The sequence below is a fragment of the Streptomyces sp. NPDC050164 genome, assembly GCF_044459945.1.
In the GTDB taxonomy this organism is placed as follows: Bacteria; Actinomycetota; Actinomycetes; order Streptomycetales; family Streptomycetaceae; genus Streptomyces; species Streptomyces coeruleorubidus_A.
This window is the reverse complement of record NZ_JBITJK010000018.1, coordinates 1-55316: the sequence shown is the minus strand read 5'-3', so window position 1 is coordinate 55316 and position 55316 is coordinate 1. Positions and strand designations below refer to the sequence as shown.

General features: G+C 70.9%; 53 protein-coding genes, 1 other RNA gene and 6 pseudogenes (1 of these 60 running past the window's edge). 23 read left to right on the top strand and 37 right to left on the bottom strand.

The genetic code is table 11. The features are described from left to right. On the top strand, positions 1-213 hold the 3' portion of the coding sequence (locus ACIBNA_RS23545; protein WP_399167097.1) for an aldehyde dehydrogenase. The gene continues 1239 nt to the left of window position 1, outside the view; 213 of the gene's 1452 nt are visible here — the last part of the coding sequence; the start codon falls outside the window, past its left edge; it ends in the stop codon at positions 211-213. A 2-nt stretch (positions 214-215) separates the two neighbouring features. Beyond that, the gene (locus ACIBNA_RS23540; protein ID WP_399167096.1) at positions 216-449 is read left to right on the top strand and encodes a ferredoxin; all 234 of its coding nucleotides are present in this window, start codon (positions 216-218) and stop codon (positions 447-449) included. A gap of 31 nt (positions 450-480) precedes the next feature. Here the strand turns inward: ACIBNA_RS23540 and ACIBNA_RS23535 are convergent, their stop codons facing one another. Then, the gene (locus ACIBNA_RS23535; protein ID WP_274815939.1) at positions 481-801 is read right to left on the bottom strand and encodes a GYD domain-containing protein; all 321 of its coding nucleotides are present in this window, start codon (positions 799-801) and stop codon (positions 481-483) included. 372 nt (positions 802-1173) lie between these two features. Further along, positions 1174-1836 carry a TetR family transcriptional regulator gene (locus ACIBNA_RS23530; protein WP_399167095.1) on the bottom strand — a complete coding sequence of 221 codons (663 nt, stop codon included), beginning with the start codon at positions 1834-1836 and terminating at the stop codon, positions 1174-1176. Between the two features lie 211 nt (positions 1837-2047). Here ACIBNA_RS23530 and ACIBNA_RS23525 point away from each other — a divergent pair, with 211 nt between their 5' ends. The 3 genes from ACIBNA_RS23525 to ACIBNA_RS23515 are packed head-to-tail and all read left to right on the top strand — an operon-like array spanning position 2048 to position 5555. Beyond that, on the top strand, positions 2048-3745 hold the full coding sequence (locus ACIBNA_RS23525) for a glycosyltransferase (RefSeq protein ID WP_399167094.1): 1698 nt from the start codon (positions 2048-2050) through the stop codon (positions 3743-3745). Then, the gene (locus ACIBNA_RS23520) at positions 3739-4488 is read left to right on the top strand and encodes a class I SAM-dependent methyltransferase (RefSeq protein WP_399167093.1); all 750 of its coding nucleotides are present in this window, start codon (positions 3739-3741) and stop codon (positions 4486-4488) included. The genes ACIBNA_RS23525 and ACIBNA_RS23520 overlap by 7 nt, the downstream gene beginning before the upstream one ends. Then, entirely contained in the window at positions 4485-5555 is a 1071-nt protein-coding gene (locus tag ACIBNA_RS23515; RefSeq protein ID WP_399167092.1) for a prenyltransferase, read from the top strand. Before ACIBNA_RS23520 ends, ACIBNA_RS23515 begins: the two co-directional genes overlap by 4 nt. 78 nt (positions 5556-5633) lie before the next feature. On the opposite strand, the gene ACIBNA_RS23510 is transcribed toward ACIBNA_RS23515, so the two are convergent. From ACIBNA_RS23510 to ACIBNA_RS23470, 9 genes are all read right to left on the bottom strand, one after another. Then, the gene (locus ACIBNA_RS23510) at positions 5634-5927 is read right to left on the bottom strand and encodes a hypothetical protein (protein ID WP_399167091.1); all 294 of its coding nucleotides are present in this window, start codon (positions 5925-5927) and stop codon (positions 5634-5636) included. 50 nt (positions 5928-5977) lie between these two features. Further along, positions 5978-8521, bottom strand: a complete 2544-nt coding sequence (locus ACIBNA_RS23505) for a DUF6185 family protein (protein WP_399167090.1) — start codon at positions 8519-8521, stop codon at positions 5978-5980. A gap of 136 nt (positions 8522-8657) precedes the next feature. After that, the gene (locus tag ACIBNA_RS23500) at positions 8658-9671 is read right to left on the bottom strand and encodes an LLM class F420-dependent oxidoreductase (protein ID WP_399167089.1); all 1014 of its coding nucleotides are present in this window, start codon (positions 9669-9671) and stop codon (positions 8658-8660) included. 96 nt (positions 9672-9767) lie between these two features. Continuing rightward, positions 9768-10580: a hypothetical protein gene (locus tag ACIBNA_RS23495; RefSeq protein ID WP_399167088.1), complete on the bottom strand. Its 813-nt coding sequence runs from the start codon at positions 10578-10580 to the stop codon at positions 9768-9770. Positions 10581-10818: 238 nt separating this feature from the next. Further along, entirely contained in the window at positions 10819-11340 is a 522-nt protein-coding gene (locus ACIBNA_RS23490) for a hypothetical protein (protein WP_399167087.1), read from the bottom strand. Between the two features lie 148 nt (positions 11341-11488). Continuing rightward, positions 11489-12430 (bottom strand): N-acetylmuramoyl-L-alanine amidase, encoded by a 942-nt coding sequence (locus tag ACIBNA_RS23485; RefSeq protein WP_399167086.1) that lies wholly within the window; start codon positions 12428-12430, stop codon positions 11489-11491. 63 nt (positions 12431-12493) lie between these two features. After that, positions 12494-12781, bottom strand: a complete 288-nt coding sequence (locus ACIBNA_RS23480; protein WP_399167085.1) for a hypothetical protein — start codon at positions 12779-12781, stop codon at positions 12494-12496. Positions 12782-12888: 107 nt separating this feature from the next. Next, positions 12889-13539, bottom strand: a complete 651-nt coding sequence (locus ACIBNA_RS23475) for a class I SAM-dependent methyltransferase (RefSeq protein ID WP_399167084.1) — start codon at positions 13537-13539, stop codon at positions 12889-12891. 341 nt (positions 13540-13880) lie between these two features. Then, positions 13881-15620, bottom strand: coding sequence for an MFS transporter (locus ACIBNA_RS23470; RefSeq protein WP_399167083.1), 1740 nt, complete (start codon positions 15618-15620; stop codon positions 13881-13883). Between the two features lie 173 nt (positions 15621-15793). On the opposite strand from ACIBNA_RS23470, the gene ACIBNA_RS23465 reads away from it, so the two are divergent. Both ACIBNA_RS23465 and ACIBNA_RS23460 read left to right on the top strand, forming a co-directional pair. Next, positions 15794-17221 carry an MFS transporter gene (locus ACIBNA_RS23465; protein WP_399167082.1) on the top strand — a complete coding sequence of 476 codons (1428 nt, stop codon included), beginning with the start codon at positions 15794-15796 and terminating at the stop codon, positions 17219-17221. Positions 17222-17454: 233 nt separating this feature from the next. Continuing rightward, on the top strand, positions 17455-18195 hold the full coding sequence (locus ACIBNA_RS23460; RefSeq protein ID WP_399167081.1) for a class I SAM-dependent methyltransferase: 741 nt from the start codon (positions 17455-17457) through the stop codon (positions 18193-18195). A gap of 4 nt (positions 18196-18199) precedes the next feature. On the opposite strand, the gene ACIBNA_RS23455 is transcribed toward ACIBNA_RS23460, so the two are convergent. From ACIBNA_RS23455 to ACIBNA_RS23445, 3 genes are all read right to left on the bottom strand, one after another. Beyond that, positions 18200-18817, bottom strand: a complete 618-nt coding sequence (locus ACIBNA_RS23455; RefSeq protein WP_399167080.1) for a response regulator — start codon at positions 18815-18817, stop codon at positions 18200-18202. Next, positions 18814-20049, bottom strand: coding sequence for a polysaccharide pyruvyl transferase family protein (locus ACIBNA_RS23450; protein WP_399167079.1), 1236 nt, complete (start codon positions 20047-20049; stop codon positions 18814-18816). Before ACIBNA_RS23450 ends, ACIBNA_RS23455 begins: the two co-directional genes overlap by 4 nt. Positions 20050-20215: 166 nt before the next feature. Further along, complete coding sequence (locus ACIBNA_RS23445; RefSeq protein ID WP_399167078.1) at positions 20216-21562, bottom strand: sensor histidine kinase; 1347 nt, start codon at positions 21560-21562, stop codon at positions 20216-20218. A gap of 257 nt (positions 21563-21819) precedes the next feature. On the opposite strand from ACIBNA_RS23445, the gene ACIBNA_RS23440 reads away from it, so the two are divergent. Genes ACIBNA_RS23440 through ACIBNA_RS23430 form a run of 3 tightly spaced genes read left to right on the top strand, consistent with a single transcriptional unit; the run spans position 21820 to position 24737 of the window. Next, positions 21820-22677: a MaoC/PaaZ C-terminal domain-containing protein gene (locus ACIBNA_RS23440; protein WP_399167077.1), complete on the top strand. Its 858-nt coding sequence runs from the start codon at positions 21820-21822 to the stop codon at positions 22675-22677. 31 nt (positions 22678-22708) lie between these two features. Beyond that, positions 22709-23785 carry a Zn-dependent alcohol dehydrogenase gene (locus ACIBNA_RS23435; protein ID WP_399167076.1) on the top strand — a complete coding sequence of 359 codons (1077 nt, stop codon included), beginning with the start codon at positions 22709-22711 and terminating at the stop codon, positions 23783-23785. Between the two features lie 10 nt (positions 23786-23795). Beyond that, a complete protein-coding gene (locus ACIBNA_RS23430) occupies positions 23796-24737 on the top strand; it encodes a 3-oxoacyl-ACP reductase (protein ID WP_399167075.1) in 942 nt (313 codons plus the stop codon). A gap of 117 nt (positions 24738-24854) precedes the next feature. Here ACIBNA_RS23430 and ACIBNA_RS23425 read toward each other — a convergent pair whose 3' ends face one another. Both ACIBNA_RS23425 and ACIBNA_RS23420 read right to left on the bottom strand, forming a co-directional pair. Further along, positions 24855-25022 (bottom strand): hypothetical protein, encoded by a 168-nt coding sequence (locus tag ACIBNA_RS23425; RefSeq protein WP_274815920.1) that lies wholly within the window; start codon positions 25020-25022, stop codon positions 24855-24857. A 97-nt stretch (positions 25023-25119) separates the two neighbouring features. Further along, positions 25120-26364 carry a hypothetical protein gene (locus tag ACIBNA_RS23420; protein WP_399167074.1) on the bottom strand — a complete coding sequence of 415 codons (1245 nt, stop codon included), beginning with the start codon at positions 26362-26364 and terminating at the stop codon, positions 25120-25122. A gap of 235 nt (positions 26365-26599) precedes the next feature. On the opposite strand from ACIBNA_RS23420, the gene ACIBNA_RS23415 reads away from it, so the two are divergent. The 3 genes from ACIBNA_RS23415 to ACIBNA_RS23405 are packed head-to-tail and all read left to right on the top strand — an operon-like array spanning position 26600 to position 29704. After that, positions 26600-27505 (top strand): Nif3-like dinuclear metal center hexameric protein, encoded by a 906-nt coding sequence (locus ACIBNA_RS23415; protein WP_399167073.1) that lies wholly within the window; start codon positions 26600-26602, stop codon positions 27503-27505. After that, positions 27502-28245, top strand: coding sequence for a zinc ribbon domain-containing protein (locus ACIBNA_RS23410; RefSeq protein WP_399167193.1), 744 nt, complete (start codon positions 27502-27504; stop codon positions 28243-28245). Before ACIBNA_RS23415 ends, ACIBNA_RS23410 begins: the two co-directional genes overlap by 4 nt. A gap of 19 nt (positions 28246-28264) precedes the next feature. Continuing rightward, positions 28265-29704, top strand: coding sequence for a bifunctional RNase H/acid phosphatase (locus tag ACIBNA_RS23405; RefSeq protein ID WP_399167072.1), 1440 nt, complete (start codon positions 28265-28267; stop codon positions 29702-29704). Here ACIBNA_RS23405 and eda read toward each other — a convergent pair. From eda to ACIBNA_RS23385, 4 genes are all read right to left on the bottom strand, one after another. Continuing rightward, a complete protein-coding gene (gene eda / locus ACIBNA_RS23400; protein ID WP_399167071.1) occupies positions 29679-30323 on the bottom strand; it encodes a bifunctional 4-hydroxy-2-oxoglutarate aldolase/2-dehydro-3-deoxy-phosphogluconate aldolase in 645 nt (214 codons plus the stop codon). The two genes, ACIBNA_RS23405 and eda, sit on opposite strands and share 26 nt — an antisense overlap. A gap of 65 nt (positions 30324-30388) precedes the next feature. Beyond that, positions 30389-31171 (bottom strand): peroxide stress protein YaaA, encoded by a 783-nt coding sequence (gene yaaA / locus ACIBNA_RS23395; RefSeq protein WP_399167070.1) that lies wholly within the window; start codon positions 31169-31171, stop codon positions 30389-30391. A 42-nt stretch (positions 31172-31213) separates the two neighbouring features. Then, entirely contained in the window at positions 31214-31792 is a 579-nt protein-coding gene (locus ACIBNA_RS23390; RefSeq protein ID WP_399167069.1) for a hypothetical protein, read from the bottom strand. Beyond that, positions 31789-32544: a MerR family transcriptional regulator gene (locus tag ACIBNA_RS23385; protein WP_399167068.1), complete on the bottom strand. Its 756-nt coding sequence runs from the start codon at positions 32542-32544 to the stop codon at positions 31789-31791. Before ACIBNA_RS23385 ends, ACIBNA_RS23390 begins: the two co-directional genes overlap by 4 nt. Positions 32545-32677: 133 nt before the next feature. Here ACIBNA_RS23385 and ACIBNA_RS23380 point away from each other — a divergent pair, with 133 nt between their 5' ends. The 4 genes and pseudogenes from ACIBNA_RS23380 to rnpB all read left to right on the top strand — a co-directional run bounded on the left by ACIBNA_RS23380 (position 32678) and on the right by rnpB (position 35433). Beyond that, entirely contained in the window at positions 32678-33244 is a 567-nt protein-coding gene (locus ACIBNA_RS23380; protein ID WP_399167067.1) for a Uma2 family endonuclease, read from the top strand. A 29-nt stretch (positions 33245-33273) separates the two neighbouring features. Next, positions 33274-34113, top strand: a complete 840-nt coding sequence (locus ACIBNA_RS23375) for an AraC family ligand binding domain-containing protein (protein WP_399167066.1) — start codon at positions 33274-33276, stop codon at positions 34111-34113. Between the two features lie 19 nt (positions 34114-34132). Then, positions 34133-34912, top strand: a pseudogene (locus ACIBNA_RS23370) (DMT family transporter); the annotation flags it as partial. Positions 34913-35027: 115 nt separating this feature from the next. Then, positions 35028-35433: RNase P RNA component class A (gene rnpB / locus ACIBNA_RS23365), an RNA gene on the top strand. A 924-nt stretch (positions 35434-36357) separates the two neighbouring features. On the opposite strand, the gene ACIBNA_RS23360 is transcribed toward rnpB, so the two are convergent. The 6 genes and pseudogenes from ACIBNA_RS23360 to ACIBNA_RS23335 form a co-directional block, all read right to left on the bottom strand. Then, entirely contained in the window at positions 36358-37992 is a 1635-nt protein-coding gene (locus tag ACIBNA_RS23360; RefSeq protein WP_399167065.1) for an AMP-binding protein, read from the bottom strand. Positions 37993-37994: 2 nt separating this feature from the next. Further along, positions 37995-38885: a crotonase/enoyl-CoA hydratase family protein gene (locus tag ACIBNA_RS23355; protein ID WP_399167064.1), complete on the bottom strand. Its 891-nt coding sequence runs from the start codon at positions 38883-38885 to the stop codon at positions 37995-37997. Between the two features lie 35 nt (positions 38886-38920). Beyond that, a pseudogene (locus ACIBNA_RS23350) lies at positions 38921-39325 on the bottom strand (3-hydroxyacyl-CoA dehydrogenase); the annotation flags it as partial. Between the two features lie 16 nt (positions 39326-39341). Further along, positions 39342-39620: pseudogene (locus ACIBNA_RS23345) on the bottom strand (acetyl-CoA C-acyltransferase); the annotation flags it as partial. 166 nt (positions 39621-39786) lie between these two features. Beyond that, positions 39787-40497, bottom strand: a complete 711-nt coding sequence (locus tag ACIBNA_RS23340; protein ID WP_399167063.1) for a TetR/AcrR family transcriptional regulator — start codon at positions 40495-40497, stop codon at positions 39787-39789. Positions 40498-40943: 446 nt separating this feature from the next. Further along, positions 40944-41156, bottom strand: coding sequence for a hypothetical protein (locus ACIBNA_RS23335; RefSeq protein ID WP_399167196.1), 213 nt, complete (start codon positions 41154-41156; stop codon positions 40944-40946). Between the two features lie 72 nt (positions 41157-41228). Between ACIBNA_RS23335 and ACIBNA_RS23330 the strand changes: the two genes are divergently transcribed. Further along, a complete protein-coding gene (locus ACIBNA_RS23330; RefSeq protein ID WP_399167192.1) occupies positions 41229-41522 on the top strand; it encodes a GH116 family glycosyl hydrolase in 294 nt (97 codons plus the stop codon). Between the two features lie 442 nt (positions 41523-41964). Here ACIBNA_RS23330 and ACIBNA_RS23325 read toward each other — a convergent pair whose 3' ends face one another. From ACIBNA_RS23325 to ACIBNA_RS23315, 3 genes are all read right to left on the bottom strand, one after another. Beyond that, positions 41965-42417, bottom strand: a complete 453-nt coding sequence (locus ACIBNA_RS23325; RefSeq protein WP_399167062.1) for a response regulator transcription factor — start codon at positions 42415-42417, stop codon at positions 41965-41967. Next, positions 42323-42919 (bottom strand): sensor histidine kinase, encoded by a 597-nt coding sequence (locus tag ACIBNA_RS23320; RefSeq protein WP_399167061.1) that lies wholly within the window; start codon positions 42917-42919, stop codon positions 42323-42325. Before ACIBNA_RS23320 ends, ACIBNA_RS23325 begins: the two co-directional genes overlap by 95 nt. A 479-nt stretch (positions 42920-43398) precedes the next feature. Continuing rightward, positions 43399-44241 (bottom strand): SDR family NAD(P)-dependent oxidoreductase, encoded by an 843-nt coding sequence (locus tag ACIBNA_RS23315; protein ID WP_062705294.1) that lies wholly within the window; start codon positions 44239-44241, stop codon positions 43399-43401. A gap of 129 nt (positions 44242-44370) precedes the next feature. Here ACIBNA_RS23315 and ACIBNA_RS23310 point away from each other — a divergent pair. Beyond that, positions 44371-45173, top strand: a pseudogene (locus ACIBNA_RS23310) (ISAs1 family transposase); the annotation flags it as partial. Positions 45174-45242: 69 nt separating this feature from the next. On the opposite strand, the gene ACIBNA_RS23305 reads toward ACIBNA_RS23310, so the two are convergent. From ACIBNA_RS23305 to ACIBNA_RS23290, 4 genes and pseudogenes are all read right to left on the bottom strand, one after another. Further along, positions 45243-46421, bottom strand: a complete 1179-nt coding sequence (locus ACIBNA_RS23305) for an amidohydrolase family protein (protein ID WP_399167060.1) — start codon at positions 46419-46421, stop codon at positions 45243-45245. A 200-nt stretch (positions 46422-46621) separates the two neighbouring features. Continuing rightward, entirely contained in the window at positions 46622-47566 is a 945-nt protein-coding gene (locus ACIBNA_RS23300) for a fumarylacetoacetate hydrolase family protein (RefSeq protein ID WP_399167059.1), read from the bottom strand. A gap of 14 nt (positions 47567-47580) precedes the next feature. Continuing rightward, a complete protein-coding gene (locus ACIBNA_RS23295) occupies positions 47581-48540 on the bottom strand; it encodes an MBL fold metallo-hydrolase (RefSeq protein ID WP_399167058.1) in 960 nt (319 codons plus the stop codon). Between the two features lie 167 nt (positions 48541-48707). Next, positions 48708-48815: pseudogene (locus ACIBNA_RS23290) on the bottom strand (oxidoreductase); the annotation flags it as partial. 293 nt (positions 48816-49108) lie between these two features. On the opposite strand from ACIBNA_RS23290, the gene ACIBNA_RS23285 reads away from it, so the two are divergent. Next, positions 49109-50044 carry a LysR family transcriptional regulator gene (locus tag ACIBNA_RS23285; protein ID WP_399167057.1) on the top strand — a complete coding sequence of 312 codons (936 nt, stop codon included), beginning with the start codon at positions 49109-49111 and terminating at the stop codon, positions 50042-50044. Between the two features lie 794 nt (positions 50045-50838). Here the strand turns inward: ACIBNA_RS23285 and ACIBNA_RS23280 are convergent. Beyond that, positions 50839-51171: a hypothetical protein gene (locus tag ACIBNA_RS23280; RefSeq protein WP_399167056.1), complete on the bottom strand. Its 333-nt coding sequence runs from the start codon at positions 51169-51171 to the stop codon at positions 50839-50841. Between the two features lie 161 nt (positions 51172-51332). Next, on the bottom strand, positions 51333-52991 hold the full coding sequence (locus ACIBNA_RS23275) for a serine/threonine-protein kinase (RefSeq protein WP_399167191.1): 1659 nt from the start codon (positions 52989-52991) through the stop codon (positions 51333-51335). Positions 52992-53378: 387 nt separating this feature from the next. Between ACIBNA_RS23275 and ACIBNA_RS23270 the strand changes: the two genes are divergently transcribed. Together ACIBNA_RS23270 and ACIBNA_RS23265 are read left to right on the top strand one after the other, a co-directional pair. After that, the gene (locus ACIBNA_RS23270; protein ID WP_399167055.1) at positions 53379-53573 is read left to right on the top strand and encodes a hypothetical protein; all 195 of its coding nucleotides are present in this window, start codon (positions 53379-53381) and stop codon (positions 53571-53573) included. Positions 53574-53772: 199 nt separating this feature from the next. Next, a complete protein-coding gene (locus ACIBNA_RS23265) occupies positions 53773-53958 on the top strand; it encodes a hypothetical protein (RefSeq protein ID WP_399167054.1) in 186 nt (61 codons plus the stop codon). Between the two features lie 151 nt (positions 53959-54109). Here the strand turns inward: ACIBNA_RS23265 and ACIBNA_RS23260 are convergent. Together ACIBNA_RS23260 and ACIBNA_RS23255 are read right to left on the bottom strand one after the other, a co-directional pair. Then, positions 54110-54313, bottom strand: a pseudogene (locus ACIBNA_RS23260) (PadR family transcriptional regulator); the annotation flags it as partial. 20 nt (positions 54314-54333) lie between these two features. Then, a complete protein-coding gene (locus tag ACIBNA_RS23255) occupies positions 54334-54504 on the bottom strand; it encodes a hypothetical protein (protein ID WP_399167053.1) in 171 nt (56 codons plus the stop codon). A 107-nt stretch (positions 54505-54611) separates the two neighbouring features. Between ACIBNA_RS23255 and ACIBNA_RS23250 the strand changes: the two genes are divergently transcribed. Beyond that, positions 54612-54782 (top strand): hypothetical protein, encoded by a 171-nt coding sequence (locus ACIBNA_RS23250; protein WP_399167052.1) that lies wholly within the window; start codon positions 54612-54614, stop codon positions 54780-54782. The last annotated feature ends 534 nt before the right edge of the window (positions 54783-55316 follow it).

Here is a 55316-nt window from a genome sequence, read left to right as displayed (position 1 = left end):
CTGAGCGGCAGCGTGTGGACGGCGGACGTCGAGCACGGCATCGAGATCGCCCGGCAGGTCCGTACGGGCACGTACTCGGTCAACACCTTCAGCCTGGACATGCTGGGCCCCTTCGGCGGCTACAAGAACTCGGGCCTTGGGCGGGAGTTCGGGCCGGAGGGGTACGGCGAGTACCTGGAGCACAAGATGATCCACCTCCCGGCGGACGCGTAGCGATGGGCGACCGCTGGCACGTCGAGGTCGACCGCTCCCTGTGCATCGGCTCCGCCCAGTGCCTCCACCACGCGCCGGACGGCTTCCGCCTGGACTCCGCCCGGCAGTCCCATCCGGTCGCCTCGGACACGGACGCGAACGAGCGGGTGCTGGAGGCGGCGGAGAGCTGTCCGGTGGAGGCGATCACGATCACGCTGGGGGACAGCGGGGAGCCGGTGTTCCCGCCGGAGGAGTAGGGCCTGTCGTCTGGATCAGGCGGAGGGTCCGTCAGGCTCCGGGTGCCCGGTAGTCCACCTGCTGCCGGACGGCCTCGTCGACCTCTTCGGCCGACAGCAGGACGACCGTGCTCGTGCGGACCCCGCCGGCCGCCGAGACGACCATGCCCAAGGCCGCGGCGGAGGTGTTGCCCGGCAGCTCCGCCGTGACGTAGACGTCGTCCTCGCCGAAGGCCCAGTACATCGTCTCGACCCGGCCCCCGAGGCCCTCGATCATGCGCCCGACGACGTCACGCCGCGCGCTCCCGCCTTCCTTGAGCAGACCCTTCAGCCCGTCCGGGGTCAGCTTTACCTTGAAGAGGTACTTCGGCATGGGATCGCCCTTTCACTTCCGCCCGATAAGTCACTCTGACTCCCTCATGTTCCTTCCGGATCGGGGTTTCGTCGCGGCGACGGGGGCCTCGAGCGGGGCCGTATGGGCTACTCAGGACATTTAGGTAAAAAATCCGCACAGGGGCTTTTCTTGGCGGACAGAAGTTCTAACCTGGATATAGGCCTACGGGACGAGTGAGGGAGTCCGACCGGAGTAGCCGACTCTGGCAGGAAGCTCCGGCTTCCGCCGGTGCCGACTGCGACGGTAGGGCTGAGAGGCCGGAAGGTCGCAGGGCTGAGAGGCCGGGCGACCGGAAGGCGACCCCCATGACCTGATCCGGACCATGCCGGCGAAGGGAACCCGTCTCGTAGGTCATTCACGTGCGTCCGGCGCCGTCAGGTCGATCAGGCGGCACACCGTCTCGATGTCGATCTTGACCTGGGCGATGGAGGCGCGGCCGGACAGCCAGGTGATGAGGGCCGAGTGCCAGGTGTGCTCGATGACCCGGACCGCCGACAGCTGCTCCGCGGTGGGGTGTTCCAGCCCCATCGCGTCCAGGATGATCGCCGTCGTCTGCCGCGAGACCTGATCGACCTCCGGGCTCACACTCCGGTCGGCGAAGGTGAGCGCGCGGACCATCGCGTCGGCCAGATGCGGTTCGCGCTGGAGGGCGCGAAAGGCCCGCATCAACGTCTCCGCGACCCGCTCGGCCGCCGTCTCGCCCTGCGGGGGCTTCTTCCTCAGCGTGCCGTGCATGTGCTCCAGCTGGTCCTGCATGGTGGCGACCAGCAGATGGATCTTGGAGGGGAAGTAGCGGTACAGGGTGCCGAGCGCCACCTGCGAGGACTCCGCGACCTCGCGCATCTGCACGGCGTCGAAACCGCCCCGGCTGGCCAGCTGCGCGCTCGCGTGCAGGATGCGGCGACGGCGGGCCTCCTGTCGCTCCGTCAGGGGCGGGGAGGCGGAGGCTGCGGCGCTGGCATCCACCTTGGCCACCTTGTTCACCTTGGCGCTCACCTTGGCTTCCGCGGGCATGGGTCGGTCCCGTTCCGTGACCGTCCGTGAGGACGAGTGATCAGACAGCATGGCACGGCACCGGCCGTGGCGTGAATCACCTGATCCACCGGTCACAGCGCCCCTACCTGCCGGTAGATTCAGAGCCTCCGAACGATCAAGTCTGAAACTTGTTCTAGATTAGCGTCCCGGCGTAATCTCGCGGGACAGAGCAGGGAGAAGGGGGCCCAGAGTGACCGCTGAGGCCAGGGAGGCCGGGGCTCCGGAGGGCCCCGCTGCCGACGGCTTGCGACCGCTCAACATCGCGCTCCTCACCTATAAAGGGAACCCGTTCTGCGGCGGCCAGGGCGTCTACGTCCGGCATCTCTCGCGCGAACTGGCCCGCCTCGGCCACCGGGTCGAGGTCATCGGCGCACAGCCGTATCCCGTGCTCGACGAGGGCTACGACGAGCTCGGCCTCACCGAGCTGCCCAGTCTCGACCTCTACCGCCAGCCGGATCCATTCCGCACGCCGAAGCGTGACGAGTACCGCGACTGGATCGACGCGCTCGAAGTCGCGACCATGTGGACCGGCGGTTTCCCCGAACCACTGACGTTCTCGCTGCGCGCCCGCCGCCATCTGCGTGCGCGCCGCGGCGAGTTCGACGTCGTCCACGACAACCAGACGCTCGGGTACGGATTGCTGGGAGACGTGGGCGCGCCCCTGGTGACCACGATCCACCACCCCATCACCGTCGACCGGCAGTTGGAGCTGGACGCGGCCCAGGGCTGGCAGCGGCGCTGGTCGGTGCGGCGCTGGTACGCCTTCACGCGCATGCAGAAGCGCGTCGCGCGGCGGCTGCCGTCCGTGCTCACCGTCTCCGGCACGTCCCGCCAGGAGATCGTCGACCACCTCGGCGTACGCCAGGACCGCATCCACGTGGTCCACATCGGCGCCGACACCGACCTGTTCTCGCCGGACCCCTCCGTGCCGGTCGTGCCGGGCCGGATCGTGACGACGTCCAGCGCGGACGTGCCGCTGAAGGGCCTGGTCCATCTCGTCGAGGCGCTCGCCAAGGTACGTACCGAGCACCCCGGTGCCCAGCTCGTCGTCGTCGGCAAGCGTCCGGCCGAGGGGCCCGTCGCCCAGGCGATGGAGCGGTACGGCCTCGACGGCGCCGTCGAGTTCGTCAAGGGCATCTCCGACGCGGAACTCGTCGACCTGGTGCGCTCGGCACAGGTCGCGTGCGTGCCGTCGCTCTACGAGGGCTTCTCGCTGCCGGCCGCCGAGGCCATGGCGACCGGGACGCCCCTGCTCGCCACGACCGGCGGGGCGATCCCCGAGGTCGCCGGCCGGGACGGGGAGACCTGCCTGGCGGTGCCGCCGGGCGACGCGCAGGCACTGGCGGCGGGGCTGGGCCGGCTGCTGGGCGACGCCGAACTCCGGGCACGGCTCGGCGCGGCCGGGCGGGAACGGGTACTGCGGCACTTCACCTGGGCCAGGGCGGCGGAGGGGACGGTGGCGCGGTACCGCGAGGCGATCGCCCGCGCCGGGGGTGACGCCGAGGGCCGTTCGACGCCCCCGGCCTCCGGCGGTTCTGCGGTGGGCGGTGACCGTCCGGCGTCCCTGGATTCCGCCGACTCCGCGGTGGGCGGTGACCGCTCGGGGGCCGTGGTTGCCGGCGGTCGTGCGTCTGTGGTTTCCGACCGCTCCGCAGCGGGCGCTGGCCGCTCGGCGTCCCTGACTTCCGGCGCTTCCGTGACGGGCGGCGACCGCTCCACGCCCCCGGCGTCCGCCGGCTCCACGCCCCCGGCTTCCGGCCTCCCCGCAGCGGGCGTCGATCAGCCGGCGGCCCTCGCCCCCGGGCGTTCCGCGGCTCCCGCGGGTGCTGTCTCCGCAGCCACCACAGAAGCAGAAGGCGTCAACTCCGAAAGCAGGGCCACGTGCTGACCGTCGACTTCTCCCGGTTCCCGCTCGCCCCGGGCGACCGTGTCCTGGATCTCGGCTGCGGTGCCGGCCGGCACGCGTTCGAGTGCTACCGGCGCGGCGCGCAGGTCGTGGCGCTGGACCAGAACGCCGAGGAGATCCGCGAGGTCGCCAAGTGGTTCGCGGCGATGAAGGAGGCCGGCGAGGCCCCCGAGGGCGCCACTGCCACGGCCATGGAGGGCGACGCCCTCGCACTGCCCTTCCCCGACGAGTCCTTCGACGTCGTGATCATCTCCGAGGTGATGGAGCACATCCCGGACGACAAGGGCGTCCTCGCGGAGATGGTGCGCGTGCTGAGGCCCGGCGGGCGCATCGCCGTCACCGTCCCGCGCTACGGACCCGAGAAGGTCTGCTGGACCCTGTCCGACGCCTACCACGAGGTCGAGGGCGGCCACATCCGCATCTACAAGGCGGACGAGCTGCTCGAGAAGATCCGCGAGGCCGGCCTGGAGCCGTACGGCACGCACCACGCCCACGCGCTGCACTCCCCGTACTGGTGGCTGAAGTGCGCCTTCGGCGTCGACAACGACAAGGCGCTGCCGGTACGGGCGTACCACAAGCTCCTGGTCTGGGACATCATGAAGAAACCGCTGGCCACCCGGGTCGCGGAGCAGGCGCTGAACCCGCTGATCGGCAAGAGCTTCGTGGCGTACGCGACCAAGCCGCACCTGCCGCGTCTTTCCGACACCGGGGCGGACGCCCGGTGACGACTCCCCGGACGGAACATCTGGTCCTGCCCGGGGTCCTGACCGCCGGGCAGGCCGCCGCGACCGTCGCCGGCATCCTCGCCGTGCAGCGCGAGGACGGCGCGATCCCGTGGTTCCGGGGACACCACCTCGACCCGTGGGACCACGTCGAGGCCGCGATGGCCCTCGACGCGGCCGGTGAACACGAGGCCGCCGAACGGGCCTACCTGTGGCTGGCCCGGCACCAGAACGAGGACGGCTCCTGGTACGCGGCCTATGCGGACGGGGACTTCGCCGACGTCACCGACCGGGGCCGGGAGACCAACTTCGTCGCCTACATAGCCGTCGGCGTCTGGCACCACTACCTCTCCACCGGCGACGACACGTTCCTGGAGCGGATGTGGCCGGCGGTGTACGCGGCGGTGGAGTTCGTGCTGCGCCTGCAGCAGCCGGGCGGGCAGATCGGCTGGCGGCGCGACGACGACGGCACGGACACGGCGGACGCCCTGCTCACGGGCAGCTCCTCCATCCACCACGCCCTGCGGTGCGCGCTGGCGATCGCCGAGCAGCGGGAAGAGGCCCAGCCGGACTGGGAGTTGGCGGCGGGCGCGCTGCGGCACGCGATACGCCGGCACCCGGAGCGGTTCCTCGACAAGAACCGTTACTCGATGGACTGGTACTACCCCGTGCTCGGCGGCGCCTTGACCGGTGCGGAGGCCAAGGCCCGCATAGAGGAGGACTGGGACCGGTTCGTCGTCCCGGGACTGGGGGTGCGGTGCGTGGTCCCCAACCCGTGGGTGACAGGGGGCGAGTCCGCGGAACTGGCGCTGGCGCTCTGGGCGATGGGGGAGTCGGACCGTGCGCTGGAGGTCCTCCAGTCGATCCAGCACCTGCGCGATCCGGACAGCGGCCTGTACTGGACGGGGTACGTCTTCGAGGACAAGGCGATCTGGCCGCGCGAGTTGACCACGTGGACGGCGGGGTCGCTGCTGCTGGCCGTCGCCGCGCTGGGGGGCCATGAGGCCACGTGCCGGGTCTTCGGCGGCGAGGGCCTGCCACTGGGGCTCGAGTCGGACTGCTGCGCCTAGGAGCTCGGGTGGTTGTGGGGGGTTGGCGGGCGCGGGTTGTGGGTGGTTGCTCGCGCAGTTCCCCGCGCCACTAGGGGGTCAGTGCCGGTGTGCGCGATTGGCGATCGCGTGGCCCACGAACAGGTAGACCACCGCTGCCAGGCCGTAACCGGCGACCACTCGGGCCCAGGCCTCGTCGAACGTGAAGAGGTCGTGGGACCAACCCGCCAGCCAGCGGGCCGCGTCATGGATGAACTGGACGAAGTCGTTCGCCCGGTTCGCGTCCAGCAGGTACATCAGAATCCACAGGCCCAGGATGAGGGCCATGATGTCGGCGACGACCGCGATGACCGTGCCGGCCTGATTCGCACCGTTGCGATATCGAGGGGACATGTCCATCGGGTTGCCCGCCAAGTGCCGGATAAACCCTTAGGCCTTCACGGTCAGGGCGCGCTCCCGGAACCACCGCCCCCGGCGCCCTCGCTGGGGTCCCGCTCGATCAGCACCATCGGCTCAGCCCCCTTGAGCTGCTGCCAGATGGTCACCAGTGCCACGACCTGGGCGACGAGGAACGCCACTTGGAGCGAGGCCGTACGCCATTGGTACACCGACAGCAGCAGGCCCGCCTTGGTGGGCCAGTAGTGCCCCTCTCTGCGGAAGGTGTCGATGTCCATCGCGACCCCGGTCACGGTGAGGACGAGCAGGGTGAGGCTGACGTTGAGCGCCCAGGTGCCGAAGGGCTGGTCGACGAGCCGGACACCGGTCCAGTGCACGAAGGCGGGGACCGCGTACACGAGAGACAGCCAGAACGCCCGCACGGGACCGCGACGGCCGGGCAGTACGCGCCACAGGGCGCCCAGCATGAACCCGGCGCCCGCCCAGGTGATCCCCATGCTCATCAGGGACGCCACCGTGTCGACGAACCCGAAGCGCTCCACGAACTTGTCGGTCCACAGCGTCCCCCTGACATGCTCGGCCCAGAGCAGTACACCGGCCGTCGGCACCGAGGCCAGCGTGGCGAAGTACGCGGCCCGGCAGGCGTTGCCCCACCAGGTCGTGCGCGGCCCCCAGGCCAGGGCCAGCTCCACCGGCCCCGCGGAGTGCGGCAGCCGGACCCAGGTGTTGGGGAGGCCCGGGGGAGGGGACGGGTGCGGCAGCCGGTTCAGCCGGTCCAGCTCGTGCTCCAACTCGGCCCGCTGACCGTCCTGCTGGCCCTGCTCGACGCGGCGCAGCTGCGCGTGCAGCTCGCGGTGGCGCCGGGCCGCTTTGAGCAGCCGCCGCCTGTCGAACTCCCTGACCACCTCGTGCACCCGGACACCGGGCAGCAGCTCCCGGTACAGGACCGAGCGCCTGGCGCCGAAGGCCAGCAGCGCGGTCAGCGCGAGCCAGAGCGCCAGCAGCGGCGGCAGGGGAAGCGGGACACCGGCGTACCAGCCGAGGAGCGGCGCGACCGCGACCACGAAGAACACCTTCAGGGTCAGTACCTCCGCCGGCGACGGCAGCACGACCGGCTCGGCCGCCGCCCGGTGCCGGGCGCGCAGCACGGCCACGATCGCCAGGGACGGGCCCCACCACCAGAAGTACTCCATGCTGAACCAGTCCACCCACGCCTCGGGGAACCAGCGGACGTCGTCGTTGAAGAGCGACGCCACATGCCACAGCCCGTAGTCCTCGTCCGCGGTGCGCCGGCTGAGCCAGCTCCGGCTTTCCCACGCGTTCTGCGCGGTCCACACGCTCGCCGCCGGGAGAGCCGCCGACGCGAAGATGAGCACGCCCAGGACGCTGAGCGGGAAGCGGCCGCGGGACGACACCGCAGCCGTGGCGTCGCAGGCCCGCCACAGCCGCACCAGGAAGGAGACGATGCCCACCAGCCAGACGAAGACCAGGCAGGCGCAGGCCGAGACGAACGCGTACATGCCTCCCTCGTCCCGGAACCACCGCACCGCCTCCGGGGCGCCCTCCCAGCCGAGCTCCAGACCGGAGGGCAGCGCGAACCAGTCAGGACGGCACACCACCGCGGCGACGTAGCCACCGGCGGCCACGACGAGCGCGACCGCGACCCGCCCGGGCCTGCCGAAGGCGCACAGCGCCAGGCCCGTGAGGAGCACGACGACGAGACCGGACATGTGGTCCAGGAACACGTTGGTGACGTATTGGGTGACGGTGACCGCGAACGCCAGCCAGCCCATGTGCAGCAGATTGCGGACCGTGTGTTCCTCCGCGTCGGCGGGCGGCGAGGAGACGGGCTCGTCCCGCACCGCGCGCACCACGGACAGGAGCAAGACGAGGATCACCACGTCGAAAGGCAGCCAGGCCAGCCTGTCCAGCATGTGCCAGGGGAGCTGGCCCCATCGCGCGGCCGTGGCCTTGGTCGCCGGCGGCTGAAGGAGGACCCGCACCTCGGGCGGCTTTCCTCCCGCCTTCTGTGCGGCCCAGGTCAGCTTGTGCGTGGAGCCGGTGTCCGGTGCCGGGGAGACGCGCCGCGCGGCGCGCCCGCCCAGATCGACGGTCACCTCCTGCCACCAGGCCTTCTCCAGTGCGGGAGGGCGTACCAACTCCAGGGTCCACAGGCGGTTGCCCTCAGTGATGCGCCAGGGCCCGAAGTCCCGGTCCTGCAGATTGATGACCAACGCGGTGACGCGATGCTCGACCGTCATCCACTTCTTCTGGACCGTCACCCGCGGCGGGTGCGCGCGTCCCTCCGTGTCCCGGTACTGGAAGGGAGTGCCGGCATCGCGCAGCAGACACCGCATCGCGGTCCGGTACCGCTCCGTGTCCCCGTTCAGCAGCAGATCCGCCGCCAGGCGCCACGACTTGGGCACCTTCACCGTGAGGCGGCCCTCGGCCCTGCTGTAGTCCTCGCCCTCGTGCTTGAGGCGGACCGATGCGGTGACGCGGGCTGCCTTCAGCTGTTCGGTGTGGCAGTCGTCGTCCGCCGCCCGGGCGGTCACGCTGAGCATCATGCACAGCAGCGCTGTCGTGAACATCAGAAAGAGAAAGCGCCGCACCCCCCGCCCCAATGAGCCCCCCTCACGCCTCGCACGGCACGGACCACAGAGGTATACCCGGTGCCGCGGGCGACGGACCCCGGAATGCCTGCATCCGTCAAGGAGTGTGCGAGGCCTAGGAGTTGAGCTCCGCCAGCACCCGCAGCGACGTCCGGTCCGGAGCCAGCGCCAGCAGGTCGGTCACCGGCCCCTTGCGCCACAACTCCAGCCGCTCCGCGATGCGTTCTCGCGGACCGACCAAGGAGATCTCGTCGGCGAAGGAGTCCGGGACGGCGAATACGGCCTCCTCCCTGCGGCCGGACAGGAACAACTCCTGGATGCGGCGGGCCTCCTCCTCGTAACCCATGCGGGCCATGAGGTCGGCGTGGAAGTTGCGGGCCGCGTGACCCATGCCGCCGATGTAGAAGCCGAGCATGGCTTTGACGGGCAGGAGGCCTTCGGTCACGTCGTCGCAGACCCGCACCTGGGCCATGGGCGCCACCATGAATCCCTCCGGCAGGTCGGCGACCCGCTCCCCGTACGCCTTCTTCGGCCGCGTCGGTGACCAGTACAGCGGCAGCCAGCCGTCCGCGATGCGGATCGTCTGCGCGACGTTCTTCGGCCCCTCGGCACCGAGCAGGACCGGCAGGCCGGGACGCAGGGGGTGGGTGATGGGCTTGAGCGGCTTGCCGAGGCCGGTGGCGTCGGGGCCCCGGTAGGGGTGGGAGTGGAAGCGGCCGGCCAGTTCCACCGGCGCCTCCCGCCGCAGTACCTGCCGAACGACGTCGACGTACTCGCGGGTCGCGGTCAGCGGCGACTTCGGGAACGGGCGGCCGTACCAGCCCTCGACGACCTGCGGACCGGACAGTCCGAGGCCCAGCATCACGCGGCCGCCGGAGAGGTGGTCCAGGGTCAGCGCGTGCATCGCGGTCGTGGTCGGCGGGCGGGCCGCCATCTGTGCGACGGCCGTGCCCAGTCGGACGCGGGAGGTGTGCGCCGCGATCCAGGCGAGCGGCGTGAAGGCGTCCGAGCCCCACGACTCCGCCGTCCACACCGAGTCGTAGCCCAGCCGCTCGGCCTCCTGCGCGAGCGGCACATGGTCGGGGGAGGGGCCGCGGCCCCAGTAGCCGAGCGCGAGACCGAGCCGCATGCCTGCCTCCTGACGATGTGTCAGCTGACGGGGCGACGACTGTACGGCAACGGCCCCCCACCCGGAAGGGTGAGGGGCCGTACGTCGTTCAGGGGCTCAGCCGCGCTGGATGCCCGACGTGTCCTGCAGGACACCGCGGCGGCCGTCCTGCGTCTGGGCGACCAGGGCCGGGCCGCGCTGCTCGACGGCCAGGTACCAAGTGCCCGGGGCGAGTTCGGCGATCGGCGTCGGCGAGCCGTCCTCGGCGAACAGCGGGCGCGGCACCGGCACCGCGAACCAGAACGGCGAGAAGTCCCCGGCCGGCTGCTGCTGCGGCTGGGCCTGCGCCTGCTGGGGCTGGCCGCCGAACGGCTGCCCGGGCTGTGGCTGTCCCGGCTGCGGGTGGCCGTAGCCGCCGGGCTGCTGCGCTCCCGGGTAACCGTAACCCCCGGGGGGCTGGGCACCGTAGGGCTGCGGGGCGGCCGGGCGCGGAGCGGGGATGAGGGCGCCCTTGAGAACTGGGACCAGCGGAGTGGCGATGGCGCCGGCGGCGAGCAACAGGGCGCCGATCAGGCCGAGGATCAGGCCGGAGCCCACCTCGACGTCGAATCCCTCCGTGCTGATCGAACCCGCCGGGTCGATGATCGTCCAGAACGCGGTCCATGCGGCGAAGACCGTCAGCGCGACGCCGACCTGACCCAGTTCGAGCCCGACGACGGTCCGGGGCTGCGGCAGCGCACGGGCGACGACGATCAGGACCGCGCCGATGATGCCGCCCACGTACACGCTCATCAGCAGGCCGAGGTTGTCCCAGGCGTTGGGAATGTTGCTGCTGTCGCCGCCGTAGGTGTCGAGGAACGACGCGATGAACAGCAACACCGCTGCTCCGATCACCACGCCGTCGCCTCGAGTGAGGGAGCGGATATTCACTTCAGTTCCTTCGCCAGTCGTCTCGTCGTCGGTGGAGGCGCCGCTGCCACCATGGCGCCGCGAGGGCGTGGTGGGGAGCGCGGGGGTGGCCCCTCATGGTACGGATGAGGGTATCCCCCGCTCGGCAGGGGTGTCTGCCCGGATCAACGGCCGTTCCTGCGTCTCCTGGCGAGAGAGTGGCCCGCCGGGAGCCCGGCGGGCCACTCTGGCCCATGCGGGTGTCAGCTCCTACGCGCCGTTACTTCTCCGTGTACGTGAAGCAGACACCGATCGGCTTGTAAGCCGTCTTGTTCTTCTGGACGATCTTGAACTGCAGGTTGTCGTAGATGTCGAACTTCTTGCCGCTGTACTTGGTGTAAGCGGTCAGTGTTCCGTGCTTGCCGCGAGACACTTCCCTGGTGCCGCTGACGGTGATGCTGCGGCTCTTCTCCACGTCCCAGCCGACACCCGCGCTGATGGCGTTGTAGGTCACCCCGATGTTCTTCGACAGAGTGGTGCTGACCGACTTGGTCTCGGAGATGCCGAGCCTGGTGCCGCCCGGGCCGGATGCCTTCGCGAGCGGCTTCTTGCCGCACTTCGTTCCGATGGACTTGACGTGCACCAGCTTGCCGTACGGGTAGAAGGGAGCATCGGCCGCGCTGACCGTTCGGGTCTCAGCGGTGAGCGATGCCGACTGGGCCTGGGCCGTGGCGCCGGTGCCCGCCAGGCAGGCGGTGAGAGCGACGGCTGTCGCTCCGAACTGGGCTGTACGACGCTTCATCGCGTTCCCCGTTTCTCGTTGGAGGCCATGAATGCCTCCGGTCGAGAGCAAGTTGATCAAGTGGTCGTACGCAAATGCAATCAACTTGAGGGAAAGCTGAGCATGTACATGGCAGGGTCACGAATGGCTGTCGAAGCTGTGCAGCTCCTTACCTATTCAGGAACCCTGCGATCCCTTCAGAGATCCCTTGCGCCGCCTTCTGCCGCCACGCGCCACTGGTCAGCAGCGCCGCGTCCTTGCTATCGCGCATGTTGCCGCACTCGATGAACACCTTGGGAACCGTTGACAGATTGAGACCGCCCAGGTCCTTACGCGTGACGAGACCGGTGCCGTCGCCGACGTAGTTGGACGGCGCGCTGCCGGTGACGGCCACGAAGCGGCCCGCGACGCGCTCGCCGAGATCGCGGGAGGGGGCGACGATCGCGCGGGTGTCGGCGCCGCCCGCGTGGACCGTGCCGGGCAGGATGACGTGGAAGCCGCGGTTGCCGGTGCCCGAGCCGTCCGCGTGGACCGAGACCACGGCGTCGGCCTTCGCCTCGTTGCCGATCCGGGCCCGCTCGTCCACGCACGGGCCGTACGGCCCGTCGCCGTCCTGCGTCAGCTTCACCGTGGCGCCCTGCTCTTCGAGGAGTGTGCGCATCCGGTGCGCCACGTCCAGGGTGAACTTCGCCTCGGTGTAACCGTCGTTGGTGGATGTGCCGGTGGTGTCGCACTCCTTCCAGTTCGTCCCGATGTTCACCTTGCGGTTGATCTCGGACGGGTGCTGGAAGTTCTCCGGGTTGTGCCCGGGGTCGATGACGACGACCTTCCCCTTGAGCGGGCCGGAGGCCGGGGCGGGCGCGGAGGTCGAGGACGCCGTCGGTGTCGGTGAGGCGCTCGGCTTCTTGCCGTCGTCGGAGGGCGCGGAGGGCGGGGAGGACCGTACGGTCGCCTGACCCGAGCCGCCTTGGTCCCCCGAGCCGCCCATCGTCTCGTACACGAGCCAGCCGAGCAGTGCCCCGGGCACCAGCGCGGCGAGCGCGACGGTCAGGGGGCCGCGGCGGGAGCGGCGGGGCTGGGGAGGTTCGAAGTCCGGGCCTACGTACGACACGTCTGCCACCCTAGCGGCCGTGGCCGGGCGGCAGCGGGGCGAGGACGGCCCAACGGGTGGCGGCTACTCCTGGTTCCCGCCGGGGCTCCCGTGCCGTACCGCCTCCTTCACCCGTGCCTCGATCTCCTGGCGGGGTGAGCCCTCTTGCTTCGCGTACGCGGTCACCGCTGCCTGGACGTCGCGGGCGAGGTCGCGCCAGGCGCGCCAGGCGGTCTCCCAAGTGGTGGTCTGCTGGCCGCTCCACTTGGTCTGGGTGGGCGGACCGTAGGCGTCCTGCAGTTGCCGCACGCGGGCGTACGCCTCGTCCGCCGCGCGCTGCTTCTCCACGAGCTCTGCGAAGGTGTGTGCCACGCGCCCGGATCCTTGGGCAGCGGCGGTCGCCCGCCGACTCGCCACGCCGCCCGTGGGCCGACCGGGAGGGGGCGGAGAGGGCGCAGTTCACCCGCCCAGCCGTTCTCCTAGACGCCCGGGCCGGTGCGCCGCAGCACGCGCAGCGAGTCCGTCGCCGAGACCTCCGTGAACGCCCCGGATGCCAGGGCCCTGAGGTAGACGCGGTAGGGGGCCTGGCCGGTGAACTCGTCCTGCGGGTCGGGGAAGACGTCGTGGATGACGAGCAGGCCGCCCTCGGCCACGTGCGGGGCCCAGCCCTCGTAGTCGGCAGTGGCGTGCTCGTCGGTGTGGCCGCCGTCGATGAAGACGAAGCCGAGGGGGGTCTGCCAGATCGCCGCGATCTGCGGGGAACGGCCGACCAGGGCCACCACGTGGTCCTCCAGGCCCGCCCGGTGCAGCGTGCGGCGGAACGTGGGCAGCGTGTCCATCAGGCCGAGCTCGGGGTCGACCGTCTCCGGGTCGTGGTACTCCCAGCCGGGCTGCTGTTCCTCGCTGCCGCGGTGGTGGTCGACGGTCAGCGCGCCGACCCCGGCCTCGCGGGCGGCGTCGGCGAGCAGGATCGTGGACCGGCCGCAGTACGTGCCGACCTCCAGGAGCGGGAGCCCGAGCCGTCCGGCTTCCACCGCCGCCGCGTACAGGGCCAGTCCCTCGCCCAGGGGCATGAACCCCTTCGCCGCCTCGAAAGCGGCCAGGATCTCGGGCTTCGGGGCCGCGGGCATGGGGTTCCTTCCGGTCGTACGACTGTCCGATCGCCCATGGTGCCGTACCGCCTGCCGGGGGGTGACGGGGGGACCGGATGGGTGGAAGGTGCGGGTGCCTCCGGCGGTCGGGCCGGGGCGTCTGGTCGCCGGTAGGGGTGCGCGCCGCTTGCGCCTGCGCGGCGGTGGTGGGTCGGGGCCGCGCTGGGGGTGTCCGTCCTCGGAACGGCGCGATGGGCTCGGACACCGACTCACTGTCCGTTGACGCGCCAACCGCTGCGGGCGGACACCCCCCCGACACGTCCCCTTCCGTGCGTGCGCGCGTGCGGCCGCATGTGGGGCCCGCCGCCTGGAGGGCAGGGTCAGGCGGAGACCGTCCGGCCCGGCAGCGACAGGTCGAGGTCGACCGGCCGCTCGTCGCCCGCGTGGTTCGCGGACGAGGCGAGCGGGGCGTGGCCCGTGGCGCGGGCGGCCACGACGTACGAGCCACCGGCCGGGACGGTGAGCGCGTACGCGCCGTCCTCGGCGGAGAGCGTCGCGCCGGCCTGGCGGCCCCGGCGGTCGATCAGCGTGACCTTGGCGCGGGCGACCGGCGTGCCGTCGGCCGCCAGCACGCGGCCGCGGAAGCCGCGCAGGACCTGCTCGGCGCGCTCCAGTGCCGCGTCCTCCTCGCTGCCGGCGCGCAGCTGCGGCTTGTCCGACGGGCGGCGGCCCGGCAGGAACAGGGCCAGGAGCAGGCCCACGGCCACGGCGCCCGTCGCGATCAGGAAGGAGACCCGGAAGCCGTGCATGGTCGGGATCTCGACGCCGCCGACGTTGTCGGCGGTGTTCGCCAGCACCATGCCGATCACGGCACTCGACACCGACGTTCCGATGGAACGCATCAGGGTGTTCAGGCCGTTCGCGGCGCCCGTCTCCGAGGCCGGGACCGCGCCCACGATCAGCGCGGGCAGCGAGGAGTAGGCCAGGCCGATGCCCGCGCCCAGCAGGACCGAGATGACCAGGCTCTGCCAGGCGGCGCTCATCAGGCCGAGGCCGGCGCCGTAGCCGATCGCGATGATCAGCAGGCCGAGGATCAGGGTGACCTTGGGGCCGTACTTCGCGGACAGCCGGGCGTAGACGGGCGCGGTGAACATCATCGTCAGGCCGAGCGGGGCGACGAGCAGACCCGCGACGACCATCGACTGGCCGAGGCCGTAGCCGGTGGACTTCGGCAGCTGGAGCAGCTGGGGCAGGACCAGGGAGACGACGTAGAAGGAGACGCCGACCATGATCGAGGCGAGGTTGGTGAAGAGGACGGCCGGACGGGCCGTGGTGCGCAGGTCGACCAGCGGGGCCTTGACGCGCAGTTCCATCACGCCCCACAGGAGCAGGACGACCGCGGCGGCGGCGAACAGGCCGAGCGTGGTGCCGGAGGTCCAGCCCCAGTCGCTGCCCTTGGTGATCGGCAGCAGGAAGAGCACGAGCCCGGTGGACAGGCCGAGTGCGCCCGGCAGGTCGAAGGAGCCCTCGGCGCGCATCGGCGACTCGGGCACGACGAGCAGGGTGAGGGCGATGGCGAGGACACCGAGTCCGGCGGCGCCGTAGAACAGGGCGTGCCAGTCGGTGTGCTGGGCGACCAGGGCGGCGGCGGGCAGGGCGAGACCGCCGCCGACGCCTATGGAGGAGCTCATCAGGGCCATCGCCGAGCCGAGCCGTTCGCGGGGCAGCATGTCGCGCATCAGGCCGATGCCGAGCGGGATGGCGCCCATCGCGAAGCCCTGGAGGGTACGGCCGGCGATCATGAGCAGCAGGTCGCTGGTGAACGCGCTGACCAGGGCACCGACGACCATGACCGCCAGGCTCGTGATCAGCATGCGCCGCTTGCCGTAGAGATCGCCGAGGCGGCCCATGATCGGGGTGGCCACCGCGCCCGAGAGGAGGGTCGAGGTCAGGACCCAGGTGGCGTCACCGGGGGCGGTGTCCAGCAGTTGCGGCAGATCCTTGATGACCGGGACGAGCAGGGTCTGCATCACCGCGACAACGATGCCCGCGAAGGCGAGTACCGGGACCACGGCCCCGCTCGCTCTGCCGGCGGGACGGACTGTCGTCGTCTGCGTCATTGAGTGGGGCCTCCGGGACGGGGGTCGGGAGTTGCGTGGTTACGTGGTCTGTGAACCTTGTATGTCCAGGCAACTATTCCGTTGCTTTGGCACTCTAACGAAATCTTGACCTTCTCTTGGCGAACGGGCCTAGGTCGAAATCCCGATGCCAGGAGCATGGAGTGGTTGAGAGCATGACACCCATGCTCCAAGCCGCCCGACCGACCCGTACGTCTCGCCGTTCCGCGCCTCCCACCTGGCTCGTGGTCGCGCTCACGTGTGCCGGGCAGTTCCTCGTCGTGCTGGACGTGTCCGTGGTCAACGTGGCGCTGCCGTCGATGCGGACCGGGCTCGGACTGAGCGAGCAGGGCCTGCAATGGGTGGTGAACGCCTACTCCATCGCCTTCGCCGGGTTCATGCTGCTCGGCGGGCGGGCGGGGGATCTCTACGGCCGCAAGCGGATGTTCCTGGTCGGGCTCGGCCTGTTCACCCTGGCCTCGCTGGCGGGCGGGCTGGCACAGGACGACTGGCAGCTGCTGGTCGCGCGGGCCGTGCAGGGGCTGGGCGCGGCGGTGCTGGCACCCTCGACGCTGACGATCCTCACGGCCTCGGTGCCGGAGGGCGCCGCCCGGGCCCGGGCCATCGGGACCTGGACGGCGGTCGGTGCCGGTGGTGGCGCGGCGGGCGGCCTGGTCGGCGGGCTGCTGGTGGAGACGCTGTCGTGGCGGTGGGTGCTGCTCATCAACGTGCCCGTGGGGGCGGTGGTGCTGTGCGCGGCCGCCTGGTTCCTCACCGAGGGCCGGGCCGGTGACGGACGGCGGCTCGACCTGCCGGGCGCGCTGCTCGTGACGGGCGGCCTCGGCACGCTGGCCTACGGCATCTCCCAGACGGAGGCGGCGGGCTGGACGGCGACGGCCACGCTGCTGCCGCTGCTCGCCGGGCTGGCGCTGATCGGGCTGTTCCTCGCGGTCGAGGCCCGGACGGAGAGTCCGCTGATGCCGCTCGGGCTGCTGCGGCTGCGGCCGGTGTCGTCGGCGAACGCGGCGATGTTCCTGTGCGGCTCCGCGATGTTCTGCATGTGGTTCTTCATGACCCTGTACGCGCAGAACGTCCTGGGCTACACCCCGCTGGAGGCCGGACTCGCCCTGGTGCCCAGCTCCCTGGCCGTCATCCTCGGCTCCAAGCTCGCGCCCCGGCTCATGCGCGGGCTGGGGCCGCGGAACGTGGCGGCGCTGGGGACACTGGTCGCGGTCGTGGGCTTCGGCTGGCAGTCCACGATGACCCCCGAGGGCGCGTACGCGACGACGATCCTGGTTCCCGGCTTCCTGATGATGCTCGGCGCGGGTCTGGCGGCGACGCCGCTGGCCTCCCTGGCCACGTCCGGGTCGGCGCCGGAGGAGGCCGGGCTGGTCTCCGGCCTCGTCAACACCTCCCGCACGATGGGCGGTTCCCTGGGCCTGGCAGTCCTGTCCACACTCGCGGCGGCCCGGTCGGCGGGGAGCGGGACGCCGGCGGCGCTGACGGAGGGGTATGCCCTGGCGTTCCGGGTGGGGGCCTGGGTGCTGGCGGGGGGAGTGCTGTTGATGTGGGTCTGGCTGCCGCGGACGGCACGGGAACCCTAGAGCTGCAGACGGCGGGACATCAGCGCGCGTCGCGGCGTCCGCGGCGGGGGCGTCGAGGCACCTGGGCGGCGCGCCGCCGGTGTTTCGGTCCGGGGGCGGGGTGACGGGCCGACGGGTGCGGTCCCGGTCACGCCATGGGCCGCAGGAGGCACTTCATCGGCGCCAGGAAATCCGCCTGACCTGGGCTTTCGCCCTGCCGAAGCGTACGGTTGCCGGACGCGGAAGGGGACCGGATGGACCGGAACATACGCACCGTCGAGGACGTACTCGCGCTGCTCGACGGGCTGTTCGCGCCCGAGGCCGATCGGTGGACGGGGCGGGGCGCCGAGTGGTGGGACGGCTTCTACGCCGGCCGTTCCCGGTCGGTGCCGTTCTTCGTGGCGAAGCCGGACGAGAACCTGGTGAGTTGTGTGGAACGGGGGTTGGTCAGCGGAGGGCGGGCGCTGGACCTGGGATGCGGCCCGGGGCGCAACGCGCTGTACCTGGCGGAGCGGGGGTTCCAGGTGGACGCGGTCGACCTGTCTCCCGAGGCCGTCGACTGGGCCCGGGAACGGGCCCGTGAGGCGGGGGTGGAGGGCGTACGGTTCCACTGCGGGGACGCTTTCGCGCTCGCCGGTACGGAACTCACCGGGCCGTACGACCTCGTCCACGACTCCGGCTGCTTCCACCATCTGCCTCCGCACCGGCGGATCAGCTATCTGGCGCTGCTGGACGACGTCCTGGCTCCCGGGGGCCTGTTCAGCCTCACGTGTTTCGCCGCCGGTGCCGGCGGGATGGGGTCGGAGCTGTCCGACACCGACTTCTACCGTGGCACGAAGGGGCTCGGGGGCGGGCTCGCGTACACGCCCGAGTCGTTGCGGGAGATCTTCTCGGGCCTGACCGAGGTCGAACTGCGGCGGATGCGGGACGAGCCGGAGGAGTCGGCGTGGTTCGGTGAGGGCTTTCTGTGGACGGCGTTGTTCCGGCGGGGCTGAGTTCTCACAGCCAGCCCTGGCGGCGGGCCTCGCGCAGGGCCTCCGTGCGGTTGCGGGTGCCTGTCTTGCCGATGGCGGAGGAGAGGTAGTTGCGGACGGTGGACTCCGAGAGGTGGAGTCTGCCGGCGATGTCGGCGACCGTCGCGCCGTCCGCCGAGGCCTTGAGGGCGTCGCTCTCGCGGGTGGTGAGGGGGTTGGGGCCGGCGCTGAGTGCGGCCGTGGCGAGGGCGGGGTCGACGACGGTCTCGCCGGCCAGGACGCGGCGGACCGCGGCGGCGAGTTCCTCCACGGGGCCGTCCTTCACGAGGAAGCCGGCCGCACCCGCCTCCATGGCACGGCGCAGATAGCCGGGCCGGCCGAAGGTGGTGAGGATCAGCACGCGGCAGCCCGGCACCCGGTCGCGCAGCTCGGCGGCGGCGTCCAGGCCGCTCATTCCCGGGAGTTCGATGTCGAGGAGCGCGACGTCGGGGCGGTGGGTGAGTGCCGCGTCCAGGATCGCGTCACCGGCCCCCACCTGGGCGACGACCTCGATGTCGGCCTCCATCCCGAGCAGCAGTGCGAGCGCACCGCGCAGCATGCCCTGGTCCTCCGCGAGCAGCACGCGGACGGGTCTGTCGGTCACGGGGCAAGGGTGGGGCCGGGTGCGTCGAGCAACGAGGCCAGCGTCCCGGTGAACGCGGCCGCCGAATGGTCGGCGTGATCGCGGATGCGGGTGGCCACCGCCTCGGCCCCGCCGCCCTCCACCAGGCGTACCAGCCGGTCGATGCGCCGCTCGTGGCCCTCCCGGCTGTCGGGGAGGGTCGACACGTAGAAGTCCGTCGCGTCGTAAGCCATGTGGAAGACGTGCTTCTTCACATCGCTCAGCGTTAGGTAGTCGTCGTGGGTCTTGGGGGCCGGCTCGGGCGCGCCGACGCACACCGCGGGGGTGCCGGCGCCCCAGGCGTTGACGCACAGGTGGTAGGTGTCCGTGATGACCAGGCGGTAGCGGGGGAGGACCCCCACCAGGTCGCCGATGGTGTGCGGGCCCGGGCGCGGCGCGATGTGGCCGACGGGAGCGGGGATGTCCCGCTCGAACCAGGGCAGCCATTCGAGCGGGGCGCCCAGGCGCTCGGACAGGTCCCGGCAGAAGGCGGGCAGCCACTCGGGGATCCGCGTCCGGGCACCGAGGAACACGCCGATCGCACCGCCGTCCGGGACTTCCCGGGACCATTGCGTCGTCGGGAGGTGGTCGAGGTCGCCCGGGCGGGACAGGAGCGCCGCGTCCGAACCGAAATAGTCGGTCGTACGGTCCCGGCGCAGGTGCGCGATCTTCGCGGCCGAGAGCGGGTCACGCACCCAGACGCGGCGGCTGCGCGTCACCAGGCGTGAGAACAGGGGGCCGTATTCCTTGTCCTCGAAGTCCTCGTAGTCGGACTGCGAGTTGTGCAGGATGGTCCCGCCGTAGCTGAGGGTCCGCGCGAGGAGCTCGTCCGGCTGGTCCGCGAACAACAGGGTGCGGTTCAGCAGGCGCCGGGCCGCGTCACGGTCCTCGGCGAAACCGAAGTCGAGCAGGCGGTTGGTCGCGTCCTGCTCCAGGTAGTGCCGGGTGTGGAGGAAGTCGCCCCAGAAGACGACCGCGTCGTGGTCGCGGAGCGTGTCGAGGTGCTCGGACAGGGGGTGGAAACGGAACGGGAAGCCGGTGCCTCGCGCGCACTCGCGCAGGGGCACGGTCTCCGGTGTGTGCAGGGTGTACCAGGTGGCGTCGATCTCGGGGGTCATACGCCGCCGCAGGGACTCGAACGCCAAGTCGACGGTCAGCATGCCGGTGTTGCGGTACCCGATGTTCGGCGCGGTGATGACGGCGACGCGTGCCATGTGCTCCATTTCCCCTAGCAGTTGCCGGCGCCGTCCACGTGTACGTGTGGCGCGGACCAGCGGCCAACGTACACGCCGACGTGGGTCGTACGGCGTCCCGCCCCCCGCTCGCCGGGGACGGACAGCAGGCCCCCGGACCGGCCCTGCGGCGTCGTGGGGCGAACGGTCACGCCCGTTCCGCCACCGCCGAGCGCACGTCCGTCGCATCGACATCGAGCGGGAGTTCCGCCGACACGGCGAATCCGCCCCTGGCCTGCCGCCCCGCCGTCAGCGAACCACCCGCCGCGGCGAGACGCTCCGTCAGGCCTGTCAGCCCCGTGCCGGCGCGGGCACCCGCGCCGCCGGGCCCACCGCCCACACCTTCGGGCCCGCCGCATGCCTCACCGCTCCCGCCCGTGCCGTCGGCGACCGCCCCGACCCCGTCGTCCACCACGGACAGCCGCACCCGCTCCGCCCCGCCCGACAGCGTGATCTCGCAACGGCCCGCCCCGCTGTGCCGCACGACGTTCGTGACCGCCTCCCGTACCACCCACCCCAGCAGCGCCTCGGCCTGCGGCCCGGACTGAGGGCCCGAGCGGATCACGGCGAGCGTGATGCCCGCCGCCGTCAGGGCCGAGTGCGCGCGGTCCAGTTCCGTGCCGAGGCTGCCCTGGCGGTAGCCGGTCACGGCCTCCCGGATCTCCGTCAGCGCCTGGCGGCCCACGGCCTCGATGTCCGTGATCTGGGCCAGCGCGGCATCCAGATCGCGGGCGGCCAGGCGTCGGGCCGCCTCCGACTTCACGACGATCACCGACATCGTGTGCCCGAGCAGATCGTGCAGGTCACGGGAGAAGCGCAGCCGCTCCTTCTCGACCGCCCGGCGGGCCAGTTCCTCGCGGGCCGCGCGCAGTTCGCGCACCGCCTCGGAGAGCCGCATGATCGCCGCCGTCACCATCGTCGAGATCCACGTGGCGTACGCGGTGTCGAGGCCGCCCCAGCCGTCGTGGAAGCAGGACACCGCACCGGCCAGCACCGCCACCGCCGTACCCGCGGGCCGCAGGTACGACAGGCGCAGGGCCGCGCCCGTCGCGAGGCCGAGCAGGGGGAAGAGCAGCAGCCAGTTGCCGCCGTAGCCGGCGGCGAGCGCGCAGGTCACGGCCGTCAGCAGGACGTGGGCCATCCGGGTGGAGCGGGCCTCGCGCTTCTCCCTGTGGAACGAGCGGAACGCCACGTAGATGTAGAGCGTGTTGAAGGTGAGCAGGCCGAGCCCGCCGATCCACGGGTTCGGCGTCCGGTCCTGGAAGAGGTTGGAGAAGGCGCCCATCCCCATCAGCAGCCATGGCAGCAGGGTGACCCCGCTGGGCGGCGGACCGGGGTGCTCGGGGAGCTCGCCCGCTCTCCGGGCGGCTCGCCACTCGGCCTTGAGCCGCGTCTCGTTCGCCGCGTAGGAGCGCCGGTGCTCCCGGGCCTGCCGGACGGCCGCCCGGGTCGCCTCGAAGCGACGCCTGACGGCTCGCTGGGTCTGCGTGGTCATGGCAGTGACGCTACGGATCCGCGGTGGCCGGGGACAGATGCGGTTGTACGGAGTTCGGCAGGACAAATGTCATCGGCCTGCCCCCGACCCCGCCACGATCTGACATGACGTCAGGAGCCTTCACAAGTGTGGGGGCCTGGGCTATACAGAGGTGCCCAGGACTGGAACGCGTTCCAGTTCGGCCCCAGACGGGCCTCGGCGCGGCCGACGGTGCGGACGGCCGTGCCGAGGTCTTTCCCACGGCGATCAGGAGCCCCATGCCCATCGACGCAGCGAAGGCGCTCGCCGCCGAACCCCGGACCGGCGAGCTCTCCTGGGACCACAAGGACGTGCAGCTCTACCACCTGGGCATCGGCGCGGGCGTCCCCGCCGCCGACCCCGACGAGCTGCGCTACACCCTGGAGTCCCGGCTGCACGTCCTGCCGAGCTTCGCCACCGTCGCGGGCGCCGGATCCCCCGGGGTGATCAGCGGCCTGTCCATGCCCGGCGTCGACGTCGACCTCGCCCGCGTCCTCCATGGCGGGCAGAGCCTGAGGATCCATCGCCCCATCCCGGCCCGGGGGCGCGCGAGGGCCACCGGCCGGATCGCCGCCGTGTACGACAAGGGCAAGGCGGCCGTCCTCGTCATGCGGACCGAAGTGGCCGACGACGACGGACCGTTGTGGACCAACGACGCGCAGATCTACGTACGGGGAGAGGGCGGCTGGGGCGGCGACCGTGGCCCGTCCACCCGGCTCGATCCGCCCGCCGGTGAGCCGGACCGGGTCGTCGAGCGGCATGTCCGCGAGGACCAGGCCCTGCTGTACCGGCTGTCCGGGGACTGGAACCCGCTGCACGCCGACCCCGATTTCGCCAAGCGCGCCGGGTTCGACCGGCCCATCCTGCACGGGCTGTGCACCTACGGAATGACGCTCAAGGCGGTCGTCGGCGCGCTGCTCGACGGGGACGTGACCCGGGTCCGGTCGTACGCCACCCGGTTCGCCGGGGTCGTGTACCCGGGGGAGACGCTGCGGATCCGCATGTGGCGCCTGGGCGGCGGGGTCCGGGTCGCTGTCAGCGTGGTCGAGCGGGACGACACGCCCGTCCTCGCCGACACCGTCGTCGAACACACCTGAGTCCAGAACGCCGTACGAGGGGAGCCGCACCATGCGCGCAGCCGTACTGCACGAGATCGGCCAGGACAAGCTGGAGGTCCTCGACGACGTCGAGGCGGTGGGGTTCGGACCCGGCAAGGTGCGGATCCGGGTGCGCGCCACGGGGCTGTGCCACTCGGACCTGTCGGCGATGAGCGGGGTGCTGCCGCAGCCCGGGCCGTTCGTCCCCGGGCACGAGGGGGCGGGCGAGATCCTCGAAGTCGGCGAAGGAGTCGGCCACTTGACGGCCGGTGACCGGGTCGTCGTGTGCTGGCTGCCCGCCTGCGGTGCCTGCCCCGCCTGCAAGCGCGGACAGACCGAGCTGTGCCTCGCCGGGTTCATGAACGCGGGCACCCCCAACTTCAGGCGGCCGGGCGGGGACGTCTTCGGCATGGCAGGCACCGGTACGTTCACCGAGGAGGTCGTCGTCGACGCCGGGTGCGCGGTGCCGATACCCGACGACGTGCCCTTCGACATCGCCGCCCTCATCGGCTGCGGGGTGACGACCGGTCTGGGCGCCGCGCTCAACACGGCGGACGTGGAGGCCGGTTCGTCGGTGGCGGTCATCGGGTGCGGGGGCGTGGGCATCTCCGTGATCCAGGGGGCCCGGCTGCGCGGGGCCGCCGAGATCGTCGCCGTCGATCCGGTCGTCTCCCGGCGTGAGGCCGCCCTGCGGTTCGGGGCCACGAAGGCCGTCTCGCCCGACGAACTGCCCGACGCCAAGCAGCAGGTCACCGCCGGCGAGGGGTTCGACTACGTCTTCGAGGTCGTCGGCAAGTCCGCCACGGCACGGACCGCCTACGACACCACCCGGCGCGGCGGCACCCTCGTCGTGGTCGGCGCGGGCGCCATGGACGACTTCCTCCAGCTGAACATGTTCGAGCTGTTCTTCGACGAGAAGCGGATCCTGCCGTCCATGTACGGCGGCGGCGACATCCTGCGCTCCTACGAACGCACCATCGCCCTGTGGCACGCGGGCCGTGTCGACCTGGCGGGCCTGATCACCCACCGGGTCCCCTTCGCCGACATCAACGAGGCCCTGGACCAGATGCGGACCGGGACCGCCCTGCGTACGTGCATCGAGATGTGAGGACACCGCCATGCCGCTGCCGCTGAAGGGACTGTCCGCGATCGTCACGGGCGCCGGCCGCGGGCTCGGCCGGGCCGAGGCGCTGGAACTCGCCCGGCTCGGCGCCGCCGTGGTCGTCAACGACTACGGGCAGCCGGGCCGCGACGGTACCGGCGAGGCCTCCGCCGGGCCTGCCGAGGAGGTCGCCGCCGAGATCCGCGCGGCGGGCGGAACCGCGCTCGCGCACACCGGCGACGTCTCCGACTTCCGGCAGGCGCGCGAACTGGTCGAGTCGGCCGTCGCCGGGTTCGGCAAGCTCGACATCCTCGTCAACAGCGCGGGCATCCTGCGCGACCGCATGGTGTTCTCGATGTCCGAGGAGGAGTGGGACGCCGTGCTCCGCGTGCACCTCAAGGGGCACTTCAACACCATCCGGTTCGCCGCCGCCCACTGGCGGGAGCGGTCCAAGCGGGCCGGGGAGCCGGTGTTCGGGCGGATCGTGAACACCTCCTCCGAGGCGTTCCTCGCCGGCTCCGCCGGGCAGCCCAACTATGCCGCCGCCAAGGGCGGGATCGTCGGCCTGACCACCTCCACGGCCCTCGCCCTCGGCAAGTACGGCGTCACGGCCAACGCGATCTGCCCGCGCGCCCGCACCCGGATGACCGAGGACGTCTTCGCGGGCGTCGAACGGCCCTCCGGCAACGGCCTCGACCCGCTCGCCCCCGAGCACGTCGCCCCGCTCGTCGGCTATCTGGCCTCGCCCGCCGCCGCCCATGTGAACGGACAGCTCCTCGTGGTGCACGGCGGCATGGTGGCCGTCGTCGAACGGCCGCGCGTCGCCGCCCGGTTCGACAGCAAGCAGGACACCTTCACGTACGACGAACTGGAGGCCGTCCTCGGGCCGTACTACGCGGACCGGCCGGCGGGGGAGACGTTCGCGGCGGCGGAGGTGCTGGGGCTGAAGCGCGGCTGAGGACCGGGGGCTGAGGCGCGGCCGACGACAGGGGCTGAGACGCGGCTGAAGAACGGGAAACGGCCCCACCCGTCACATATGGGTGGGGCCGTTCACCGTCCGGTCACTGACGTTCCGTCAGGCCGCCGTCTCGGTCCGCTCGGTCTCCGCCACCGGCTTGCGGTGACGGCCGCGCGGAGCCGTCTCGCTGTCCTGCGTGGAGACCTCGCCACGGTGCCGGCCGTGGCCGGCGGCGATCTCCTGGACGTCGGCATTGCGCGGCTGGTTCGTGCTGGCGTCACTCATCGGATGGAATTCACCCCGTCAACATGATCTTTCTTACAGCCGGGCGAGTTTAACCGGCACCCCGCCCCCCGGATCCAGGCGGCCACGCCAACCGGCACTAGTTCGTTACAAGCCGTCCCAATGGTGCCTGTTGCAGCGGGACCGGGCGGGGGGTGGAGGGGGCCGGGGGCGGAGCGGGATCGGCCGGTGGGGTGGGTTGTGGGGGCTGCGGTCGGTGTGCGGGTTGTGCGGGCTGTGCCGGCTGCGGGGGGTGCCCGGAGGGTTCCGGTTCCGGGGGGTGTCCTGTCACCGGGGGCGCGCCGGGCTCGGGCGCTTCGGCCGCGGGCGGGCTCACCTGCGCCACGCCGCACGGCACGGCCTCCGTCGCGTACGGCAGACGCAGCACCCCCTCCGGCGTCCACAGGCCGGTGCCCGCCAGCCACCCCTCGGGCGCCGGGAGATGGTGCACCCGCCGCTCGGACGGCCGCCACACGCCGACCCAGCTGCCGTGCGGCCCGTCGACGCGCAGCGCCACCGCGCAGCTCTCCGGCGTCAGCATCTGCCCCGGCTGGATCGCGAACGGCGTGACGGTGCAGTCCCGCAGCCGCAGGCACTCCGGGAAGCGCACCGGCAGTGTGCTGCCCAGGACACCCCAGCCCAGCCGGTCCTGCCCAGGCGAGGGCGCGTCCGAGCGGATGAGCAGCAGCCCGCTGTCGTGGTCGGCGAGCAGCAGCCGGTCGTCGCTGTCGGCGGCGATCTGGAGCAGCGGCGACACCTCCCCGCCACGCTCCAGGTCCACCACGACGGCCTTGGTGCGCCCGCCCGTCTCCCGGTCCAGGGCCAGCAGCCGCCCCGTACGGTCCAGCCAGACCCCGCCCGAGCAGCGGCCGGGCAGCTCGGCCAGTCGCTCGGGCCCGAAGGCGCCGCCCGCCACCAGCCACACCGTCGTCGAACGCGGGCCGACGGCCAGGGCGTACGCCCGCTCGCCGCCGGGGGCGGGCGGCAGCAGTCGCAGCCGGGCCGTGTCGTCCCGGCAGTCGACCACGCCCAGGGGCAGCTCGCCGGTGCCGGGCCCGGTCGGGTACAGCAGCGAGAAGGCGTGCCGCCCGGCCACCAGGCGGTGGATGAGGACCCGCCCGTCGCCCATCGGCTGCACTTCGGTGCCGGGCTCCTCCGGCTGGTTGCGGGGCAGGGGTACCGCGTACGGCTCGGGGCCGTCCAGGGTCCAGCGCTCCGGGAACCAGGAGTCGCCGGCCGACGCGAGGCGTGCGGCGTAGGCACCGTCCGCGGTGAGTGTGCATCCTGCCGGCGCGGCCTCGTCGTCCTCGTGTCCCGCCGAAGGCTCGATCACACACGCTGTCATCGTTCGGTCACCTCCAGTCACGAACGTAGTTTTCGTACGTGCTGGCGGGGAATCCGCTGGCTCCCGACTTCACACATAAGGGTGTTCCAGGAACGATTCTCCTGAGGATGTGCGGGCTTGTGTGCTGGGCGGGGCGGCAGCCGAGTGAGGGGGCAGGGGGCGGTGGCGGTGACGGCGGCAGTGGTGGCGGCGGTGGCGGTTCAACGTCACAGATCAGCCGGGTAGCCTTGCACCCGTGCCCCGTCTGTCTGAAGTCATCGCCGCCCTGGAGAACCTGTGGCCCGCCGAGCGGGCCGAGTCCTGGGACGCGGTCGGCACCGTCGTGGGCGACCCGAACCAGGAGGTCACGCGCGTCCTGTTCGCCGTCGACCCGGTCCAGGAGATCGTCGACGAGGCGGTGAAGCTGGGCGCCGACCTGCTCGTCACCCACCACCCGCTCTATCTGCGCGGCACGACGACGGTCGCGGCGACGCACTTCAAGGGCCGTGTCGTCCACACGCTCATCAAGAACGACATCGCGCTGCACGTCGCCCACACCAACGCCGACACCGCCGACCCCGGCGTCTCCGACGCCCTCGCGGGCGCCCTGGACCTGCGGATCACCGGGCCGCTGGTACCGGACCCGACCGACCCCGAGGGCCGCCGGGGGCTGGGCCGCGTCTGCGCCCTCGACCATCCGCTGACCGTCCGCGAGTTCGCCGCCCGTGCCGCCGAGCGGCTGCCCGCCACCGCGCAGGGCATCCGGGTCGCCGGCGACCCCGAGGCGGTGCTGCGCACCGTCGCCGTCAGCGGCGGCTCCGGCGACAGCCTCTTCGACCAGGTACGCGCGGCGGGCGTCGACGCCTTCCTCACGGCGGACCTGCGCCACCACCCCGTCTCCGAGGCTCGCGCCCACAGCCCCCTCGCGCTGCTCGACGCGGCGCACTGGGCCACCGAGTGGCCCTGGTGCGAGCTGGCCGCGAGCCAGCTCGACGAGATCTCCGACCGGCACGGATGGGACCTGCGCGTTCACGTCTCGAAAACGGTCACCGACCCCTGGACCGCCCACGCGGCCTCCGCCCACCCGTCGCCCGCCACCGCCCTTCCAACGAGGGCTTCGCGCCCCCCTTCCACTTCTGACCCCCTGGGAGCCCCGAACTGAACGCCGAGCCCGCCGACCAGATCCGACTCCTCGACGTCCAGGACCTCGACGTCCGCCTCCAGCAGCTGGCCCACCGGCGGAGGTCGCTGCCCGAGCACGCCGAGATCGAGTCGCTGACCAAGGACCACACCCAGCTGCGCGACCTGCTCGTGGCCGCGCAGACCGAGGAGAGCGACTGCGCCCGCGAGCAGACCAAGGCCGAGCAGGACGTGGACCAGGTGCGCCAGCGTGCCACCCGCGACCAGCAGCGCCTGGACTCCGGCGCCGTCACCTCCCCCAAGGACCTGGAGAACCTCCAGCACGAGATCGCCTCGCTCGCCAAGCGGCAGGGCGATCTGGAGGACGTGGTGCTGGAGGTCATGGAGCGCCGGGAGTCCGCGCAGCAGCGGGTCGCCGAGCTGACCGAGCGGGTCGGTTCCGTCCAGTCGAAGATCGACGACGCGACCGCGCGGCGTGACGCGGCCTTCGAGCAGATCGACGGCGAGATCGCCACGGTCACCAAGGAGCGCGAGGTCATCGCCGGTTCGATCCCCGCCGACCTGCTGGGGCTCTACGACAAGCTGCGCGAGCAGCAGGGCGGCATCGGCGCGGCGAAGCTGTACGCGCGCAGCTGCCAGGGCTGCCGGCAGGAGCTCGCCATCACGGAGCTGAGCGAGATCCGCAACGCGGCGCCCGACAGGGTGATCCGCTGCGAGAACTGCCGCCGCATCCTGGTGCGCACGTCCGAGTCCGGTCTCTAGGTCGCTGGGAGCCCTTGCGGTGCGGGAGTTCATCGTCGAGGCCGACGGCGGGTCGCGGGGCAACCCGGGGCCCGCGGGCTACGGGGCCGTGGTGAGCGACGCGGCGACGGGCGGGACGCTGCGGGAGGCCGCCGAGTACATCGGCGTCGCCACGAACAACGTCGCCGAGTACCGCGGCCTCCTCGCCGGCCTGCGCGCCGCCCACGAACTGGACCCGGCCGCGACGGTGCACGTCCGGATGGACTCCAAGCTCGTGATCGAGCAGATGTCGGGCCGCTGGAAGATCAAGCACCCCGACATGAAGCCACTGGCCGCGGACGCGGCCCGGATCTTCCCGCCCGGGCGCGTGACGTACGAGTGGATCCCGCGAGAGCGCAACAAGCACGCGGACCGGCTGGCCAACGAGGCGATGGACGCCGGGGCCAGGGGAGAGCAGTGGTCGGCTTCGACTTCGACGGCGGAGCTGGACACCTCCGCCGGGTCCGTCGCCCCGCAGGGCCCGCCCGGTGACGCGGCGGCGGGCGCCGCGAAGGCCCGCGAAGCCCTGGCGACGGGTCGCGCCGCCTCCGTCACGCCGACCGGCTCGGATCCGGAAGCCGGGCCTCCTTCTCCCGTGCCGCCTTCCGTCGGAGCGACAGAGCAGCGGGGCGGCGAAGGCGCGTCGGCCGGCACTGGCGCCGACTCGGCGAAGACGGACTCCGACGCTCGTGCCGCCAGGGCGGACGCCGATGTCCGCGCGGCGAGGGAGGATGCCGACGCCCGCGCCGCCAAGGACGTCGCCGACACCCGTGCCGCCAAGGCCGTCGCCACCCCGGGCTGGGCTCCCGCCGACATGGGCGCCCCCGCCACCTTCGTGCTGTTGCGGCACGGGGAGACGCCGTTGACGCCGCAGAAGCGGTTCTCCGGTAGTGGTGGCACCGATCCCTCCCTCTCCGACATCGGCCGGGACCAGGCCGAGCGAGCCGCCGCCCTGCTCGCACGGCGGGGCACGATCCAGGCGATCGTGTCGTCGCCCCTCGCCCGCACCCGGGAGACCGCCGGTATCATCGCCGCCCGGCTCGGCCTCGACGTGAGCGTCGACGACGGGCTGCGCGAGACGGACTTCGGCGCCTGGGAGGGACTCACCTTCGCCGAGGTGCGCGAGCGGCACCCCGACGACCTGAACGCCTGGCTGGCCTCCCCGGACGCCGAACCCACCGGCGGCGGCGAGAGCTTCACGGCGACCGCCACCCGGATCGCCGCCACCCGCGACAAGCTGATCGCGGCGTACACGGGCCGCACGGTCCTGCTCGTCACACACGTGACCCCGATCAAGACGTTCGTCCGGCTCGCCCTCGGCGCCCCGCCGGAGTCCCTGTTCCGGATGGAACTGTCGGCCGCGTCCATGTCGGTCGTCGCGTACTACGCGGACGGCAACGCCAGCGTCAGGCTCCTCAACGACACGTCACACCTGCGCTGAACGCCGCCGCCTCGCGGGCCAGCGCCTCGACCCGGCCCCAGTCGCGCGCCGCGACCGCCTCCCGCGGCAGCATCCAGCTCCCGCCCACGCAGGCGACGTTGGGCAGGGCCAGATAGTCCGGGACGGAGGCCGGGCCGATCCCGCCCGTGGGACAGAACCGGGCCTGCGGGAGCGGCCCCGCCAGCGACTTCAGATACGCCGTACCGCCCGCGGCCTCGGCCGGGAAGAACTTCATCTCCCGCACCCCGCGCTCCAGCAGCGCCACGACCTCCGAGGTGGTCGACACCCCCGGCAGGAACGGCACGTCCGACGCCCGCATCGCCTCCAGCAGTACGTCCGTCCAGCCGGGACTGACCAGGAAGCGGGCGCCCGCGGCCATCGCGTCCGCGACCTGCCCGGGGCTGATCACCGTCCCGGCACCGACCACCGCCTCGGGTACCCGCCCGGCGATCTCCCGGATCGCCTCCACAGCCGCCGGCGTCCGCAAGGTCACCTCGATCGCGGGCAGCCCACCGGCGACCAGCGCCCGCGCCAGCGGTACGGCATCCACGGCATCCTCGACGACGACAGGCACGACGGGCGCGAGGTCCAGCACGGAGGCGGGCAGGGGAGAGGCCATGGCCGTATCCTGCCGCCGATTCAACAGCATGCGCAAAGCTCATTGCGCATGCTGCAACCGCACGATCAGTGGACCTCGGTCACCAGCACATCCAGCGACCACGGCTGCCCCGTCTTCGCGGGCGCCGTCGCCTCCACCACGTATCCGAGATCCCGCAGCACCTCCACCAGCTCGGCCGGACCCTTCGGGGCGGCCCCGGCCGTCAGCAGGCTGCGCACGATCCGCCCCTTCGTCGCCTTGTTGAAGTGGCTGACGACCTTCCGGGTCGGCGCGTGCAGCACCCGCACGGACGCCGTCCGCCCGGCGACCTCGCCCTTCGGCTTCCACGCGGCGGCGTACGCGGCGGACCGCAGATCCAGCACCAGCCCGTCCCCGGCGACCTCGGGAAGCACCGACGCCATCGGCGCACGCCAGTGCGCGCCCAGCGCACCGAGACCCGGCAGCTTCACACCCATCGAGCACCGGTAGGACGGAATCCGGTCCGTCACCCGGACCGCTCCCCACAGCCCGGAGAAGACCAGCAGCGACCGCGCGGCACGCCGCTTGGCGGAGGCGTCCAGGGACGCCAGGCCGAGGGCGTCGTACAGCACCCCGGTGTAGATCTCCCCGGCCGGCCGGGTCCCCGCCGTGCGCAGCTCCGCGTTCTTGGCGACCTCGCCCCGCAGTCCCTCGCTCAGCCCGAGCACCTCGCGCGCCTTGTCCTCGTCGCCGGCGCACAGCTCGACCAGCTCGGTGAGGACGGCCTCCCGGGCGGCGGTCAGCCCCGGCAGCGACAGCGCCTGAGGCTTCAGCGGGGCACCGCGGCCGGAGGAGGCCTTGCCTTCGGACGGCGGCAGCAGGACAAGCACGCGTACTCCTTCGATCGAACTCCGGGACAGCGTACGGGGGCCTCAGACGCGCGTCCGGCCGAGGGCGCGGACCAGACCGTCGGCGTCGTCGGCGTGGAAGCGGACGACCCGCACCTCGCGGCGCCGCCCGAAGAAGGTGACGTGCGTGACGGGTTCCGTCAGTTCGAGCGTGACGGTGGTCTGGGACCCCACCTCGACGTTCAGCTCGCCGTCGGCCCGCTCGTGCGTCATCCGCAGCTCGCGCCGCACCGAGGCGATCCGCTCCAGCGGCACCCGCAGGTCCACATGGATGTACCGGCGGATCCGCAGCGAGCCGTCGTCCGGATCCAGCACGTGCGGGCGTACGACGGACGAGGCGTGCAGCGCGACGACGATGACGATGCCGTACACGTCCAGGAAGAGAAGCACGGCGTGCGCGGTCGGCCAGTCCCGCAGCAGCACGGACATGGCGACGGTCTCGACGAGGCACACGAACCCGAACCCCAGCATCATCGCGCCCTGCCCGCGCGCGTACCCGAAAGCCCGCCCACTCCTCGTCCCGTCGGTACGCCGCACCACCCACAGCACGAGACTCACGAGCAGCCGCACCTCGTGCCTCACCAGCAGACGCGCGATCCTCATCGCCGCTCCTCGGTGAGGATGCGCAGCGTCCGGCGGATCGCCTCCGCCTGGGCCGGGGCCAGGTCCGCGTAGAAGGCGCGCAGGACACTGCCGTCGTGGTCGAGCTCCCCGATCTCCGGGAACAGGCCCGGGGGAATGCAGTCGGCGAGGGCCCGGGCGGCCTCGGCGACGCGCGGATCGTCCGGCTCCGCGTCGGCGAGCGCGTCGAGCAAGGCATACGCCTGATTGGCCCGCGCCATGGCTTCGGGCGGGCCGAGCACCTCACTCAGCGACGACACCAGCTGCTGCCCGGCCTCGGGAGGCATGGCCGTCTCCAGGAAGGCGATGATCTCGCGGTCCTTGGCGGCCATGGGCGAGTCCGACAGATGCGCGGTCCCGGCGAACAACGCGGCCAGCTGGGGCGACACCGGCCCCTCGGCGGGCACCCCGCCCTCCGCCTCCAGCAACGCCCGCAACCGGCCCCGCCGCTCCCGAATGGCCTCCTCCTGCCGCGCCAGATCCTCGTCCAGCTCGGTCAGCACCTCGACGAGGTCCTTGCCGGCGTCGTCCGCGAGCACATCCCGCACCTCGGCGAGCCCCAGCCCCAACTCGGTCAGCCGCCGGATCCGCGCCAGCACGACAGCGTGCCGCAGCCCGTACTCCCGATACCCGTTCGCCCGTCGCTCCGGCTCGGGCAACAGCCCCAGATGGTGGTAGTGCCGCACGGCCCGCGTGGTGACACCGACGACGTCGGCGAGTTCTCCGATCCGCATGGGACCAGTGAAGACGTTGACGTTGCGGCAAGGTCAAGGAGCCACGATCGAGGGAACGGCACTCGATCACACGGACGTGATGCGTGCCGTGTCCCAGTCTGGTCGGTGATCGCGGAAGGGGAGCGGCATCGCCATGGCGCAGGATCCGTACACGCAGCAGTTGCTGCTGGACTGGTTCGTCGAGCTGGACACTCCGGAGGGCTTTCGTGCGGAGCTGGTCGAGGGCGAGTTCATCCTCACACCGCTGCCGGACGGTCACCACGAGCACTGCATCAGCAGGATCGTGAATCAGCTCTACCGGCGCTCCGAACCCGACCTCCAGTTCTCCGGCCACAAGGGCCTGAAGCTGGGGAACGGGGACGGCCACCCCCAGGACCACGTGATCCCCGACGGAACGATCGTTGCCCGCGCACCACGGCTCTTCCGGGGCGCGCCCCCCTGGATGCCCTGCGAGGGAGTCACCATGGTGCTGGAAGTGACGTTCACCAGGCCGGAGATCGACCGAGTGGCCAAGCGCCGTTGCTACGCACGTGGCGGTATCCCTCTCTACCTGCTCGTCGACCGCGACTCCTCCTCGACAACCCTGTTCAGTGAGCCGGAGGAAGACGACTACCTCCGACTCAGCACCGCGGCCTTCGGCAGACCGCTCACCCTCCCGGAACCCTTCGCCTTCGACCTGGACACCACCGACTTCCTCTGATCCCCTGTGAGGCGGGGAGGTAGCACGAGGTGAGCACACGGGGGCGGATACGGGAACAGGCCCGCTGGGCCAGGGCACGGCTGGGGCGGGGCGGCCCGCCCCTGGACCTCCTCACCGCCCACTTCGACCGACACGTCTACGCTCCGCACGCCCACCACGAATTCACCATCGGCGTCACGGTCGGCGGGTCGGAGGTCATCGCGTACCGGGGCGGGCTGATCCACTCCTACCCGGGCTCGATCGTCGTGCTGGAGCCGGGCGAGATGCACACCGGCGGCCCGGCCGCCCGCGAGGGCTACGCCTACCAGGCCCTGTACGCCGAGCCGTCCCTCCTCACCGACGGCACGCTCGGCGGCCCCCCGCACTTTTGCGACCCCGTCCTGCACGACCCCGAACTGGCCACCGCCCTGCGCGCCGCCCACACCGACATCAGCGCCTGCCCCGACCCGCTGGAGGCCGAGTCCCGGCTGCCCTGGCTGCTCACGGCCCTGGCCCGCCGGCACTCCACGGCCCGGGCGAGCGAGGACACCGTGCCCGGCGCCGGCCACATCGCCAGGGCCGTACGCGACCGCCTCGCGGACGAGCTCGTGGAACCCCCCTCCCTGGCCGACCTCGCCACCGACCTGGGCCTGTCCCGCTACCAGCTGCTGCGCGCCTTCCGTACGACGATGGGCGTACCGCCCTACGCCTGGCTCGCCCAGCACCGCGTGGCCAGGGCCCGCGGCCTGTTGGAAACCGGCCTGCGCCCCGCCGAGGTCGCGGGCCTCGTCGGCTTCGCCGACCAGGCGCACCTCACCCGCTGGTTCCGCCGGGTGCTGGGCGTGACCCCGGCGGCGTACCGCAACAGCGTTCAAGACGCGGCGGGGTGAGGCGGCCGAGACTCGCCGTATGACTGCACGCGGCTGGTTCCTGTTCTCCCTGATGGGAGTGGTCTGGGGCGTCCCCTACCTGATGATCAAGGTGGCGGTGGACGCCGTGTCCCCGTCCATGGTGGTGTTCACGCGCTGCGCGCTGGGCGCCGCGATCCTGCTCCCCTTCGCCCTGCGCCAGGGCGGCGTGACCCGCACGGTCCGCAACCACTGGCGCCCTCTCGTGGCCTTCGCGTGCATCGAGATCATCGGCCCCTGGTGGACGCTGACGGACGCCGAACGCCACCTGTCCAGCTCCACGGCCGGCCTGCTGATCGCGGGCGTCCCCATCGTCGGCGTCGTCTTCGCCCGCTTCTTCGGCGACACGGAACGGCTCGGCGTACGCCGTGTGACAGGCCTCGCGCTGGGCCTGGGCGGCGTAGGAGTCCTCACCGTCCCGCACCTCACCGGCGGCGACGCCCGCTCCCTCGGCGAGGTCCTCCTGACGGTCCTCGGCTACGCGACGGCCCCCCTGATAGCCGCCCGGCGCCTGAAGGAGGTCCCGTCCCTCCAGCTCACGGCGTTCTGCCTGACCCTGGCCGCACTCGTCTACGCCCCGGCGGCCGCGCTCACCTGGCCGTCCTCGGTCCCCGCCCCCGAGGTCCTGGCCGCCCTGGCCGGACTGGGGGTGCTCTGCACGGCGATCGCCTTCGTCGCCTTCCTCGAACTGATCAAGGAGGCGGGCCCGACCCGGGCGACAGTGATCACCTACGTCAACCCGGCGGTGGCGGTGGCGGCAGGGGCACTGTTCCTCGACGAGCGCCTGACCCCCGGCATCATCGCGGCCTTCACCCTGATCCTCGCGGGTTCGGTACTGGCGACCGCCGCCGGTCCGCGGCCCCGTTCACGCCCGGTACCATGGTCGACACGGCAGACGAGCCGGGCGGACGGCCGCGTGGAGTCCCCCTGACGGGGAGCTCCCCGAGGAACGTCCGGGCTCCACAGGGCAGGGTGGTGGCTAACGGCCACCCGGGGTGACCCGCGGGACAGTGCCACAGAAAGCAAACCGCCGAGGGCTCCGGCCCTCGGTAAGGGTGAAACGGTGGTGTAAGAGACCACCAGTGCCTGAGGTGACTCAGGCAGCTAGGTAAACCCCACCCGGAGCAAGGTCAAGAGGAGACACTCCGGTGTCTCTGCGCGGACGCTCGAGGGCTGCCCGCCCGAGTCCGCGGGTAGACCGCACGAGGCCGGTGGCAACGCCGGCCCTAGATGGATGGCCGTCGCCGAGGGGCCCGCGAGGACCCTTCGGAACAGAACCCGGCGTACAGCCTGACTCGTCTGCCGCTTTTTATTTCCGCAGGTCAGAGGTCATGTTTTCTCGCTGAACAAACTGTCCGGGTCGAATCCGGGTCGAATCCGGGTCGAATCTGGGTTGAATTCAGGTCCGCGTATTGTCCGCCCTGTCTAGCTGGCGGGTGGGCGGACAGGGCATATCAGGCGACTGGTTGATGCGACGGGCCGTCGGAAGGCGGCGGACAGGGGCCGGGAAGCCTCGGACGAATCGGGAGTATTGTCCGGCGCGTCCCCTGCGGTACAGCCGACGGATCCATGGGGGAGCTCTGGGCACTCATCGGCAAGTCCAAGCACGCGGCACGGGTTCCAGGCCCGCTCCGCCTTCTGTCAGCGGCGATTAGAGACCTTCCCACGCACGGCCAGCTCGATTCCCCACATGGCAGTCACACTCAGTAGCCTCGGCGCTGGCTCGCGGACCTGGCGAATACAAGGGGCTGCGATCGTGTCACGTACCTGGTGTCCATCCGGGTGGAGTTGGTCTCCGCACACGGTGTAGACCTGTGGCCTCGCCCCGGCCGGGTCTTCGCCGCTGCGCGCTCGCACTCCGTCGCTCAGTTCGCCACGGCCATCGATCTCGCTTTTGGCCGCCGGGACTGGCTCACGTGCACCTGTTCACGTTGTCCGACGGCATACGGGTCAGCCCCCTGGACTGGTGGGACGACGAGGCCCTGGACGGCACCGTTGACGGCCATGCCGCCAAGCTGAGCAGGCTGCAGGCCGAGGAGCAGTTCGCGCGATGCCGAAGCGGTCGACCCGCGGGCTCAGCGAGCCTCCGATCCTGCCGTGGTGGGGCGTGCCGCCGCGTGCGGTTCCGCAGAGGTCCGCGAGCCGGCCGACCCCGGCGTTGAAGTGGGTACCTGTCCGTCGGCTTGGCAGCTCTGGAAACCCACGCGGCGGCACGCCCCCGGTCGATCAGGGAAGCGGCTTCAGGCGGCCGTCGCAGATCTGCCGTCGCAGCAGGAACTTCTGGATCTTTCCCATGGCGTTGGCCGGGATGGTGTCGGCCAGGTACCAGTGGCGCGGTGTCTTGTGCGGGGCCAGGGCGGCACGCAGGTGGTCGTGGAGTTCGGCGGCGGTGGGCGGGTCGGCGGGGTCGGTGGCGTTGATGACGGCGGCGACCTGCTCGCCCCAGGCCGGGTCGGGGAGGCCGAGTACGGCGGCCTGTTGTACCCGGGGGTGAGTGCCGAGCGCCGCCTCGATCTCGGCGGGGTAGATGTTCTCCCCTCCTCGGATGATCATGTCTTTGAGGCGGCCGGTGACGGTGACGTAGCCGCGCTCGTCCATGACGCCCAGGTCGCCGGTGTGGAGCCATCCGTCGCGGTCGATGGTCTGGGCGGTGGCCTCGGGAAGGTCGTGGTAGCCGAGCATGACCTGGTAGCCGCGGGCGCAGATCTCGCCCGGCTCTCCCACGGGCAGCGGATCGGCGCCGGCGGGGCCGGTGATTTTGACCTCGACCTGCCACAGAGGGCGGCCGGCGGTGTGGAGTTTGTCTTGGGTGCTGTCGTCGGGGCCGGTCTGGGTGACGGAGGGGCTGAGTTCGGTCTGCCCGTAGAGGGTGGAGAAACGGGCGCCGAAGCGGCGCTCGGTCTCCTCGACCAGTTCCGGGGGCACCCGGTCGCCGCCGGACAGGACGGTCGCGCAGGCGCTGAGGTCGTAGGAGTCGAATGTGGGGTGGTTCAGCAGGGCGGTGAGCATCGCCGGGACTCCGGCGAAGAAGGTGGCCCGCCACTTCTGAAGTGCCTCCAGGACCAGGGTGGGCTGGAAGACCTGGACGAGTACGAGGGTGCCGGTGGCGGTGGCCACGCCGAGCACGGTCAGGTCGCAGCCGGCGGTGTGGAACAGCGGCAGCGCGCTGCCCCAGACCCCGTCCCGGGAGAATCCGGCGCGGGCGGCCACGAAGGTGGCGTTGGTGACGAGGCCGCGGTGGTGCAGGACCGCGCCCTTGGGGGTGCCGGTCGTTCCGGAGGTGTATTGGATCTGCGCCGCGGCACCCGGGTCGACCCGCGGTAGCGGTGAGGGGGCGGTGCCGCGGACCTCGGTGAGCCAGCCGGTGAAGGAGACCCGCTCGCGCAGGCGGGGAAGACGCGGCCCTATCCGCTCCACCGCCGCCACCATGTCCGTCTCCCGGAAGGAGTCGGTGAGCAGTAGTCCCACGGCACCGGACTGGGAGAGCACGTGCTCGAGTTCGGCGTCGCGCAGTGCGGGGTTGACGGTGACCAGGACCAGCCCGGCCAGGGCTGCGCCGTACTGGAGGATGACCCATTCGGGGATGTTGGGGGCCCAGACGGCGATGTGCTCGCCCGGGGCGAACCGAGCGGCCAGCCAGGACGCGGCCTGCTCGGCGTCGTCCAGGAGCTCGGCGTAGATCCAGGTGCGGTCGGTGCGGTCGGCGCCGGACAGGGCGGCGCCCGGCGGGGCGATCTCGACCAGCGCCAGGCGGTCCGGGGCGGTCGACGCGGCGCCTCGGAGCACCTCCCCGATGGTGAGGTCGAGGACCGGGCGGGTGGTGTCGGCGGGCAGGTACGAGCGGGTCAGCGGTTCTTGCATCGTCACTCCTGCAGGTCTTGGGCTGTGGGGACCGGGCCGCCGCCGTCGGGAATCCAGCGGCCCGAGTCGCGCCACTTGACCGCCTCGTGGAAGCCGTGGGTGGCGGCGAACTGCTGGAACCAGCGGCCCTCCGGCGAGTGCCGGGTGATGCCGTCGAAGAGCGTGGCCAGGACCTGGGTGCCGTGCAGGCCCATGTTGTCGTACGCCTGATTGATCATCAGTTTCTGCATGGCGAGCTGGTTGACCGGCACCCCCGCTATCCGGTCGGCCAGCTCCTCCACCCGCGCGTCCAGGTCCCGCGGCGGTGCGGCGTCCAGCACCAGGCCCCAGTCGGCGGCGGTCCGGCCGTCGATGGTGTCCCCGGTCAGCAGCATCCGCTTGGCGCGCTCGGCGCCCAGCCGGTACACCCACATCGCCGTGGTCGGGCAGCCCCACACCCGTGCGGGCATGTAGCCGATGCGCGCGTCCTCGGCCATGACGACCAGGTCGCAGGACAGGGCGATGTCGCTGCCGCCGGCGACGGCATGGCCGTGCACCTTGGCGATGGTGGGCTTCAGCGACCGCCACAGGGAGAAGAAGTCGTCGGTGAAGCCCTTCATCCAGGCGAAGTCCTTGATCGGATCCCACACCGGGTTGCCGTCGATGGCGCCCTGGGTGCCCTGTCCGTCCTCGGCGGAGATCTTCAGGTCGTATCCGGAGCAGAAGGCCCGGCCCGCCCCCTGGAGCACGATGACGTGCACGTCGGGGTCGTCGTTGGCGCGCCGGACGGCGGCGGCGATGTCACCGGGCATCCGGAAGTCGATCGCGTTGAGCCGGTCGGGACGGTTGAGGGTGAGGTAGGCCTTGCGGTCCTGCACCTCGTACAGGACGGTGGACTGCTGATCGTCGGTCATATGAGCTCCGTATTACGGCGGAATGCGGTGGTCGGTCAGAAGGTCTCGCAGTGCTCGGCTTTCTCGCGCAGCAGGGCGTTCGGGGCGAAGCGCTCGCCGTGCGCGGCGGCGAGGCGGTCGGCGCGGGCGACGAAGGCCGGCAGGCCGCCGGGGTAGCCGTTGATGTACTGCAGGACGCCGCCGGTCCAGGGCGGGAAGCCGATCCCCAGCAGGGATCCGATGTTGGCGTCCGCCGTGCTGGTCAGTACGCCTTCGGCGACGCAGTGTGCCGCCTCGACGGCCTCGGCGAACAACAGCCGTTCGGTGAGTTCGTGCAGGTCGATTCCGGCGGGGTCTCCATGTGGGGGAAACGCCGTGACGAGTCCCGGCCACAGACCGGTTCGTGCGCCCGAGGCGTCGTGGTCGTAGAAGCCGGCGCCTCGGGCGCGGCCGGGTCTGCCCAGCCTGGTCATCGTCTCGGTTCAGTTGGAAGCCCGCACCCGAGGACTCGTATCCGGCGGCCAGCGCGGCGGTCCGGGCGAGGTTCGCGCCCTGGTCCCCGACCGGCGAGACCACGCCCAGGATCACGTCGTCCACCCGCAGCGGATCGAAGCCCGGATTGCGCTTGCCCACCTCGTCGAGGAGACCCACGACGAGGGAGATCGGTTTGACGGTGTGCAGTGAGCCGTCGTTCTTGCCGCGCCCGCGCGGGGTGCGCAGCGCGTCGTAGACGAACGCTTCTGCCGGACTGCCCATGGTGGCCGCTCTCCTGTCAGTACGTATGCCGGCGAGTGGTCCGGCCGTGCGCGCGGCGTCGGGGCAGCGCAAGGGCCGTGCTTGACTGGAAGTCACACAGTCGCTGCCGGTGCCCGACGGTGACAGGCCGCGGGCGTCTGGTGACCCGGCAGGCGATGACGAGCGCTCAGCTCGTGGGTGCGGTCGATGCCCCGGTCGCAGGGCGGCTCGACGTGGCACGTGACCCGTGTGCGGCACGCTCCGTCAGCCGTCCTTCCTGCGGGCCGGCGGCAGCTGGGAAGCCTGGGGATTCGGTGAGCAGCGGCCGTACGATCCGGCCCCACCGCTCCAGCAGTTCGTCGCGGTCCGTGTCCTCCCGGTACAGCACGTCGGAGATCGCCATGCCGCGCAGCAACTGCACGGTCAGCTCGGCAATCGCCGGGTAGGCAGGCGAGGTGGTGAGCTCGGGGCCCATCACCTCGTCGACCACCCGGTACAGGTCCCGGCGCGCCGTCCCCTCGGCGTGGCGCAGCACGTCCCGCAGCCGTGGGTCGGTGCGGGCCACCGCCCACAGCTCCATCTCCGCGCCGAACGAAGGCCCGCACATGACGGACCGGAGCACGCGCAACGAGCGGGACAGTGCGTCACCGTCCGGTGAGGCCGCCGCCAGTTCCTCACGCACCGCCCGCTCGTTCCGCGCCACGAGTAAACCGATCGCCGCCCCGAACAGGTCCTCACGGGTCGGAAAGTGATGCAGCAACGCACCCCGGCTGACACCGGCCCGCCGCTGCACCTCCAGGGTCGTCGTCGCCGCGACGCCCACCTCGATCAGCGACTCGACCGCCGCGCCCACGATCTGCGCCCTCGTGGCGTCGCGCTGTTCGTCACGCCTGGTCATGGCCTCCACCTTTCACGGTCAGCCTTGACTGCGAAATGAACATCTCACGGTCAGCCCTGACTGTGAAGAGGTGAAGCGTCTCGGATTCCCCCTCCTCGTTGAGGGCACGGAGGGCGACCAGCCGGGAAGGCGGTGCTCCGAGGCAGACCTGCTTCGAGTTGCTGCCACGTGCACTGCGGGACTGGGCGTTCGTCCTGCCCCGGCCAGAGCTGCACACGGCACCCCCGGACGTGCGGCTTGCTGTGCGCTGGGCGGGGAAGGCGTCCCGCCCGCTGCCCGACCTGATGGATGGGGCCGTGATGCGGGCCGTGTTGCAAGTCCTCCAGTTGAAACAGGACGGTACGGTTGCAGCCGCCGAGTACCGCTGCCACCGATCCGGGACAGCATCCCTGGCGGCCGCGACGTCGTCCTGCCCAGAAGGGCCATCCACTGCACGCAGCAGCGCCTCACGCGCGGTCGGCCCTGGCCAGCGCCGGGAAGTTGGCGAGGTGGTCCGGGCGCTTGCGCGCGGTGTCCGACCGCTGGCGGATGAGCTGGTCGGTCTCGGAGCTCGAGCCGTACGTCATGATCTCGACCAGCGCGCGGACGTTCTCCGGCGACGGGTCGCTGTAGCCCTTCAGAAGGACCTTGAAGCCCTCGGAAGGACAGCCGCCGGGCATGAACCCACGACCCGGACGACCGAGTGGCCCGCGCTCGGTACCGTCTTCTTTGTCACCAAACCCCGCCAGGAGATCAACGTCTGGACCGGTACCAACTACCTGACAGCCTCGGTCTACCGGCGGTCCGGGACTTGCTTCGGGAAGCGGCAGCTCAGCGACCGTGGCGTCGAGATGGCCTCAGCCGTCGCCACCCAGGTCTGGGAGACCGAGCGCAACGGTTTCACATTCGACACCCCTGAAGCATGGGTCCGCGACGACGCGTCCCGCTACACCTACCCGGGCTACGAACGCCCCCTCGCCGTCTGGGACATTCTTGACGCCATCCAACCCGTGAAGCCCTTCTTGACGAGAGGCTCCGGCCGCTGACCGGATGCCTACCACGCAGCCTGTCTCCGATCCGCATCAGAGTGCCCCGGGGCATCGGAACCTGAGAGCGGCCCAGTGCCCCCCTACTGAACTTCTCGGGTTGTCGTCGGGGGCCACGCCAGCAGGCGGTTGTGCCGCTGGGTGATTTCGCGGCCGTCCCGAGGCGCGCCTTGACCCAGAAGTGCGCGATGTCGTGCTCCCGCAGGAGTGTGCCCGCGCCGGTCCGGCCCCAGTGGTCACTTCCGTCCACGTAGCCGACGGAAACCTCGGAGTGGAAGATCAGTGCGGCCTTGTCCGTGCGAGACATCCGGCCGATGAGGTCGCCGGCATGGAAAGGAAGGTCGCTCTCGGAAGCTGGTTCCGCTCGGTCATCTGGCTTCGACACCACAATCATCACGAACCCCCGTGCCTGCTCTGCTATCCGCCCCTACCGGCCTGATCGTCAACCCTCCACGCGAGCACGGAACTTGACGGAGCCCTGGCGGCGATCTCCCGGTTGGTGTGTCGGTGCCACGAGCCGCAGGATGTCCGTCTCGCGTGGGCTGAGGGAGACGGCGGGAGTCCCGGCGGCCGGTTCGGGACGAGGCGGTTCGGGGCGGGGCAGGAAGGCGGTCAGACGGCGGGCGACCGAGGAGTCGAGCTGGGTGACGCCCGCGTGCGCCAGACGGACCGCGTGGGCGAGTTCCTCGGCCGGCAGATCCTTGAGGAGATGGCCGTGCGCGCCGGCCCGCAGCGCCTGCACGACGTACTCCTCGTCGTCGAACGTCGTCAGCATCACGACCCGGCACTCGGGCGCCCGTTCACGCAGGACGGCGACCGCCTCGACACCGTCCATCCCCGGCATCCGGACATCCATGAGCACGACGTCCGGCTCCATCTCCAGAGTCCGCGCCACCGCGTCCCGGCCGTCCACGGCGGTGCCGACGACCTCGATGCCCGGCCGGATGGAAAGCAGGGAGGGCGATGCCGTCCCGGATGAGCCGCTGGTCGTCCACCACCAGCACCCGCACGGGCGCCGCCTGGTCAGGCTCCTCGTCGTTCATGTCACCGCCCCCGTCCACCGAGAACTTCGCCGTCGTCCCGCGCGGGACCGTCACCGTCACCCGGGTGCCGGCGCCCGGGCTGCTCTCGACGTCGACGTTCGTCGGCACCAGATGTACCCGCTCCCGCATGCCGAGCAGCCCGAACCCGGCGGCGGTCGCCTCCGGTGCGAAGCCGCGACCGTCGTCCGTCACCTCCAGCCGCGCGGCGCCCCCGGCCAACCGGACCGCAACGGTCACCTGCGAGGCCCGCGCATGGCGGCACGCGTTGGTCACGGCCTCCTGCGCGGCCCGGTACAGCGCGGTCAACTCGGCCCCGCCGCGACCCTCCTCGTCGCCGCTCACCTCGACTGGCACGCGACCCCTGAGCTGGGGTGTTGCGACGACCACTAGAACGGAAGACCTGGGGCCTTAGCCATGGAGCGGGTGACGAGAACCGAACTCGCGCTCTCCGCTTGGGAAGCGACGGCGCTTGGGGGCCTCGTATGCTCTGACCTGCGCCGATTCGCTGTACTGCTGCAGACATGGCGGTCTGATGAAACCGCTGTTGATCGGGTTGTCCGCTCTGAAGGGCACGCTACGGGCACGAAAAGCTCGTAGGCGGCCGGTTTCGGCAGGCGGTTGTCGAAAGCGAGCTGTCTCATGCGGGTGCCGTCGATGAGGCGTCGGAACGTGGACAACGCATGCGCCCGGGGCGTCAGGTGCCGGGTACCCGGCGAGTGCCGAGACACGAACCTTCTGTGTCGAGCCTGAAGCTGCAGCAATGCCAGCCTGCACCGGGAGGTTCCTTGCTGTCTCAACCGGTTCCCGCCAGGTTCACATCTGGTCCGGACCGGTCAGTCGCCGCGTGCCATGGCGATCATTCCTCTGAGGTCGAGTCCGGCTTTGGTGCCGCCGTCACAGAGGATGTCCACGCCGGTGAGGTAGCCGGGCTTGTCGCCCGCGCAGAACGCCAGGAGCTCGGCAATCTCTTCGGGGCGACCGTAGCGCTTGAGCGCGGCGTAGCCGGTGAGCTTGCCCGAGCCGCTCTTCTCCTCGAGCCGCCCCATCGCGGTGTCGAAGCTGCCGGGCGAGACGGAGAGCACGCGGGCGCCTTTCGCGCCGAACGGGGCGGCGATCTGCTGCGAGTACCAGATGACGAAGTTCTTGCTGAGCGAGTACGCCAGACCGGGTCGCATACCTTTCGGTGCCCGGCTCGCGCCAGCGGCGAGCTTCGCCGTGAAGCGGTCGCGATCGGTCAGAGCAAGACGGAAGATCCGCTTGGGGATGACCAGCCGCGGCGTCATGTGCCCGGCGATGGAGGCGAGGTTGACCAGCGCGAATCCCTCGGTGGCGACCGCGAGGGCGGCTTCGGTGATGTTGACGGTGCCGAGCGCGTTGATCCGGATGATCTTGTCCGCGGTGCCCATCTGCGGGCTGATGCCCGCGGTGTGCACGACCGCCCGCACGGAGCCTTCGCGGTCGGCCTGCTGGAACAAGGCCTCGACCGATGCTCGGCTGGTGATGTCGCAGGCGACCGCCGCCGCATCGACGCCGTGGTCGCGCAGTTCCGCCGCCGCAGCGTCGAGGCGTTGCCGGTTGACGTCGGTGATGACCACGCGGTGATCGCTGCCGAGAATCTTCGCGGTCGCGAGCCCCATGCCCCCTGCTCCGCCGGTGACGATCGCTGTCTTTGTCATTCGTGCTCCATCTCGGTATTTCCCGACCGTAGCACCGGGGCAGCCCCTGACCTGCGAACTCCAGCTTGATGGCGAGGTGGATCGTCGCTTTCCGGGCAGCCCGCCGGGGGCCGGTACGTACACGTAGGTGTCGACGGCCGGCGCCGGGCGGTCGCGGTGGACGGCAAGTGCCTGCGCGGCGCACGCCGACCGGACGGCAGCCGGGTTTTCGTGCTGTCCGCCGTCCGCCGTCCGCCGTCCGCCACGGCCGTCGGCATCACCCTCGCCTCACGCGAGATCAGCGCGAAGACCAACGAAATTCCCGAGTTCGCGCCCTTGCTCGATCAGATCGACGACGCCGACCTCGCCGGGACGGTCGTCACCGCCGATGCCCCGCCCGCCCCACGCGACCACGCCACCTACCTGCACGAACGTGGCACCCACTACCTGCTGACCATCAAGAACAACCAGCGCCGCCAGGCCCGCCGACTCCACGCTCTGCCCTGGAAGAAGATCCCCGTGATTCACCGCGACGACGACCGGGGCCACGGCCGCCACGAACAACGACTCGTGCAGGTCGTCACCGCCGACGGCCTGCTCTTCCCGCACGCCACCCAAGTCCCGCGCATCCAGCGCCGCCACCGTCTCCACGGAGCGAAGAAGTGGTCCAGCGAGACCGTCCACGCCATCACCGACCTGCCGCCGAGCAGGCAAGTGCGGCCGAGATCGCCTCCTGAGCTCGCGGACACCGGACCGTGGGAAACACCGCCCACCGGGTGCGAGATGCCGTCTTCGGAGAAGACAAACCCCAGGTCAGGACCCGTAACACGCCTGCCGTGCCCGCCGCCGTCCGCGACTTGATCCGCAGCGCGCCCAAGCTCGCCGGATACGTCAACACCGCCGCCGGACGCCGAGCCCACACCGAACGCCCACGCGTCCTCACCCTCCACGGCAATCACCTGACCAAACCGGACGACCCGGGCAAACGCCAGGGCCCTGCGCCCTCGTCGCTCCTGGCGGGTTCACCGGGAGCCGTGCGTGGATGCGGCCGCGAGGCGGGTGCCCTGTCGCCAGACAGCGCGAATCGACAGGCTGTCGTTGATGGTCGTGGTGGGATCACCGTCGACCAGGACGAGATCTGCCCGCAGGCCTTGCTCGACGCGGCCCCGATCGTGGAGGCCGAACCGTCGTGCTGTCAGTGAAGTCGCCGAGCGCAGGGCTTCGGTGGGGCTGAAACCGGCCTGTACGAGCAGTTGCAGCTCGCCGTGCAGACTTGCTCCGTGGGTCACGCCGCGCACGGCCAGAGCCGCGGCGTCGGTGCCTGCGATCACGTCGACCCCAGCCTGGCGCAGGGCTGCGATCGTGGCCAGTGCCATGTCGAAGTGCGAGGTGGGCAAGCCGCCGAACGTGTCGGAGAGGTGCGCCCGCAATTCCGGCGCGAGCTTTCCCGCAACGCGGGGATCTTGCGCCAGGTCCGTGCTGTGCGACAGCCCGACGATGGAGGCAAGGGGAGTCAGTGTCGGCACCACGAACACGTTCGCGCTTGCGATGCGGTCGACGATCTCCGGGGTGTGGGCCGTGTCGGCGAACAGATGGGCGAGGCCGTCGGCGCCGGCGTCGACCATCTGTTCCGTCTCGTGCAGCGTCATGGCGTGGGCCATCACCATCTTCCCGCGAGCGTGCGCCTCGGCGATCACGGCGGTGTGAATCTCCAGTGGTACGTGCGGCATCTGGAAGCCGAACGCCTCGCCACTCTCGGCTATCAGCTTGATGTAGTCGGCGCCCTCGCTGATCCGATCCTCGACGAATCCGGCCGCCTCCGCCACGGTGGTCGCGGTCGGCCAGACCGGATCGTTGAGGCCCTTCCGGAACTGATGAGGGTGGCCGTCGAGGTGGGTGAGCGAGAAGGAGGCGCTCCGCACGTCCGCGAAAGTCCGGTCGGCCTCGACCTCGGCGCGCAGCGGAATCATGGTGGCGGGGACCGAGCCCATGTCGAGTTCGGTGGTGACGCCGAAGGTCAGCGCCTGGCGCAGCATCGCGGCGTCGGTGTGGGTGTGTGCGTCGATCAGGCCCGGCAGCAGGGTTGCGCCGGTGGCGTCGACGACTTCCACCCCGGTGACACGCGGCCCGCCCACCGAGACGATGACGCCGTCGGCGACGTGCACATCGACCTGGCCCAGGTTCTTCTCGCCGTCGAACACCTTGGCACCGACGATGACGAACTCGTTCATCGGACTCTCCTCGTAATACTGGACGTGTACTGGTTCGGGCTTCACGGCTACGACGTCTGCCGGACCGGCACGATGACAGCCGAAGGGTGTCCGGGGGCGTGGCGACCGTCTGTTCGGCCAGGTGGGCGACGGCGACCCCACGGGGGGTCGCCGTTCCGGACAGACTGGGCCTACCGGCCCCGTCGTGCGGGTGGGATGGGAATCGGCTCGACTCCTGGCACGACGCGGGTGGTCAGGGTGCCGAGTTGTTCGACGGTGACGGTGACGACGTCGCCGGGTTGCAGGGGGCGATGGGCGTTCAGACCTTCGCGACCCCACAGTTCGGCGAGGCAGCCGCCGCCGCAGGTGCCGGAGCCGAGGATGTCGCCGGGGCGGATCTCGGTGCCACGGGAGGCGTAGGCGATCATGTCGGCGTAGGAGAACGCCATGGACGACCAGCGGTCCTGCCCCAGCCGTTCGCCGTTGATGTCGACGGTCATCGTCAGGTCGAACGAGGTGTCGGTGCGCCAGGGTTGCAGCTCGTCGGGGGTGACCAGGACCGGTCCGAGGGTGGTGGCGGTGTCCTTGCCCTTGGTGGGGCCGAGCCGGACCTGCATCTCGGCGAACTGGACGTCGCGGGCCGACCAGTCGACGAGGATGGTGTAGCCGGCGACGTAGGAGTCGGCGTCGTCGGGGTGGATGTCGCGGCCGGTGCGGCCGATGACGGCGGCGACCTCCAGCTCCAGGTCGAACATCCGGCTGCCGGGCGGTACGGGGACGTCGTCGGCGGGGCCGAGGATCGCGTGGGGGTTGGTGAAGTAGAACGCGGGTGCCTCGTACCAGCGTTCGGGGACGGTCGCGTCGGTTCCGCCGAGTCTGGCGACACCTTCGACGTGCCGTTCGAAGGTCATGAAGTCCCGCACAGCGGGAGGATCGGGGATCGGCGCGCGCAGCCGAAGGTCGCCGACCGCCCGGGTCGCGGCAGGCGCGGCCAGGGCCTGCTCCCCGGCCGCCCGCAGGGTGCCGTCGCGCAGGAGGCCGAGCATCGTGACGCCGCGGCCCAGGGGATGGACCTGGTCGTGGTGGAGGACGCCGACCCGATCACCGTCGTCGTCGGCGTAGGTCACGAACCGCACAGTCGCGCTTCCCTTCAGACGGAGGTGTGCATCGGGCGGCCGAGCCAGGCGACCGCGTCCCCGAAGGCGGCGATCACGTCGAGGTCCCGGCCGGCGTGGTCGGCGTAGGCGCGGTGCAGGTTGAGCACGATCCGTTCGGCGTCGCCCCAGTCCGTGAACTCGCCCAGGTCGACCTGGCGGGCGGCCTGCAGGGGCGTCAGACCCCGGGAGAGCCCTTCCTGGGCGGTGTCGAGGATGAGCCGGTAATAGCGGCGGTGCTCGTCCAGGACCCGGGTGATGCCGGTGCCGGTGAGGACCGGGCCGTGGCCGGGGACGATGACGTCGGGCTGCAGGGACTCCAGCCAGTCGACCGCGGCGAGGGCCCCGTCCACGGAGCCCATGAAGACCAGCGGGGCGAGTCCGGCGAACACCAGATCGCCGGAGAACAGCACGCGTTCTTCGGGCAGCCAGGCGATCAGATCTCCGGTGGTGTGCGCCGGGCGGCCGGGGTGCAGCAGCTCGATCCGCCGACCTGCGACGTGCAGGGTGAGTGCGGAGCCGGCCGAGATGTCGGGAAGCCTGCGGGTCACCGGCCCCCAGTCCGGGACCGGGTTCCACAGCGGTGGGCAGCCGTCGATGACCGGGTCGGCCTGAAGCCCTTCCCGCATCCGGCTGTGCCCGACGATCACTGTCGTGGAGGGGAGGAGGCTGTTGCCGTAGGTGTGGTCACCGTGCTGATGGGTGTTCACCGCCAGCCGGACGGGCGCCCCGCCGGTGGCCGTGTCCACGGCGTCGAGAAACCGGCGGGTGCGAGCCGCGGTGGCACAGGTGTCGATCACCAGGACCCCGTCGTCGCCGACCACCGCGCCGGCGTTGTTGACCCACCAGGTCCCGTCCGGCTGCACCCAGGCGTGGATCCCGGGAAGCAACTCCTGGAGTTCCGCCGCGTCCGCTGTGGGAGGAGGAGCGGAGTTCGTGTCCGGGGTGTCGGTCATGACCCGGCCTGTCCGTCGTCCTTCACGGTGGCGACGCGGCTGCGGCCGTGCTGTTCGTACGTGGCGAAGCGCATGGCATTCCTTGGGAGCTGGGTGGGTTGACGCAGGCCGGGGGCTCGGCGCCATGGCAGGGTGGGGGAGTGCGCCGGGCCCCCGGTGTCATGGGGTCAGACCGGCGGAGCGACGAAGACGCCGCGGTCGACGTCGTTGAGCATTTCCTTGGCGACCATCTCGTTCATCGGGTTGGACGTGCCCCACTGGTCGGCGTTCTCGGGCTACGTCAGGTCGTAGATGTTCGTCCAGTGCCGTATGCAGGTCGAGCGCTCGGCCGTCCGGGGTCATGAGGCCCGGGAACCTGGTCTCGCCCGCTGCCGAAAAGGTGCCGATGGCGAACGGTCCGGAGAAGGGATGAAGGGTGCCGACGCGGCTGCAGATGTCACGGAGACGTCCTCCCGATTGCGGTCCCACCAATCTGGCCCCTAGATTGCAATCAGGGAAATCGATTTCCTGTATATAGGAATCCAGCCGGTGAATACCGATGGTGCCGGCTCCGGAATTGGGACGCTTCGTGAACTTGGCCAGCCTGGACCTCAACCTCGTCGTTGCCCTGCGCGCCCTCCTGCAGGAGCGCAACGTCACCAGAGCCGGCCAGTGCATCGGGCTCAGTCAACCCGCGATGAGCGCGGCCCTGGCCCGGCTGCGCCGCCACTTCGACGACGACCTGCTCGCCCGGGTGGGCGGAGGGTACGAGCTGACCGCCCTCGGGCAGGCCCTCCTCGACCGAACCACCACCGCTTGCGACCTGCTGGAGCGCGTCTTCGCCAGTCAGGCCGAATTCGATCCCTCGCGCGAGGAACATGAGTTCACGCTGATCGCCTCCGACTACGCGGTTGCCGTCTTCGGCGCCGAACTCGCCCGCACCATCCAAACCGAGGCACCAGGCATCCGGCTCAGGTTCAAACAGGTACCGAATGAAATCATCGACAGCACCGGGTCGCTGCTCAGCACCGTGGACGGGCTACTGCTGCCCCATGGCATCATCCGCGGCTTCCCCACGGTCGAGCTCTACCAGGACAGCTGGGTCTTCCTCGTCGCCGACGACAACCCCGAGGTCGGCGAGCAGCTCACCCTCGACGATCTGGCCCGACTGCCATGGGTGACGTACCAACGAGCCTACGACGCCCCCGCCGCCCGCCAGATCGCCACGCTCGGCATCGAGCCACGTGTGGCGGTCTCGGTCGACAGTTTCCAGCTGATGCCACTCCTGGTCGCGGGCACCCGCCGGGTAGCTCTCCTGCAAAGGCGTCTCGCCGACGAACTGGACGGACTCGCACACGTCCGCATCATGGAACCGCCCTATGACGCCGTACCGATCCAGCAGGCCTTGTGGTGGCATCCGGTCCACATGCACGACGCGGCGCACATGTGGCTGCGGGAGACGGCGGCCCGGGTCGCCGAGATGATGGAGGCCGGTCGGACTACGATCTCCCGTCCGCCGGAATGAGGGCGGGGCTATGCCCTGCACAGGCAGATGACACTGCCAGGCCGCAGCCGACGCCGGACGGGCGGCCGCCGCGTGGAGCCGGTTTGAGCAGTTGCTGCTGCTCTGGCTGGAAAGGTTCGCCGGCCGGTCCCGGGCCGGCGGCGACGATCGCCTGCTTGAGCTGCGTGTATCGGGGGAAGGCCCAGGCTCATCTGCGGGCCGGCTTCCGCTCGCGCCGTGGCCACGAGCGTTGCGTACGGGCCCGCGACGGTCGTGACCTTCGATCTGGATCCACGCCTGGTGGAAGGCCATTCGTGCCAGCAGACTGCTGATCTCGTCGGTGAGTTGTTGCCGTATGGCGGATGAGGACTCCGTGGGCGGCGCCGTATGCGGTACGGCATCTCCAGGTACTCCTCGACCGCCATCAAGGCCTCGGCGAAGGTCTTCGCCCGGCGTTCTCTTCGTACGGCCCGTTGGTTGAGGGCGTAGGTCAGGAAGGCACCGAAGCCAGCCACCTCCACAAGCGAGACGAACGGACGAACTACGCCCATCTCGCCTGCTACAAAGCGGAGTTCATGCCCACCCACGCCGAACCACCCGATCACGTTCGGAAATCGGATGGCGTCTCAGGGAACACAGATCGTGGTTCGACGGCTGGAGACGTCGATCGCCCAGAGGCACGATGAGACTTGAGCTCGTTCGCCCTCGGGCCTGTGACAAGGAGGAAGGCCAGCTGACGGAAGACGCCGGAGGCCTCGACCTCTCCCCGCAGAGGCGCTGCGGGCGCGCTCCTGCGCCGCGCGTTGGTCGAGGCCTCATGGCAATGGGTCTTCCGTCACGGCGGTCGCGCGGTGCCGGGCGCGGATGGGCGCGATCACGGTGCCCGTGGTGCGGTCGAGATGGCTGGGGCCCTCGGGCAGCTGGTCCGGGCTGATGTAGCTGCGCGGCCCGAGGTGAGTGGCCGGGTCGAGCCGATGCACGGTGACCTTCCCAGCGCGACGGGCACGGTTCCATCCGCTACGGCGGAACAGGCGCCAACGCTGAGGGAAGATCCAGGTGCCGACCCGTTCGATCCGGTCGCTCACGCTGGTGAGCTGATGCACGTGCTCGGCATGGGTGAGGTCGTTGGCGCCGTTGTGGAAACCCACCGAGCGTGATCACTATGAGCGGGGAGCGCAGCTGGGTGTGCAGTTCGAGGTCGCAACTGGAAGTCCGTACCGGAGGGCGGAGGCAACGGAGCGTCATGACCTCGGCGAAGCCGGCGCTGGATGGGAAGGGCTCGGCACCGCCGTGTCGGCGGGCGCAGCCGTCAGCGCCGGGTGAGGGTGGACGGCGCCCCGGAGGACTGGTCACCTTCCTCGCGCAGACCCAGAGTGTCTCGGCCGGTCATCGTGACGACGTAGATACTGCCGTTGGGGCAGGGCTCCTCGGCCGACTGGTCGGTGGGTTGGCTGCTGTCCGCCTCGAGGACCAGCGAGGCCTTGCGTATCTCCTGCAGTCGCAGGGTCTCGGTGCATCCCACCTCAAGTTTGGTGAACACTTCGGTCACCCTGCTGACCTGCTTGCCCACCAGCTCACCTCGCTGTGCCGGGTGGAGAGTCAAAGTGACGGCGAACCGGTTGGTGCGGGGCTCAGTGATCTTGTCAGGATCGGGATTGCCCGGCCCGGTGCCGACCCATGTACCTGCCCAGGCCTCGGGAAGCGATGTGGCAGTGGATGTCGGCGCAGGCGTCGTCCCGTCGGAGGAGTCATCGGTGGCAGTGGATGACGGCGCAGACGTCCCGTCGGAGGCGTCATCGTCGGAGGAATACCGCACGAGGAACGTGCCCGCCGCGGCCATCAAGGCCACGGCCATGGTCCCGGCGACCGCCCGGCCGGTACGGCCGGACACCCACCGTCGCACGGCGCCGACAGGCGGCAGGACGGCGGTCTTTGCGTCGGCGGAAGCCGGGCCGTCTTCGGGCTCACGTGACACAGCCGCCACAGACGGCAGTTGCACTGTTGCGGAGATCAACGCTTGCGCCTCCTCCTCCCGCACGGCGAGATCTCTCTCCAGCCCCTCGGGCAGCAACTGCGGCCAGGTACCGCACCGGCCGCCCAAGCGTTCCAACAGCACGCTGACGGTGCCGGGCGTGGCCCGCTGCTCGGGATCCTTGGCCAGACAGGACCGCAAGAGCGGGACCAGGGCCGCCGGAACGCCGTCGAGGTTCGGCTCCTGATGCACGATGCGGTAAAGCAGCACCGCAGGCGAGAACTCGTCGTTCGGGCTGGAAAACGGGCCCCGTCCCGTCGCCGCGTACACCAATACCGCAGCCAGAGAGAAGACGTCACCCCGTGCACCCGATTCCCCGGCACTCACCTGCTCCGGCGCCAGATAGCCGGGAGAACCGGTCACACCCCCGGTCCTCGTGTGACGCGAGTCCTCCGTCGCGCGCGCGATCCCGAAATCGATGAGCAGAGGACTACGGCGGCCCAACAGCACATTGGACGGCTTGACATCCCGGTGGGCCAGCCCCGCCCCGTGTACCGCTGCCAGCGCCCCGAAAAGCTCGGCCGCCAGTGCCAGGACGCACGGCTCGGACAGCCGGCCGTATCGCCGCACCCACTCTGCCAGGGACGGCGCTGCCACGTACTCGGTGGCGAGCCACTGCGGGCGCTGCCCCGCCGGGCTGTAGTCCACCACCGCAGGCGTCCAGGGCGAGCGCACCCGGTCGCTGTTCCGGATTTCCCGCGCGAATCGCTCCTCGAAGCCCGGCTCCCGTCCGAACTCGGCACGCACCGTCTTGAGCGCCAGCGGACGCCCCGACACGGTCCGGGACAGATACACCCGTCCCATTCCACCCTCACCGAGCCGCGCCAGCAGTGGATAACCACCAACAGCCTCCGGATCCGCCGTGTCCAGCAACTCCACGCCCTGCCGCCCTCTCAGATTTGCACTGCCGATCAGGTTCAGTCCCCGGACCAGCACAGCCAAGCGCCGCATCCGTAGCATCGGCACCAAGCATCACCGGTCACACCTGCACTACACCATTCTCAGCCACAACGTCCGGCAGCCCGAGAACCCGTCACCGGGCGAGAGGCCACGTGGGCGGTCGGGAGGGCACACCTTGGCACAGCTCCCGATTTGTCCGGGTGTGCGCGCGTCGTGGCATCGGGTCGGAGCGGTGTTCCTGCAGTCTCGCGGTCGTCCAGGGGCCGGGGCCGTGAAGGTTTCGGTGCTCAGGCCGGGTGGGCGGTCTTCCAGCAGATGTGCCGGAAGTCACGGCGGACGTGGGCAGGGGCGAGTCCGCCCGGGAACTTGGCCTTCAGTCCGGCGTGAGGTGACGGGCACGATCCATGCCTTTCCGCTCGTGCTGTGCAGCTGATGCCGGAGGAGGGCTACGCCGTGGTCACGATCCGCAAGGTCACCGTCCGCGCGGACGCCGATCCGGCGCTTGTCTTCTACTACGGCATCATCGGCGAACTGTTCTGGGCCATTTTCAGGCGTGGGTGCGGAGGCGGACCCGCGACGTCTGGAAGAGCTCCGGCCGGTGCGTGCTGTGGGAACTGAGCAGTGAACCGCACGGCTCTGCGCTCGCGATCGAGTTCATCGTTGCTCGCCGACCACAGGCCGTCGGTGTCCGCGGGTCGCCCCTCGGCGGGGCCTCCTCACCCGCCACGCTGACCGTCCTGATCAGCGGCATGTCCCGGATCCTGGTCATGGACGAGGCTTTCGGCCCGAGCGCGGTCTGGCGGGCCTCGCACAGTGGGTGGAACGGGAAGGCGTCCACCGGCCCGTACCGCGCGGGCATGCCGAGAAAATCGCGGTCGATGGCGAGGGGGAGCCGGTCGTCGTGAAGCTGGGGGTGTGGCTCTCGAACACCATATCGAGGCGCGACCGGCTTGCACAGGAACAGCGGGACGAGCTGCGGGAGCTGGGCATGGAAGGGGCCTGATACCAGCCGCGGCCGGTCTTTGAACCGGCCGGACACTCGTAGCGTCAGAGAGACCCCGGAGGAGCAGTCCTCCGGGGTCTCTTGCTGTCGGCGGGCGAGCGGGTCAGCTGGTGCCCAGGCGGGCGTCCAAGGGATGGGGGCAGTTGCTTTTGGCGTACCGCTTGCGCTCAGGACCGCTACCGGCCTCGATCCCGTCGACCTGGACGAGGCCGTTCTCCAGCAGCCGGGACCTGGCCGAGCAGACCTGGCCGTAGTGCAGTGGCCGGTCGTGACCGAACTTTCGTCGAAGGCCCGCTTGAGGTCGAAGCCGTGGTGGGGGGCCGGACTCCAGAAGGCCTAGGAGTGTATGACTGATGGGTCTTCGGGGCGTATGGCTCACTCGGTGCGCAGGCCGTCCGGGCGCATCAGCCGGAGCAGTGGTGGCAGGCTGAGCACGGTCACCAGCAGGACGACGGCGGTGGCGATGCGCGTCTGATACGAGTGGCCCGCCCCTTCGGACGGGGGGCCTGGTGTGCCCTTGGGAGCCACTGTTCGAGGCCGTTTCATGCGTCGACGATCTTGACAAGCGCCCGTACCGAGTAGCCCCTTTGATGCACGAGACCCAAGATCGAGGCGTCTACAGTCACCCGCCGTCCGCCACCCGGCGACAGGTGATGCACAACCCGGATTACGACCGCTGGCTGTACTCGCACACGCCCTCCCAGGCCGAGGGCGAGCGCGATGAACCGTCCGAGTGTGCGGCAGTGGCGCAGCACCCGGGCGTCCCCAGGACCGAGCCGTCCCAGGTGGAGGGCGAGCGGGTGGACGACTTCCGGACCGCATGACCGCCGGTAGACGACCGTGAGCGGCGCGGGGTGGCGCGCGCCGCTGGTCTGTTCAGGGATCACGTGGAGCGCGTGCCAGGGTCACGGAGGGAGCAGGCCTCGCGTCTCCATCTGCTGCGGGAAGCGTTCCGTGAGGATGATCATTGCTTCAGATTCATCGTCACGGTGAGCGACCCTCGCGGCTGAGGAACCTCTGGGTCAGATGATGCATCTGTACACCCGAGCTGCCTGTCATCTCCGGTGAGCGCACAGAGCAGAAGTCAGTCGATCTGTTGTCCTCATGCCCGTGCGGCGGCTCGCGTAGTCCAGCACCCGTCTCCGCCGGCTCTGGCCAGCAAGGTGGGGACGGAGGCGAGCGCGGCCAGGAACGTACCGGAAGGCACGGGTGTAGTTGCCTCGCCGAAGGTGAACACAGCGGCTCTGACCAGCCACATCACAAGGAAACCGGGGGACGCCGCACGTGCGCATCGCCTTCCTGCTGCACAACGCCTACGCGATGGGCGGCACCGTACGGACGACCATGACCCTCGCCGA

What these genes read in the sequence shown, in the direction of transcription:
- ACIBNA_RS23475 (WP_399167084.1), bottom strand. Translation starts at nt 13,539, where the DNA reads ATGCCCGCGGCCCCGAAGCCCGAGATCCTGGCCGCTTTCGAGGCGGCG.
- ACIBNA_RS23460 (WP_399167081.1), top strand. Translation starts at nt 17,455, where the DNA reads ATGGACCGGAACATACGCACCGTCGAGGACGTACTCGCGCTGCTCGAC.
- ACIBNA_RS23360 (WP_399167065.1), bottom strand. Translation starts at nt 37,992, where the DNA reads ATGCAAGAACCGCTGACCCGCTCGTACCTGCCCGCCGACACCACCCGC.
- ACIBNA_RS23390 (WP_399167069.1), bottom strand. Translation starts at nt 31,792, where the DNA reads ATGAGGATCGCGCGTCTGCTGGTGAGGCACGAGGTGCGGCTGCTCGTG.
- ACIBNA_RS23335 (WP_399167196.1), bottom strand. Translation starts at nt 41,156, where the DNA reads ATGCCCGGCGGCTGTCCTTCCGAGGGCTTCAAGGTCCTTCTGAAGGGC.
- ACIBNA_RS23385 (WP_399167068.1), bottom strand. Translation starts at nt 32,544, where the DNA reads ATGCGGATCGGAGAACTCGCCGACGTCGTCGGTGTCACCACGCGGGCC.
- eda (WP_399167071.1), bottom strand. Translation starts at nt 30,323, where the DNA reads ATGGCCTCTCCCCTGCCCGCCTCCGTGCTGGACCTCGCGCCCGTCGTG.
- ACIBNA_RS23250 (WP_399167052.1), top strand. Translation starts at nt 54,612, where the DNA reads ATGCACAACCCGGATTACGACCGCTGGCTGTACTCGCACACGCCCTCC.
- ACIBNA_RS23535 (WP_274815939.1), bottom strand. Translation starts at nt 801, where the DNA reads ATGCCGAAGTACCTCTTCAAGGTAAAGCTGACCCCGGACGGGCTGAAG.
- ACIBNA_RS23445 (WP_399167078.1), bottom strand. Translation starts at nt 21,562, where the DNA reads ATGACCACGCAGACCCAGCGAGCCGTCAGGCGTCGCTTCGAGGCGACC.
- ACIBNA_RS23440 (WP_399167077.1), top strand. Translation starts at nt 21,820, where the DNA reads ATGCCCATCGACGCAGCGAAGGCGCTCGCCGCCGAACCCCGGACCGGC.
- ACIBNA_RS23530 (WP_399167095.1), bottom strand. Translation starts at nt 1,836, where the DNA reads ATGCCCGCGGAAGCCAAGGTGAGCGCCAAGGTGAACAAGGTGGCCAAG.
- ACIBNA_RS23470 (WP_399167083.1), bottom strand. Translation starts at nt 15,620, where the DNA reads ATGACGCAGACGACGACAGTCCGTCCCGCCGGCAGAGCGAGCGGGGCC.
- ACIBNA_RS23505 (WP_399167090.1), bottom strand. Translation starts at nt 8,521, where the DNA reads ATGTTCACGACAGCGCTGCTGTGCATGATGCTCAGCGTGACCGCCCGG.
- ACIBNA_RS23340 (WP_399167063.1), bottom strand. Translation starts at nt 40,497, where the DNA reads ATGACCAGGCGTGACGAACAGCGCGACGCCACGAGGGCGCAGATCGTG.
- ACIBNA_RS23255 (WP_399167053.1), bottom strand. Translation starts at nt 54,504, where the DNA reads ATGAAACGGCCTCGAACAGTGGCTCCCAAGGGCACACCAGGCCCCCCG.
- ACIBNA_RS23315 (WP_062705294.1), bottom strand. Translation starts at nt 44,241, where the DNA reads ATGACAAAGACAGCGATCGTCACCGGCGGAGCAGGGGGCATGGGGCTC.
- ACIBNA_RS23295 (WP_399167058.1), bottom strand. Translation starts at nt 48,540, where the DNA reads ATGACCGACACCCCGGACACGAACTCCGCTCCTCCTCCCACAGCGGAC.
- ACIBNA_RS23420 (WP_399167074.1), bottom strand. Translation starts at nt 26,364, where the DNA reads ATGACAGCGTGTGTGATCGAGCCTTCGGCGGGACACGAGGACGACGAG.
- ACIBNA_RS23490 (WP_399167087.1), bottom strand. Translation starts at nt 11,340, where the DNA reads ATGAAGCGTCGTACAGCCCAGTTCGGAGCGACAGCCGTCGCTCTCACC.
- ACIBNA_RS23465 (WP_399167082.1), top strand. Translation starts at nt 15,794, where the DNA reads ATGACACCCATGCTCCAAGCCGCCCGACCGACCCGTACGTCTCGCCGT.
- ACIBNA_RS23380 (WP_399167067.1), top strand. Translation starts at nt 32,678, where the DNA reads ATGGCGCAGGATCCGTACACGCAGCAGTTGCTGCTGGACTGGTTCGTC.
- ACIBNA_RS23435 (WP_399167076.1), top strand. Translation starts at nt 22,709, where the DNA reads ATGCGCGCAGCCGTACTGCACGAGATCGGCCAGGACAAGCTGGAGGTC.
- ACIBNA_RS23450 (WP_399167079.1), bottom strand. Translation starts at nt 20,049, where the DNA reads ATGGCACGCGTCGCCGTCATCACCGCGCCGAACATCGGGTACCGCAAC.
- ACIBNA_RS23430 (WP_399167075.1), top strand. Translation starts at nt 23,796, where the DNA reads ATGCCGCTGCCGCTGAAGGGACTGTCCGCGATCGTCACGGGCGCCGGC.
- ACIBNA_RS23510 (WP_399167091.1), bottom strand. Translation starts at nt 5,927, where the DNA reads ATGTCCCCTCGATATCGCAACGGTGCGAATCAGGCCGGCACGGTCATC.
- ACIBNA_RS23355 (WP_399167064.1), bottom strand. Translation starts at nt 38,885, where the DNA reads ATGACCGACGATCAGCAGTCCACCGTCCTGTACGAGGTGCAGGACCGC.
- ACIBNA_RS23540 (WP_399167096.1), top strand. Translation starts at nt 216, where the DNA reads ATGGGCGACCGCTGGCACGTCGAGGTCGACCGCTCCCTGTGCATCGGC.
- ACIBNA_RS23500 (WP_399167089.1), bottom strand. Translation starts at nt 9,671, where the DNA reads ATGCGGCTCGGTCTCGCGCTCGGCTACTGGGGCCGCGGCCCCTCCCCC.
- ACIBNA_RS23425 (WP_274815920.1), bottom strand. Translation starts at nt 25,022, where the DNA reads ATGAGTGACGCCAGCACGAACCAGCCGCGCAATGCCGACGTCCAGGAG.